This window comes from Kitasatospora sp. NPDC022856, from assembly GCF_055561235.1.
In genome coordinates this window covers 1-48,705 of record NZ_JBVHHE010000041.1, presented here as the reverse complement: position 1 = coordinate 48,705, position 48,705 = coordinate 1, and the positions used below count along the sequence as shown (strand labels likewise).

45 protein-coding genes and 3 pseudogenes are annotated in these 48,705 nt (G+C 72.1%); 27 read left to right on the top strand and 21 right to left on the bottom strand.

Going from position 1 to position 48,705, the window contains the following annotated elements:
• The first annotated feature begins 64 nt into the window (after positions 1–64).
• From ACZ34W_RS32685 to ACZ34W_RS32670, 4 genes and pseudogenes are all read left to right on the top strand, one after another.
• Positions 65–292, top strand: a complete 228-nt coding sequence (locus ACZ34W_RS32685; protein WP_465609289.1) for a hypothetical protein — start codon at positions 65–67, stop codon at positions 290–292.
• Entirely contained in the window at positions 289–630 is a 342-nt protein-coding gene (locus tag ACZ34W_RS32680) for a helix-turn-helix domain-containing protein (RefSeq protein ID WP_465609287.1), read from the top strand. The genes ACZ34W_RS32685 and ACZ34W_RS32680 overlap by 4 nt, the downstream gene beginning before the upstream one ends.
• A complete protein-coding gene (locus ACZ34W_RS32675) occupies positions 612–857 on the top strand; it encodes a hypothetical protein (protein ID WP_465609285.1) in 246 nt (81 codons plus the stop codon). Before ACZ34W_RS32680 ends, ACZ34W_RS32675 begins: the two co-directional genes overlap by 19 nt.
• Positions 857–910, top strand: a pseudogene (locus ACZ34W_RS32670) (hypothetical protein); the annotation flags it as partial. The gene ACZ34W_RS32675 and the pseudogene ACZ34W_RS32670, both read left to right, overlap by 1 nt.
• A gap of 52 nt (positions 911–962) precedes the next feature.
• On the opposite strand, the gene ACZ34W_RS32665 reads toward ACZ34W_RS32670, so the two are convergent.
• From ACZ34W_RS32665 to ACZ34W_RS32650, 4 genes are all read right to left on the bottom strand, one after another.
• Positions 963–1,766: a PIG-L deacetylase family protein gene (locus tag ACZ34W_RS32665; protein ID WP_465609283.1), complete on the bottom strand. Its 804-nt coding sequence runs from the start codon at positions 1,764–1,766 to the stop codon at positions 963–965.
• Positions 1,763–2,362: a hypothetical protein gene (locus ACZ34W_RS32660; RefSeq protein ID WP_465609281.1), complete on the bottom strand. Its 600-nt coding sequence runs from the start codon at positions 2,360–2,362 to the stop codon at positions 1,763–1,765. Before ACZ34W_RS32660 ends, ACZ34W_RS32665 begins: the two co-directional genes overlap by 4 nt.
• Before the next feature lie 150 nt (positions 2,363–2,512).
• Positions 2,513–3,469, bottom strand: coding sequence for a hypothetical protein (locus ACZ34W_RS32655; protein WP_465609279.1), 957 nt, complete (start codon positions 3,467–3,469; stop codon positions 2,513–2,515).
• Between the two features lie 77 nt (positions 3,470–3,546).
• Positions 3,547–5,037 carry an APC family permease gene (locus ACZ34W_RS32650; RefSeq protein WP_465609277.1) on the bottom strand — a complete coding sequence of 497 codons (1,491 nt, stop codon included), beginning with the start codon at positions 5,035–5,037 and terminating at the stop codon, positions 3,547–3,549.
• A gap of 1,709 nt (positions 5,038–6,746) precedes the next feature.
• Here ACZ34W_RS32650 and ACZ34W_RS32645 point away from each other — a divergent pair.
• Positions 6,747–6,905 carry a hypothetical protein gene (locus tag ACZ34W_RS32645; RefSeq protein ID WP_465609275.1) on the top strand — a complete coding sequence of 53 codons (159 nt, stop codon included), beginning with the start codon at positions 6,747–6,749 and terminating at the stop codon, positions 6,903–6,905.
• Positions 6,906–7,443: 538 nt separating this feature from the next.
• Here ACZ34W_RS32645 and ACZ34W_RS32640 read toward each other — a convergent pair.
• From ACZ34W_RS32640 to ACZ34W_RS32630, 3 genes are read right to left on the bottom strand one after another with little or no spacing between them, the layout of a single operon-like run.
• On the bottom strand, positions 7,444–8,328 hold the full coding sequence (locus ACZ34W_RS32640; RefSeq protein WP_465609273.1) for a glycosyltransferase family 2 protein: 885 nt from the start codon (positions 8,326–8,328) through the stop codon (positions 7,444–7,446).
• On the bottom strand, positions 8,325–9,140 hold the full coding sequence (locus tag ACZ34W_RS32635; RefSeq protein WP_465609271.1) for an HAD family hydrolase: 816 nt from the start codon (positions 9,138–9,140) through the stop codon (positions 8,325–8,327). Before ACZ34W_RS32635 ends, ACZ34W_RS32640 begins: the two co-directional genes overlap by 4 nt.
• Positions 9,137–10,027 carry a PfkB family carbohydrate kinase gene (locus tag ACZ34W_RS32630; RefSeq protein WP_465609269.1) on the bottom strand — a complete coding sequence of 297 codons (891 nt, stop codon included), beginning with the start codon at positions 10,025–10,027 and terminating at the stop codon, positions 9,137–9,139. The genes ACZ34W_RS32635 and ACZ34W_RS32630 overlap by 4 nt, the downstream gene beginning before the upstream one ends.
• Positions 10,028–10,246: 219 nt before the next feature.
• Between ACZ34W_RS32630 and ACZ34W_RS32625 the strand changes: the two genes are divergently transcribed.
• From ACZ34W_RS32625 to ACZ34W_RS32615, 3 genes are read left to right on the top strand one after another with little or no spacing between them, the layout of a single operon-like run.
• Positions 10,247–12,223, top strand: coding sequence for an aminotransferase class III-fold pyridoxal phosphate-dependent enzyme (locus tag ACZ34W_RS32625; RefSeq protein WP_465609267.1), 1,977 nt, complete (start codon positions 10,247–10,249; stop codon positions 12,221–12,223).
• Between the two features lie 41 nt (positions 12,224–12,264).
• A complete protein-coding gene (locus tag ACZ34W_RS32620) occupies positions 12,265–13,128 on the top strand; it encodes an inositol monophosphatase family protein (protein WP_465609265.1) in 864 nt (287 codons plus the stop codon).
• Positions 13,129–13,151: 23 nt separating this feature from the next.
• Complete coding sequence (locus ACZ34W_RS32615) at positions 13,152–14,390, top strand: phosphotransferase family protein (RefSeq protein WP_465609263.1); 1,239 nt, start codon at positions 13,152–13,154, stop codon at positions 14,388–14,390.
• Here the strand turns inward: ACZ34W_RS32615 and ACZ34W_RS32610 are convergent.
• Positions 14,387–15,271 carry an SDR family oxidoreductase gene (locus ACZ34W_RS32610; protein WP_465609261.1) on the bottom strand — a complete coding sequence of 295 codons (885 nt, stop codon included), beginning with the start codon at positions 15,269–15,271 and terminating at the stop codon, positions 14,387–14,389. The two genes, ACZ34W_RS32615 and ACZ34W_RS32610, sit on opposite strands and share 4 nt — an antisense overlap.
• Positions 15,272–15,320: 49 nt before the next feature.
• Between ACZ34W_RS32610 and ACZ34W_RS32605 the strand changes: the two genes are divergently transcribed.
• Genes ACZ34W_RS32605 through ACZ34W_RS32595 form a run of 3 tightly spaced genes read left to right on the top strand, consistent with a single transcriptional unit; the run spans position 15,321 to position 19,428 of the window.
• A complete protein-coding gene (locus ACZ34W_RS32605; RefSeq protein ID WP_465609259.1) occupies positions 15,321–16,358 on the top strand; it encodes a zinc-dependent alcohol dehydrogenase in 1,038 nt (345 codons plus the stop codon).
• Positions 16,355–18,481 carry a beta-galactosidase gene (locus tag ACZ34W_RS32600; RefSeq protein ID WP_465609257.1) on the top strand — a complete coding sequence of 709 codons (2,127 nt, stop codon included), beginning with the start codon at positions 16,355–16,357 and terminating at the stop codon, positions 18,479–18,481. The genes ACZ34W_RS32605 and ACZ34W_RS32600 overlap by 4 nt, the downstream gene beginning before the upstream one ends.
• The gene (locus tag ACZ34W_RS32595) at positions 18,478–19,428 is read left to right on the top strand and encodes an ROK family protein (protein WP_465609255.1); all 951 of its coding nucleotides are present in this window, start codon (positions 18,478–18,480) and stop codon (positions 19,426–19,428) included. Before ACZ34W_RS32600 ends, ACZ34W_RS32595 begins: the two co-directional genes overlap by 4 nt.
• 18 nt (positions 19,429–19,446) lie before the next feature.
• On the opposite strand, the gene ACZ34W_RS32590 is transcribed toward ACZ34W_RS32595, so the two are convergent.
• The 10 genes from ACZ34W_RS32590 to sph all read right to left on the bottom strand — a co-directional run bounded on the left by ACZ34W_RS32590 (position 19,447) and on the right by sph (position 26,941).
• Complete coding sequence (locus ACZ34W_RS32590; protein ID WP_465609253.1) at positions 19,447–20,499, bottom strand: polysaccharide pyruvyl transferase family protein; 1,053 nt, start codon at positions 20,497–20,499, stop codon at positions 19,447–19,449.
• Positions 20,496–21,503, bottom strand: coding sequence for a hypothetical protein (locus tag ACZ34W_RS32585; protein ID WP_465609251.1), 1,008 nt, complete (start codon positions 21,501–21,503; stop codon positions 20,496–20,498). Before ACZ34W_RS32585 ends, ACZ34W_RS32590 begins: the two co-directional genes overlap by 4 nt.
• Before the next feature lie 322 nt (positions 21,504–21,825).
• Complete coding sequence (locus tag ACZ34W_RS32580; protein WP_465609293.1) at positions 21,826–22,167, bottom strand: hypothetical protein; 342 nt, start codon at positions 22,165–22,167, stop codon at positions 21,826–21,828.
• Positions 22,079–22,756: a hypothetical protein gene (locus ACZ34W_RS32575; protein ID WP_465609249.1), complete on the bottom strand. Its 678-nt coding sequence runs from the start codon at positions 22,754–22,756 to the stop codon at positions 22,079–22,081. Before ACZ34W_RS32575 ends, ACZ34W_RS32580 begins: the two co-directional genes overlap by 89 nt.
• 182 nt (positions 22,757–22,938) lie before the next feature.
• Positions 22,939–23,322: a hypothetical protein gene (locus tag ACZ34W_RS32570; RefSeq protein ID WP_465609247.1), complete on the bottom strand. Its 384-nt coding sequence runs from the start codon at positions 23,320–23,322 to the stop codon at positions 22,939–22,941.
• A gap of 48 nt (positions 23,323–23,370) precedes the next feature.
• Positions 23,371–23,742: an aegerolysin family protein gene (locus ACZ34W_RS32565; protein WP_465609245.1), complete on the bottom strand. Its 372-nt coding sequence runs from the start codon at positions 23,740–23,742 to the stop codon at positions 23,371–23,373.
• A 140-nt stretch (positions 23,743–23,882) separates the two neighbouring features.
• Complete coding sequence (locus ACZ34W_RS32560) at positions 23,883–24,311, bottom strand: hypothetical protein (RefSeq protein WP_465609243.1); 429 nt, start codon at positions 24,309–24,311, stop codon at positions 23,883–23,885.
• Positions 24,308–25,471, bottom strand: coding sequence for a hypothetical protein (locus tag ACZ34W_RS32555; RefSeq protein WP_465609241.1), 1,164 nt, complete (start codon positions 25,469–25,471; stop codon positions 24,308–24,310). The genes ACZ34W_RS32560 and ACZ34W_RS32555 overlap by 4 nt, the downstream gene beginning before the upstream one ends.
• Positions 25,472–25,577: 106 nt before the next feature.
• The gene (locus tag ACZ34W_RS32550) at positions 25,578–25,964 is read right to left on the bottom strand and encodes an aegerolysin family protein (RefSeq protein ID WP_465609239.1); all 387 of its coding nucleotides are present in this window, start codon (positions 25,962–25,964) and stop codon (positions 25,578–25,580) included.
• Between the two features lie 107 nt (positions 25,965–26,071).
• Complete coding sequence (gene sph, locus ACZ34W_RS32545; protein ID WP_465609237.1) at positions 26,072–26,941, bottom strand: sphingomyelin phosphodiesterase; 870 nt, start codon at positions 26,939–26,941, stop codon at positions 26,072–26,074.
• Positions 26,942–27,773: 832 nt separating this feature from the next.
• Here sph and ACZ34W_RS32540 point away from each other — a divergent pair.
• The 7 genes and pseudogenes from ACZ34W_RS32540 to ACZ34W_RS32510 all read left to right on the top strand — a co-directional run bounded on the left by ACZ34W_RS32540 (position 27,774) and on the right by ACZ34W_RS32510 (position 36,260).
• Positions 27,774–29,180, top strand: a complete 1,407-nt coding sequence (locus ACZ34W_RS32540; protein WP_465609235.1) for an IS1380 family transposase — start codon at positions 27,774–27,776, stop codon at positions 29,178–29,180.
• Positions 29,181–29,964: 784 nt separating this feature from the next.
• Positions 29,965–30,210: an LPXTG cell wall anchor domain-containing protein gene (locus tag ACZ34W_RS32535; protein WP_465609233.1), complete on the top strand. Its 246-nt coding sequence runs from the start codon at positions 29,965–29,967 to the stop codon at positions 30,208–30,210.
• Positions 30,211–30,593: 383 nt separating this feature from the next.
• Positions 30,594–32,942, top strand: coding sequence for an ATP-binding protein (locus ACZ34W_RS32530; RefSeq protein ID WP_465609231.1), 2,349 nt, complete (start codon positions 30,594–30,596; stop codon positions 32,940–32,942).
• Between the two features lie 195 nt (positions 32,943–33,137).
• Positions 33,138–33,497, top strand: a pseudogene (gene lexA, locus ACZ34W_RS32525) (transcriptional repressor LexA); the annotation flags it as partial.
• Between the two features lie 178 nt (positions 33,498–33,675).
• Complete coding sequence (locus ACZ34W_RS32520) at positions 33,676–34,044, top strand: hypothetical protein (protein ID WP_465609229.1); 369 nt, start codon at positions 33,676–33,678, stop codon at positions 34,042–34,044.
• 436 nt (positions 34,045–34,480) lie between these two features.
• Positions 34,481–35,461, top strand: coding sequence for a 3-oxoacyl-ACP synthase III family protein (locus tag ACZ34W_RS32515; protein WP_465609227.1), 981 nt, complete (start codon positions 34,481–34,483; stop codon positions 35,459–35,461).
• A 262-nt stretch (positions 35,462–35,723) separates the two neighbouring features.
• A complete protein-coding gene (locus ACZ34W_RS32510) occupies positions 35,724–36,260 on the top strand; it encodes a hypothetical protein (RefSeq protein ID WP_465609225.1) in 537 nt (178 codons plus the stop codon).
• A gap of 54 nt (positions 36,261–36,314) precedes the next feature.
• On the opposite strand, the gene ACZ34W_RS32505 is transcribed toward ACZ34W_RS32510, so the two are convergent.
• From ACZ34W_RS32505 to ACZ34W_RS32495, 3 genes are all read right to left on the bottom strand, one after another.
• On the bottom strand, positions 36,315–36,911 hold the full coding sequence (locus ACZ34W_RS32505) for a hypothetical protein (protein WP_465609223.1): 597 nt from the start codon (positions 36,909–36,911) through the stop codon (positions 36,315–36,317).
• Positions 36,912–37,266: 355 nt separating this feature from the next.
• Positions 37,267–38,499 carry a cytochrome P450 family protein gene (locus ACZ34W_RS32500; RefSeq protein ID WP_465609221.1) on the bottom strand — a complete coding sequence of 411 codons (1,233 nt, stop codon included), beginning with the start codon at positions 38,497–38,499 and terminating at the stop codon, positions 37,267–37,269.
• 635 nt (positions 38,500–39,134) lie between these two features.
• A complete protein-coding gene (locus ACZ34W_RS32495; RefSeq protein WP_465609219.1) occupies positions 39,135–39,908 on the bottom strand; it encodes a hypothetical protein in 774 nt (257 codons plus the stop codon).
• Positions 39,909–40,162: 254 nt separating this feature from the next.
• Between ACZ34W_RS32495 and ACZ34W_RS32490 the strand changes: the two genes are divergently transcribed.
• From ACZ34W_RS32490 to ACZ34W_RS32450, 9 genes and pseudogenes are all read left to right on the top strand, one after another.
• Positions 40,163–40,672, top strand: coding sequence for a hypothetical protein (locus tag ACZ34W_RS32490; protein WP_465609217.1), 510 nt, complete (start codon positions 40,163–40,165; stop codon positions 40,670–40,672).
• A gap of 148 nt (positions 40,673–40,820) precedes the next feature.
• Positions 40,821–41,060 (top strand): hypothetical protein, encoded by a 240-nt coding sequence (locus ACZ34W_RS32485; RefSeq protein ID WP_465609215.1) that lies wholly within the window; start codon positions 40,821–40,823, stop codon positions 41,058–41,060.
• A 481-nt stretch (positions 41,061–41,541) separates the two neighbouring features.
• Positions 41,542–41,712, top strand: a pseudogene (locus ACZ34W_RS32480) (helix-turn-helix transcriptional regulator); the annotation flags it as partial.
• Positions 41,713–42,529: 817 nt separating this feature from the next.
• Positions 42,530–42,865, top strand: coding sequence for a hypothetical protein (locus tag ACZ34W_RS32475; protein WP_465609291.1), 336 nt, complete (start codon positions 42,530–42,532; stop codon positions 42,863–42,865).
• A 539-nt stretch (positions 42,866–43,404) separates the two neighbouring features.
• Positions 43,405–44,796 carry a sporulation protein gene (locus ACZ34W_RS32470; protein WP_465609213.1) on the top strand — a complete coding sequence of 464 codons (1,392 nt, stop codon included), beginning with the start codon at positions 43,405–43,407 and terminating at the stop codon, positions 44,794–44,796.
• A gap of 36 nt (positions 44,797–44,832) precedes the next feature.
• Positions 44,833–45,360, top strand: coding sequence for an NUDIX hydrolase (locus ACZ34W_RS32465; RefSeq protein WP_465609211.1), 528 nt, complete (start codon positions 44,833–44,835; stop codon positions 45,358–45,360).
• 83 nt (positions 45,361–45,443) lie between these two features.
• On the top strand, positions 45,444–45,857 hold the full coding sequence (locus ACZ34W_RS32460; protein ID WP_465609209.1) for an ASCH domain-containing protein: 414 nt from the start codon (positions 45,444–45,446) through the stop codon (positions 45,855–45,857).
• A 116-nt stretch (positions 45,858–45,973) separates the two neighbouring features.
• Positions 45,974–46,285, top strand: a complete 312-nt coding sequence (locus ACZ34W_RS32455) for a hypothetical protein (protein ID WP_465609207.1) — start codon at positions 45,974–45,976, stop codon at positions 46,283–46,285.
• Positions 46,286–46,545: 260 nt separating this feature from the next.
• A complete protein-coding gene (locus ACZ34W_RS32450) occupies positions 46,546–48,636 on the top strand; it encodes a hypothetical protein (RefSeq protein ID WP_465609205.1) in 2,091 nt (696 codons plus the stop codon).
• The last annotated feature ends 69 nt before the right edge of the window (positions 48,637–48,705 follow it).

Here is a 48,705-nt window from a genome sequence, read left to right as displayed (position 1 = left end):
TCAAAACCCGTACCCACTACAGCGAAGCGACCGCCTGGGCGCACCACGCCCAACTCCATGCCGCTTGACCTCTAACGACATGGGGTGTCTGAACCGCCCCCGTGCGCCCCCGCACCGAACACTGGCCGAGGCGGCGGCCCTGCTCGACCCGGACCTTTCCGACCGGGCCGCCCGGCACCCGGCCGGCTCCCCCTGGGCCTGGCTGGAGACCGGCCCGCACCTGAGCGGCCACGATCACGCCGAGATCTCCGACGCCCAACGCCGGCTCACCGCAGCAGAGGAACAGGCATGACCGACCTGATGGAGGACATCACCACCCAGGCGCCCGGCCGGACCCTACCCGCCGGACACGCCGTCACCCGGCTCCACCTCACCTCCCTGCGCACCACATCGGGCCTTGACCTGAAGGCGCTTGCCGCGACCACCCGCCTGGCCCCGAAGCGGATCGAGGACATCGAGCACGGCCGCACCGCACCCACCCGCTCCCAACTGAAGACGCTCGTCACGGCGCTGGGCGCCCCCGAGGAACTCGACGCCGTCGCCGAACTGTCCGCCACCGCCATGAGAGCGTCACCGGCCGGTCCCACGGCTGGACCACCCGCCTCCAGAACGTGCTCACCGGCGCACTGACCTGGCGCAGCACCTGCGGCGACGTGGCCCCGCTCGGGCTGCGCACCGCCGCCTACCACGCGGCGTGCCCCCAGCCGATGCCGACCGACGGAGCCTTCGCGGCGACGGGGCTCGCGACACTCGCCGTCACCGCGCCGTCCCGCCGCACGTTCCCGCTCGCACTCCTCGACGAGTCGGTCCTGGAACGGCCGATGGGCGGCGCGGCGGCTGCGGCCAGCGGCTGCTGATGTGCCCCGGTGGCGGGTGCGAGCCCGGCGAGGACCCGCTGGCGGCGGCGCGCCGGGAGCTGGCCGAGGAGGTCGGAATCCACGCCGCCGAGAGGGCTGCAACTACTACCCGCCCGCACCTGGGGTCGGCCGCCACCTCGTGCACGACCTCGCCGCCCGGGGCAGCCTGGCGCCGAGAGGCGCAGTATCGTGTCGGCTGCCTACGTGGCCGACACCGACATCGACCGTGGATGTGGACTGGCACCATGTGAGTGCAGCGGTAGACCGGAGTAGAGGGCCTGTTATCCAAGGCTGCCCGATAGCGGCCGGTTGCTCTGCAGGAAGGCATCCGTGCTGCCGGTAGGCGAGGGTGTTCAGGCCGGTGAAGACGGGCATGTCGAGCTGCTGCTGGGAGGCGAAGCACGTCAGAGCCTTCTGCTTGGCGGCCAGGAGCTCGGGAGTGCCGACGAAGAGCAGGTTGGGCTCGAAGTTCCGGCTGTAGGGGGAGCGGAAGTAGGCCAGGTCGGAGGCTTCGCGCATCGCGACGGTGGTGGCCTCCGCGCTGGTGACGGCGTGGTCGAGGTGTTGGTCGTCGGGGAAGTGGGTGTAGACGATGTCGGGCCGCTCCTCGGCGAAGGCGTCGAAGAGGGCGGCGTTGATGGCGCCTCTGTGGTCGGTGAAGCGGGTGTCGGGGATGGCGGAGAACGTGTACCGGTCGATGCGGAGGATCTTCGCTGCGGCCAGGCACTCGGTGCGGCGCGCCTCGCCGTCGTCCTTGCCGGGGCGCCCGGCGCTCAGGCAGTGGACGCGGACGCGGTCGCCGGCCTGGGCGTGGTCGAGCAGTCGCATACCCATGGCGAGTTCGGTGTCGTCGGGGTGGGTGACGACGGCGAGGACGGACCGGCCGGGGCCGGGCTGGGGGGTGTTCACGGGGACTCCGGGAGGGTGGTGATCTGCAGGGCGCTGTGCAAGCGGCGGCCGTCGAGGCCTCGCCAGCGGAAGGGTTCGCGCTCGGCCTGGGGCCAGCGGAGGTAGTGGAGACTGCCGACCGCGTCTACCTGGCCGTTGTGCCGGTAGGCGATCTTGGAGGTCTGGCCGCCGTCGAGGTGGAACACCGCCGCCGGATCGTGGCCGGCCCGCCCGACCAGCTGCGCGGCCTCCTGGACGGTGGCGCCCTGGAAGCCTGGGGCGAGGGGCGCTCCGTCGAGGACGGTGAGGGTCAGGTGCCGGCCGTCGAGGGCGAGCAGGGTGCGGGCGTAGCGGGCTCCGGGCCGGAACGGGCTGGTGCCCAGGCTCTGGTCCCAGGCGGCGGTGTGTCCGGCGGAGGCGTCGGCGGCGGACGGCCCCAGCGACAGGGCGCTGTCGATGTCGGCGGTGGCGAGGTAGTCGAGGGCGGTGACGTGGACGGGCGCGCCGAGTGTGAGGTGGTCGGGCCAGGGCTGGTGGGTGCGCAGGATGTAGGCGCCGGCGAACAGGTCGGCGCCGCCGCCGGGGTGCAGGCAGTCATTGCCACATAGTGATCCCACGGCATTCTGACCGCCTCGGTGCGCGTTCAGGCCGCCGGTCCCCTTCGTAGGCCGGGAGTGCGTAGGCGACCGTGGTGCGGAGGACCTCGCCGCGGCCGCCCCCTCTCCTTGGAAGCAGGCCGGAGTCTCGCCGCCCTGGCGCTTCCGCCGTCAACGCACAAGGCGGTTGTACCAGCGGCGGAAGAGTTCCAGCGGGTCGTCCGAGTACACCCACGGCACCCGCGTCGGACGGTTGCCGAGCAGGGTGAAGACGTACCGGGCCTGGTCGGTCATGCCGGCCATCACCAGGCCGTGCGCGAGGTAGTTGAGGTCCGCGACGTCCTGGGCGAGTTCGAAGGTGCGGTGTCGGAGCCAGTGTTCGCAGCTCTGGTCGAGATCCCGGCGGGCGGCCTCGCTCCTCCAGTGCTGGGACAGCATCAAAGGGGTGAGCGCGCCACCCTCGGCGAGACTTCGGAAGTGTTCGACGCGGGCCACCTGCGTGAGGACGAGGAGGGGGGAACCGTACGGCGCGAATGAGGCCGTGTCCCGGGCGAAGTTGTGCATCCTGCCGTGTGATCCGTGCCAGCGGGCGGAGAGGTGGCGCAGCACCTGGTGGTGGCCCTCCCGGCTGTCGCGGTCCCGGGCCTGCAGTTCGCTCCACCACAGCCCGACCTGCGGGTGGCCGTCCGCGTACAGCCGGGCCACGGTCACCAGCGAGACCCAGGGCACCGGGTCTTCCGGGTTGTCGTCGGCGGCGAGCAGGCAGGCCCGCACGGTGCGGTCGAGCCGCTCGCGGTCGGTCGCGTCCGTCCCGGGCACCGGCGGTGTCCCCGCCGCGACGGAGTTGAACAGGCGCATCACATCGGTCTCGGCTCGCAGCACCATGGCGTCGTGGCTGCCCGGCTCGGCGGCCTGCCAGGTCTCGACGGTCCGGTTGCCCGCGGCCGCGTCGGCCAGCATGCGCATGCGGTGGGTACGGCGGTCCCAGTCCCGTCCGGTGGCGCGCAGCAGGTCGCGCGCGCCCTGCCAGCGCCCCAGGGCCACGTCCTGACGTGCCTCGGCGAGCGGCCGGTCGCCGAGGGTCGGATCGAAGGCGGACGACGGGGGACGGCTGCGCGATCTGGCCATGGGCTCACTCTCCTACCGGTGGACGAGGGGGGAGATGCGGCGATGGGCCGTCTGGCCCGGCGGCCCGCCGCCCGGGGTCACAGATCGGTGGCGAGGCCGTCCTGGCTGTCGGCGGCCATGCTCAACTCGCTCTGACCGTAGAGGGATTCGATGTCGTCGGCATCGGTCGCATCGAGCCGGGCCGGCCGGTAGTAGGAGCTGCCCCGGGCCCAGTACCACCCCATCGGAAGGATGCCGAGGGCCAGGGTTCCGAGTCCCAGTCCGAGTTGGAGGGCGGTGAAGTCGAAGAGGGCCTGGACGAAGACGAAGGCCATGAACAGCGCGCCCACCAGCGGCCAGAGTCCGATGAACACGGTGTTGGAGACCGACTTGAACAGCAGCCTGCGGTACGCGACGACGACCGCGAGGCCCGCCAGCGCGTAGTAGAAGGCGATCTGCAGTCCGATGGCGTTGACCGCGGCGGTCAGGATGGTGTTGACGGAGCCGAGTGCGTTGGAGGCCACCAGGAGCATCAGCGAGACGACCGAGACCGCGGCGAGGGCCACCCACGGGGTCTGCCGGCGTAGGTGGGACCGGCCGAAGGCAGCGGGCACGGTACGGTCGCGGCCCATGGCGAACAGCGAGCGGGAGACCTGGATCAGGGTGGTCTCCAAGGTGGCGACGGTCGACAGCACCACCGCCACGATCAGCACCTTGCCGCCCCAGCCGGGCCAGACGGCCTCACCCAGATCGGCGAGCAGGGTGCTGCTGTTGGCCTGGATGTCCTCCTGGCTGATGATCAGGTTGACCGCGATGGTCACCGTCTCGAAGATCGCGAACGTGGCCGCCACGCCGAGCAGGCCGCCACGCCCGGCGTTGCGCCGGCTGTCGGCCGTCTCCTCGCTCAGGTTGGCGGTGACGTCCCAGCCCCAGAAGTAGAAGGCGGCGATCAGCGCCGCCGCGGCGAATCCGCTCACCCCGCCGAAGTGCCCGAAGCCCCAGATCCAGGACCAGGAGAAGACCGCCGCAGAACCGCCGTGGACGAGCGCGGCCGCGCCGAAGACCACCAGGATCACGACCTCGATGCCCGTCATGATCCATTGGGCGTGAGCGGTGATCCGGGCGCCCATCAGGACCAGCGTGGCCATCACCAGGAACCAGCCGGCCCCGACCGCGGTGGCCAGCGCGGTGTTCTCGGCGAGCTCGGGCGAGAACAGCGAAAGCGTGTACGCCCCGGCGGGCAACGAACCGGCCACCATGAAGAGGGTAGCGGAGACCACCAGGGCCCAACCGCTCATGAAGCCCAGTGCCGGGTGCAGTGCCCGCCCCACCCAGGAGTAACTCGCGCCGGCGTTGACGTCGATCCGGCCCAGATAGTTGAAGGCCCAAGCGATGCCGAGCATGGGTATCGCGCACCAGAGCAGCGCGGCCGGCGAGAACAGCCCCGCAGCCCCGGCGAGCGTGGCGGTGGTGGCGGCGAGCGAGTAGGCCGGGGCACTGCCGGCCACCGCCATCACGATCGTGTCGAAGGTCCCGAGGACGTTCGAGCGCAGGCCCGACCCGCCTCCGGAGGAGCGGAAAGTAGTCATGGGTGGCGCCTTTCCTGGTGACGCGGCGGCGCTGCGGCACCGGCGGGCCCGTGATGAGTCTCGGGCGGCCGAACGGGATCCGGGGCCGTCGCCCTGAGCGGACGGGGCCGTGGGGCGTGCCGCGCGGAGTGGGTCCGTGCGGCTGCCTGGTTGGGGGCCTGGCGCAGGCCTGCCGTCCGCTGCGCACCGGCGACCGGGCCGCCCCGAAGGGCCGGGCACCGCATCGACGCTGCGCGCTGGGACGCGCTTCCATTCGACGGGAACCTGCCGCCGTCGGGTTGGCCGCGAGTATTTCCACTGGCCAGAGCGGCTGTCAAGGCACCTCATCGGTCCGTTTCGGAAACACCGGAATTCCGGCCGGCCGCGTCGCATCCGACACCGGTGGGGCTCCAGGTCGGACGAGACCGGCCCCGTGCACCCAGCCGTCGACCCGTCGGCGCGGCAGCGGACAGGGCGGCCAGGACCGGTCTCATGAAGCGGGGCAGGCCGCCATGGTCTCCCCGCCCCTGCACCCGCCCTCGGTCGCGCCCGCGGAGGTGCGCAGCCCGGAGGGCGAGGAGGTCACCCGGGCGGCAGCGGCAGTCGGACGGTGAACCGCGCGCCGCCGTCCTGCGCGCTTCCGACCGTCACCGTTCCTCCGTTGCGTCGGGTGGTCCTTCGATGGCACCGCGTCCTTCGGCAGGGCACCCTCGTCGACTCGGCTGTCCGGCGCGAGGACGAACTCCACTCCGGCCTCGTCGGCCTGAGCCGCCTTGCCCAGGCCCGCCGTGTTGCCGAATCGTGATGACGGGTGCGAGTTCGGCGGCTGCGCTGTCAGCGTGGCAGCACTGAACGGTGCTGCTACGTCCCTGGGCACGCCCGACTCCAGTACCAGCTACGGCCGCACCACTGCGGAGGTCCGGGGAATAAGGGTCTACGGATCCGACCGTCTGTCAGGGCGTGATCGGCGGTCGGGTCGACGGCGTCATCTTCCACTCGGACAGGGCCCAATACGGCTCGGCCGAGTTCGCCGGACTCTGCCAGCGCCACGTGATCCGGCGGAGCATGGGGCAGGTCGGCTCCAGTTACGACAACGCCGCCGCGGAGAGCTTCTTCGCCCCACTGAAAAGAGAGTTGATGCACGGAGCACGATGGGACCCCAGCAACGGGCGAGGCTGGACGTGTTCCGCTGGATCTCCTTCTACTACCTCCGCCGACGCCACTCCACGCTCGGCTACCTCAGCCCGATCCAGTTCGAACAGCAGACAGCGACGTCCCGTAAGAGGACGTTAAGTCCGTTTCTGGTAGCGGCCGCGTCCGGGTTGCTCGAGGACCTCTAATGCCGCCAGGCGCCCCGCAGCCGGGCATGCGTGGCATGACGGAGGAGGCGCGCTGGCTCTTCGAGGAGGACGGCGAGCCCACCGACCAGGTGCGTTCCGCCGAGCAGATCATCGCCTGGGGAGGCTCCTCCACCGCCGACACTCTGGGCTGGCTGACGGTCGGCGACGACCCCGACACCTGGCCGGTCCTTGTTCTGGACCGCAACGGCGGCGCGCCCCGGGTCTTCGACATGGGCATGACCTGGCGGCCGGAGGGTACGGCCGGGCTGGAGGTAGCCGGACAGGTGCCTCGGCCTGCCCCGCTCCGAGACGGGCTCCACCGTCCGTGGTGCGGACCGTTCTGGCGCGCAGCACGCGATCGCCGTCAACGAGACGATCCTGGCCTTCGCCTTGGGCGGCACCGCCGACGACGCACCCGGCGGGGGCGGCACCATCGCGGACTGGGCGACCGAGGTCGAGTTCACCCTGCCCGGCGGCCGACGCAAGGTCCGCCCCGACGCGGTCTGGCAGGTCCCCGAGATCGGCCTGCCGGTGCTGACAATCGCGTGATCACTCTCCGAAGTGTCCGCCCGGGTCGGGTACCGGCGACGGTTCCCGGAACACCGGACCCGGCCGTTCGAAGCCGGTCCTCCCCGTCGGGCCGAGCTGTCCAAGAACCCGCCACGGCATCAGAGGGGCCCTGACCGGCCTGCCGCGCGTGCCTGCCGCGGTGCGCCGGAACACGCGGTGTGGACCCCCGAGCCCCCACAGAAGGAACCCGTGCCGATCAGACCGATCAGGACCCCCGCCTCGTAGGTACTCGGCGGAGCCGTCGCCCTCTCCCTGGCATTCGCCCCGAGGCCCGTCGCCGCCGACCCTCGAAGAGCAGCTCCGTTCCGCCTCAAGATCGTGAGCACGCGGCCGGCCTGCGACCTGACCCGCACGCCACGCCGGCCGGGCCCTTCGAAGACCCGGGCCATCGGCCTGGGCACCCAGGAGCTCAGCCGACCGGTGCGGGAGCCGGCCACCCGGCTTACCTCGTGGGGCGCACCGGGGGGCGGCGGTGTGGCTGCGCGTGCCCCAGAACGGAGCCGGTGGGTTCGCGGCGTCACAGGTAGCACCGTCGGTGTCGGGCGCTGCCGACGACGCGGCCCGTGCGCAGAGCGAGTTGGGCCAGGAGGGCGGCGCGTCGGTCGGTGGGGCCGAGGAGGTCGGGGGAGTGGAGCAGGAGTGCCCACCAGGCGCGGGCGGCGTCACCCGGCCGTGCGGGCGGCATGCCGTGGGCGGCGAAGTCGCGGTAGAGCCTGGGGTGTGAGCGCCCGTAGCCGTAGGACTGCCGGGCGATGGTCCGCGTGTCGCCGCGGTGCCGGTAGTGTATGACGGCGTGGGGCGCGAAGGCCAGCCGGTAGCCGGCCAGTTGGGCGCGCCAGAAGAACTCGGTGTCGTCGCCGCCGCCCTGGTAACTCTCGTCGAAGCCGCCCAGGTGGTGCCAGAGCTCTTTGTGGAAGCCGCAGTTGGCGCCCGCCGGGTAGGGCAGGAAGCCGAAGGTGTCGAGCAGGGCGGCGGACTTCTTCGGCGGCCGTGCGGCGAGTGCGACCGTTCCGTTGAGCAGGCGGCGCTCCAGGGCGCCGCCCACGGCCGGGTCGGTGCGCAGGGCGTCGACCAGGCCCGTCACCCATCCCGGGGCCGCCACGTCGTCCGCGTCGCAGAGCAGCACGAACTCACCGCCGGCCTGCCGGCAGCCGAGGTTGCGGGCGTGGTTGACGCCGGGCGCGTCGGTGACGGTCACCCGCAGCCGCGGCATCCGCCCTTCCCAGCGCCTCAGCAGCGCGCGGGTGCCGTCGCTGGATCCGTTCTCGACGACGATCACCTCCCACGGGTCCGGATAGGTCTGCGCGCACAGGGCCTCCAACTGCGCGGGCAGCGTCGTCTCGGCGTTGCGTGCGGGTATGACGACGGAGACCAGACCGACGGGGCGGGCGGTCCCGTTCATTCCGGGACCCGAGTGAGCGACCCCGGCGCCCGGACGGCACGGACCACAGCGGCGGTGTCGCGCAGGTCCGCCAGTACCACGTCCGCGCCCGCCTTCCGCAGCACCTCGGCGCTGCTCGCGCCGGTGGCGACGGCGATCACCCGCGCTCCGCCGCTGTGCCCCGTGTGCACGTCGCGAGGGGTGTCGCCGATCAGGACGGTGGCCTCGGCGGCGAAGTCGGAGCCGTGGGCGTCCGCCGCGCGCCGCCGGGCGACCGGGAGGAGGGAGACGCGCTCACGGGCGTCGTCGCCGTACGCGCCGATGGCGGGGTCCAGGAACTCCGCCAGTGCGAACAGCCCCAGTTTGAGCGCGGCGTTGTCCCGCAGGTTCCCGGTCAGCACGGACTGGGCCACGTCGTCCCGGTTTCCCAGCGCTCGTAGGGCCTCGGCGGCGCCGGGCAGCGCCCGGCCGGCGCTCCGCAGGTCGCCGGCCCGCCGGCGCAGCTCGGCGGTGAGCTCGGCGGTGACCCGATCCGGTTCGATCGCTCCGACGTCGTGCCGGGCGAACAGCTCGTCCATGATGTCGAGTTCGGTCCGGCCCGCGATGCTGACGCGGTGGCGGGCGGGCCGGCCGGTGAGCCGTTCGAAGACGAGCGGGTAGATCGACTCGACGACGTGACCGCCGTAGATCAGCGTGCCGTCGATGTCCCATAGCAGGAGCGTCCGCGCCCCGCCCCGCCGTACCGCCGGCTCGCGGCCCCGTCCCGCCACCGCGTTCCGCCGTCCGGCCGCCTTGCCCCGGTCGCCCGTCCTCGCGACCTGATCGCCGGTCATACCCTGACCTCCGTCTGCCGGGCGGTGGGCCGGGCCGTGAACGGGCCCCGTTGCGTGGTGCACGCCGCGCCGTGGCGGGCGGCGAGGTCGAGTGCGTCGGCCGCGGTCGCGCCGGTGGCGAGCGCGTAGGTGAGGACGGCCGCGAAGTTGTCCCCGACTCCGTAGGTGTCGACCACGGGGCCCGGTGCGCGGGCGGGCCGGTAGCGCCGAGGGGGACGGTCGCAGTGGGTGAACACGCCGCCGCGCCGGCCTTCGGTGCTGACCAGCAGGTCCGGCGGCCGGCGCAGCAGCGCCGGGTCGCAGCGCTCGGCCGGGTCGCAGCCGCTGCCGACCAGCGCGTCGACCCTGACGCCGGATTCCCGCACGGTGCCGAACTCCCGCGCGGTCACCACGAGTACTTTGGCCCGGCGCGCCCGGCGCAGCAGGGCGGCGTCCCCGGCAGTGAAGAACACCGCGTCGTAGGAGGCCAGTTGTCCCCAGTCGACGGGATCGGCCGCGGCCGGCTGCAGGCGTTCGCCGAGGGTGACTGTGGTGCGCTCACCGCAGCGGTCGACCATGCTCACCGCCGTGCGGGTGGGGCCGGTCCTGGCCGCGGCCAGGACCCGTACGCCCCGGTGCTCGAGTTCGGCGCGGGAGCGCCGCCCCGCGTGGTCGTCGCCGAGGGCGGTGAAGAAGGTGCAGGTGCCGGCCAGTTCGGCGAGCCGGACGGCCGCGACCGCGCCACCGCCGGCCGGGCCCTGCCAGAGCCGGTCGGCGTGGGTCACCTCGCCGGCGGCGGGGACCTCGTCGAGGCCAGCGATCGTGGTCCATTCGACGTGTCCCACCACGGCGACCTTCGGTCCGCCCGGGGGAGCCGCCGTACCGGCGGGGCGGGTGTTCTCGTCCATCGTCCCTCGACTCTCGCACCGGCCCTTCGCCGGTGCCACTCCAAGGCGATCAGCACCCTCTCGTGTACGCACCGTTCTGTCCGCCGATCGTGGGTGCGTCGACGAACTATGAATGGCGGGACCGGCCGGGCTCGGCGATGATGGACGCTTGGGGCCTTGGCTCCCGGTATCAAACCACTGGCCGCGCGGCCGTCCGCTGCTCGACGGAGGTGTACGCGAATGAAGGATGTGGACGCGTTCTTCTTCGATTTCGACGGGACACTGTGGGACCCGGAGTCCGAGATATTCCGCGCGCACGCGGAGGTCTTTCTGGAATTCGGCCACCGGCTCCCGGTCGAGGTGTGGTCGTCGCTCGTCGGCACCATCGGCTCCGACCTGTGGACGCGGCTCGAACGGGCCACCGGATGCACGGCGGACCGCCGTGAACTGCAGGAACGGGTCCGCTGGCGGCAGCGCGAGCTGCTCGGCACACTGGTCGGCAGGCCCGGCGTGCACCGGGTGCTCGGGGCGGTCGACGCCCTGGGGATCTCCAGGGGGATCGTCAGCAACTCCACCCGGGAATGGGTCACCAGATATGCGCGGCAGTGCGGTCTGGCCGATGGGTGGAGCACCGTACAGTGCGCCGACGGGGACCGGGCGAGCGCGAAACCGGAGCCGGGTCTCTATGTCGCGGCGCTGGCCTCGCTGGGAATTCCCGCCGAGCGGGCGGTAGCGTTCGAGGATTCCCCCAGCGGCGTACGCGCCGCGAAAAGGGCCGGAATCCGATGTGTGGCAATTCCGAACGCGATGACCGCCGCGCTCGATCTCGACGAGGCGGATCTACGGTTCGAATCGTTCGAGCAGATCGATCTGCCAGGAATTATCGGAGGAAAGCCGATGCAACAGGCGAGGACCGCGGCCCGCACCGCCGCACCGAAGGCTCCGTCCGGCGGGGCGGCCGGACCGGCGCTCCAGCACTACTACTGCCGGCCGGACGACCTCCGGGTGGTCGGGGGAGAGGGCGTGTACCTCTACGCCGACGACGGCCGGCGCTATCTCGACTGCTCCTCGGGGACGTTCAACCTGAGCCTGGGCTACGCCCACCCCGAGATCGTGGAGGTGGTCCGCGAACAGGCCGGCCGGCTGATCCACGTCACCTCCAAGTTCCAGACGGAGCCGCTGAACGCCCTGGTGTCGAAGCTGGCCGAGGTCTCGCCGCCGAACCTCACCCGGGTGCACCTGAAGTCGGCGAGCGGGTCCGACGCCAACGAGAGCGCCGTCAAGATCGCCCAGGTGCACACCGGGAAGTCCGACGTGATCACGCTCTTCCGCGGCCACCTCGGCCAGACCCTCGGCATGATCGGTGCCTCCGGAGCCGCCTTTCGGCGCACTCCCTTCCCCTCGCACCTGCCCGGTGTCGTGCACGTCCCCGACCCGCACTGCCTGCGCTGCTTCTACCGTCAGGAGCGGGCCACCTGCGGCCTGCTGTGCGTCGAGCGGATCAACGACTTCATCGACTACGCGAGCACCGGCCGGGTGGCCTGCGTGGTGCTGGAGCCGATCAGCGGCAACGGCGGCAACGTCGTGCCGCCGGACGGTTATCTGCAGGCGCTCAAGGACCTCTGCGAGGAGCGCGGCATCCTGCTGGTCTTCGACGAGATCCAGACCGGATTCGGGCGCACCGGCCGGATGTTCGCCGCCGACCACTTCGGCGTCGCCCCGCACATGATGACCTTCGGCAAGGGCCTCGGCGGCGCGGGGATGCCCATCGCCGGGATCCTGACCGAGGAGCGGCTGACCGGGGTGGAGGGACACCACATCAACTCGACCTTCGGCGGCAACGTGCTGGCCGCCGCGGCCGCCCTGAAGACCGTCGAGGTCATCGGCCGCCCCGGCTTCCTGGAGAACGTGCGCGACGTCGGCGCCCACGTGCTCGACCGGCTGCGCGACCTCGCCACCAAGGTGCCGTTCGTCCAGGAGGTCCGCGGCGTCGGACTGATGATCGGCATCGACATCGTGGACCGCGACGGCCGCCCCGACCCCGCGCTCACCAACCACCTCGCCGAACGCGGCCTGGACTGCGGACTGCTGCTGCGGACCTCGCTGTACGGGCACGGCAACGTGCTGAAGGTCCGTCCGGCACTGGTGATGACCCGTCAGGAGGCTGACGAGATGTGCGATTTGCTGGAACGACTCTTCCTCTCGGCCCTCTCATGAGGGGCCTTGTCCAAGACCTGTCCGATCGGATCCGGACGGCCGTGCGCGAGGGGCTGCACGAGGTCGGCAGCCGCTACGTGGCGGGGACGGCGAAGGGCGGGGACGCCGAGTTCCCGGTCGACGTGCTCGCGGAACGGGCCGCCTGGGACTTCCTGCGGGAGCGCGGCGAGCCCGTGGCCGTCTACACCGAGAGCGAGGGGCTGCGCACGATCGGCCGGGCGCCCGAGCACGTGCTGATCATCGACCCGATCGACGGCACCCGCGGCGCCGCCGCCGACCTGGAGATGGCCTGCGTCTCCATCGCCGCGGCCCCCTTCGGCGAGGAGCCCACCATCGGCGACATCCGGTACGCGATGCTCCAGGAGATCAAGACCGGCCACTGGCTGTACGCCGACGCCCACGGCACCGGGCTCGAGTCCTGCGGCTACCCCGTGCCGGTACCCCACTTGTCCGCCACCACCGAGCCCGAGCGGATGTTCTGGTCGCTGGAGTTCAACGGCCACCCGGCGGAGCTGATGACCGGGGCCTACGGCCACCTGATCGACGCCTCGGCCAACACCGGCGGCGTGTACGTGTTCAACAGCGCCTCCTTCTCCATCTCCCGCGTCATCACCGGCCAGATGGACGCCTACGTCGATATCGGCAACCGGCTGCTGCGCGACCGACCCGCCACCGAGGCGGACTTCCGACGGGTCGGCCACGGGAGCATCCTGCACCTGTTCCCGTACGACATCGCGGCCTCGGTGTACCTCGCGGAACGCGCCGGGGTCACCATCACCGACGCCTACGGCAAGTCGTTGCACGACACCCTGCTGCTGGACATCGACCCGCTGAACCAGCGCTCGTGCATCGCCGCCTGCACCCCCCGGCTGCACGCGGCCCTGATCGACTCGATCCGCTGGTAGGAGACACCGAGGAGGCCGCTGCGGTGACCGAACACCGGCACGTGACCCGCGCCCGCCCGCCCGGCGGGTGGACCGACGAGGCGGCCCTGGCGGCCGTCGCCGACACCCTCGGCCTCACGGTCGGGGCCGAGATCCTGGACGGCGGCTCACCTGCCCGGGTCCACCGGGCCACCGGCCGGGCCGGGGAGGAGCTGGTGGTGAAGGTCCTGGTGCCCGCACCGGGCGCCGTCGACGGGCACGACCTGGTGTCCTTCCGTCACAAGCTGCGCCAGATCGAGCTGCTGCGCACCGTGGCTCCGCGGTTGGCGGCGCACTACCTGCCGGTCGCGCACGTCCTCGACGGCGACGGCTGGGCGGCCTGTACGACGCCGTTCTACGCCTCGGCGGACCTGGCGGCGCCCCTGCGGGAGTCACCGCGGGGCGCCCGGGAGTTCTTCCGCTGCTACCCGGCCCTCCTCCAGGCCCTGGTGCTGGACGGCTACGCCGCGCGTTCCCACCCCGCCCCGGCCGCCCATCTGGCGGACGTCGTGGTGGGCCGCTTCCTGCGGCGGCTGCCGGTGCTGCGCCGGGCCCTGCCGGAAGACCTGATGGGCGCCGAACGCCTGACCGTCAACGGCGTGCCGTGCGAGGCCCCGCAGTTGGTCCTGGAACGGCTGGCAGGCCGGCTGGCCCGACTGGCTCCCGCCCGCCTGATGGCCCCCGCCCACGGCGACGCGAACACCCGCAACGTCCTGGTGTCCACCCGCCCCGGCGCGGCCGCCGCGGACTTCCGCCTCATCGACCCGCGCGGCTGCGTCGAGCCCTGGGACCCGGTCTACGACCTGGCCAAAACCCTGTTCAGCCTCAGCGTGTGGGATCCCGCGCTGCGCACGGGCTTCGCGGTGCACCGCGGGCCGGGGCACGGCTACCAGGTGGGCTTCCGGCAGCCGGTGTTCCCGGGCTACCGCGCGGCGATCCACGCCTTCCTGCCCCGGCTGGCCGCCCACGAGGGCCTGTCGGGCCTGTTCCACGACGATCCCCTCTGGTGGGAGCGGCTGCTGCTGACCCACGACCTGCACGTCCTGGCGGAGGCACCCTGCCGCCTCTCCGACCGCAAGCCCAAGCCCGACCTGCGGGGCCGCAACTCCACCCCCGTCGAACTCGCACTCGGCCACTACCTCCTCGGCACCCTGCTGATCAACGACCTCGCCGCCCAACTCGCCCGCCCCGGCGGCGTGGACCCCACGAGCCACCTTGCCCTGGTGGCCGACCACCTGCCCTAGATCGGAGCGGCCAGATGCGCGAGCGCGGAGTCCAGGGTGGGGCCCAGCAGGCGGTGCCGGGTGCTGCGCAGCACCAGCCGCGGCGGGCGGCGGCAACCGGAACCGGCCGCCGTCACCCGGGTGGGCACCACCCGGGTGGGCAGGTCCAGGGCCTGCTGGACCCGGGACATCAGCTCGAAGCGGGTCACCACGTCGGCGCCGCCGTAGTGCACGACACCCGTGTGGTGCCAGAGCCGGGCCAGGGCCGGGGCGAGGCTGGGCAGGTAGACGGGGGCGCAGACCAGGTCCGTGCGGGCGACGGTGGTCGGCGCGGCGAGACGGGACAGGAAGGTGTTCGCCCAGGGGCCGCGCCCGTAGACGAGGGGGATCCGGACGATCAGGTGCCCGCCTTCGGCGAGCAGCAGGTCCTCGGCGGCCACCTTGGTCCGCCCGTAGACGTTGACCGGGGAGCGCGGGTCGGCCTCGGTGTACTGGGGGCGGGTGCCGTCGAAGACGTTGTCGCTGGAGAGCAGGACCAGCTTCGCCGCGGAGCCGCGCAGGGCGTTCAGCAGCACCTCGACCGGGCGGACGTTGAGGCGGTGGGCCAGGGCGGGGTCGGCCTCGGCCGCCTCCAGGGGAACCAGGCCGGCCGCGTGGACGACGAGGTCGAAGCCGTCGGCCGCGAGCGCCGCGAGCCGGGTCTCGTCGCGCAGGTCCAGCCGGACCAGGCCCGGGGCCGGCCGGGTGGCGTACGTGCCGACCACCGCGTGACGGGGGGCCCACCGGTTCCAGAGGCCGCCGCCCACGAACCCCGACGCACCGAGCAGCAGGATCCTCGGGCGGGAGTCGGCAGGTGGTTCCCGAGGCGCTTCCCACCGATCCGCACGCCCATAGCGTTTCATACCGGACACCCTATGACACTGTTGAGACACGAACCGCTGGGAGGCTGCGATGAAGGCCGTCGTGTTCGAGGGCGTGGGCCTGCCCGGCATCCACGATCGTGCGGTTCCCTCCTTCGAGGCGGACGAGGTCCTGGTCAAGGTAGCGGTCACCGGGATCTGCGGAACGGACCGGGCGATCCTGCTGGGCGAGTTCCCCGCACGCCGGGGCGTGGTGCTGGGGCACGAGGCGGTCGGTGCGGTGGCCGCAGTCGGAGCCGGCGTCGCCGCCGTGGCGCCGGGCGACCGGGTGGTGATCAACCCGACCTACCACTGCGACCGGTGTCGACCCTGCCGGCGCGGGATACCGGCCCACTGCGGGGCCAAGGCGGGCCGGGAGGTCGGCGTCGACCGGGACGGCACGATGGCGGGCTTCGCCGTCGTACCCGGGCGTTTCGTCCATCGGCTGCCCGACTCGGTGCCCTACCGGCGCGGGGCGCTGGTGGAACCGCTCGCCTGCGTGCTCAACAACCTGGCGGCGGCTCGGCCGCGTTGGGACGACCGGGTGCTCGTGGTCGGCGCCGGCCCCATCGGCGCGCTGTGCGCGCTGGTCCTGGCCGGCCGCGGCACCAGGGTCACGCTGGCCGAGCGCGATCCGGCCCGGGTGGAGCTCGCCCGCCTCCTGCTGCCGCGCACGGTCCGGGTCCTGGCCGCACAGGAGGCGGCCGGAGCCGGCGCGCCCGACATCGCCATCGACACCACCGGGTCGCTGCCCGGGGACATACTCGGCACGGTTGCGGCCGGAGGCATCGTCGTGGTGATGGGCGAGAAGGAGACCGGCGTCGCCACCGTCCCGCTGAGGGCCCTGGTGACCAGGGGAATCCGCCTGGTGGGAGCGGGACCCTACCGGCCCGCGGACTTCGCCCGGGCGGTGGCCCTCGCCCGGGAACTGCCACTCGAAGCCCTGGTGACCCATGTCCTGCCACTCGAACGGTACGCCGAGGCCCTCGCCCTGCTGGCCGTCGCACCGGCCGGGCCGGGCCGACCGGACACCGACGGGTACCGCGCCATGAAGGTCCTGCTCGCCACGGACGAGAGCCCCGCCCCATGAGCCCCCGCTTCCTGGACGGAACGCTCTGGCTGGACGGCCGGCCCCGGTTCCTGATCACCGGCGAGTACCCCTACTACCGGGACCACCCCGGACGTTGGGCGGCCAAACTGAGGGCCATGCGCGAGGCCGGCATCGAGGTGGTGACCAGCTACGTCCCCTGGCGCCACCACGAGATCACCCGGGACGACGGCCGGCAATGGTGCTTCGACGGCGACGGCAACCGCGATCTGGCCGGCTTCCTGGACCTCGTCGCGGCGACCGGCCTGCTCGCGGTGCTCAAGCCCGGCCCCTACGTGCACGCCGAACTGCCCTTCGGCGGGCTGCCCGACCGACTCAGCCCGACGCTCGACCCCGGGCGGACCGCCGCCCGGTCCGCCGACGGCCGACCGCTGCCCTGCCACCGGTTCATGCTGCCCTCGGCCCTGGACCCGCGGTTCCTCACCGACGCGACGGACTGGCTGCGCGCCGTCGGCCTCTTCCTGCGGCCGTTCGCGCACCCGCACGGGCCCCTCGTCGCCGCCCAGATCGGCAACGAAGGGCACTACGGAGAGAGCGCGCTGCCGATCGACGCGCTCGACTACTCGCAGCCGGCGGCCGACGGCTTCGCCGCCTTCGTCCCCGGCGTGGCCGCACCCACCCGCGCGCAGGAACGGCCGTCCGCCGAAGGACTGCGCTCCCTGGTGGCTTGGGGCCGATGGTCGGCCCAGTCACTCACCACGGGGATGACGCGACTGGCCGAGGCGTTCGGCGCGGACCTCCCCGTCTTCACCACCTACGCGCCACCGGCCAGGGCGGATCGCGTCCCCGCCCGTGCCGCCGGACGCCACGACGCCTGGCTGGCCAGGAACCGGATCGGCGCACCCCCCGCGCTGCCCCGCGCCTACACCAGCTGGACCGGCCCGGTGCTCTCCGACGAAGAGGCCCTGGTCAACTACGTCCTGGCGGCCAAAGGCGGGCCCGGCCCCAACATCGAGGAGAACTGGGGGCTCCGCTGGGCGGAGCCCGGCTGCGCGTTCCCGGTGGTGCCGATCCACCACACCCTGCTGGGCGTCGCCTGCGGGGCGACCGGCATCAGCGTCTACCCGGCCTGCGCCACCGACGGCTGGGGCCCGCACCTCGCGGTGGACCGCGCCCGGCTCCCCGAACCGGCAGGCGACCCCGCGCAGTTCGACCCGCCGTACGGGGACGCCGCCCCGATCCGGCTCGACGCCGGCCCCGGCCGCGCCTTCGCCGCGCTGCGGGTGCTGACCCACTTCCTGGCCGGGCGGCAGGAGCCGCTGGCCCTCTCCCGCCCGGAGCCCGGCGTGTGCTGGGGCGTCCATCCCCCGTACGCGGCGATCGGCGCGTGGGCGGGGACGGCCGACGGCGAGTGGCCCGTGCCGTCGGCCGCCCGCACCCTGGTGCCCTTCGTCGCCCACTGCCTGCGGCAGAACCTGCCCTTCCGGCTGGCGGAACTCACCGGTCGGGCGGAACTCGATCCCGCGTCAGGGCCGATGGCCACCGTGTCGGGCCGGTTCCTGGAACGGGACGTGCAACGACGGCTCGCACGGTTCGCCGAGCAGGGCGGCTCGCTCCTCCTGATAGGTGAACTTCCCGCGCTGGACGAGGACTTGCGGCCCTGCACCGAACTGGCCGACGCGGTTCGCCGGCACGGCGGGGGCCGGGTGCGCACGGTGGCCCTCGGCGAGCGGCTACTCGCGACGGCCGTCGAGGACTGGCTCGGTGGGAGCCACGACGTCCCCGTGCGGGCCAGACCGGGGCCGTGGCTCGAACTGCGCACGAGCGCCGCCGACCCCGAGGAGGTGTTCGTCTTCCTCTTCAACCGCACCGGCTACCCCCTGCGGGCCCGCACCGCGTGCGGCGTGCACCGCGTCACCGCCGACCTGGTCGGCGGCGGCTGCGCCGTCGTCCAGGTGTCGCACGGACGGCTCGGGGCGTGCTACGTGAAGGGACTGAACGAGAAGTCCGGTGCCCGGCTGCCGGTCCGGGTCCGGGTGGGCGGCGATCTGCTCACCTCCGACCGGCCGTGCGACCTGTCCGCCCTGTGCGGAGCCGGCGGCTTCGAGGTGCGAACCGCCGCGGGGCCCGGCGAGGCCCGTGTGACCCTGCAGGAGGCGGCATGAACGGCTCCCAGGCCGAGGCGGTCGGCGTCGACGTCGGCGCCACCAAGATCGCGGCGGTGCGCGTGGCGGCCGACGGCACGGTGTCGGCGCGGGCCCGCTGCGCCACGCCGCGCCGGACGGCGGCGGAGCTGGTCGCCGCCGCCGCCGGCCTGGTGGCGCGGGTGCGCGGCGAGCGGGTCGCCGCCGTCGGCGTCGGGCTGCCGGGGATGGTCGACGCCCGGACCGGGGCGCTGGCCTTCGCACCGGGCCTGGATTTCGCGCGGGCGCCGCTGCGGGAGCTGATCGCGGACGCGGTGGGACTGCCGGTGGTGACGGACAACGACGCCAACGTCGCCGCGTGGGCCGAGTACCGGCTCGGTGCCGGGCGCGGGCACGAGCACCTGGTGCTGGTGACGCTGGGCACGGGGCTGGGGTGCGGGGTGGTCGTCGGCGGGCGACTGCTGCACGGCGCGCACGGCTTCGCCACCGAGGCGAGCCACCTGGCCGTCGATCCCGGGGGACCGTGGTGCGAGTGCGGACAGCGCGGGTGCTGGGGTGTGGCGGCGTCCGGAGCCGCCATCGAGAAACTCGGACGGCAGGCCGCGACGGACCTCCCGGCCTCGCCGCTCGGCCGCCTGATCGGCGCGGGCCGGCCAGATGCCGGAACGGCCGTCACCGAGGCCGCGCGTGGCGGCGACAGCCGGGCACTGGAGATCCTGGACCGGATCGGTACGCTCACCGGCGTCGGCCTGGCCGCCCTCGCCAACCTGTTCGACCCCGCCGTGGTGATCGTCGGAGGCGGTCCGGTCTCCGCCGGTGACCTGCTGCTCGCACCGGCGCGCGCCGAGTTCGCCCGCCGGCTCTACGCGCCCGGCGACCGCCCGCCGGTCCCCGTGCTGGCGGCCGGTTTCGCCGACCTCGCCGGTGCGATCGGCGCGGCCCTGCTGGCGCTCGACCACGCGGGCTGACACCGTCGCCGCAGGCGCTCAGTCGCCCCGGTCCGGCCGCGGCGTGGCAGGGTCGGCGAGCAGGGCGGCGGCCGCCCGTAGCGCCCGGTCGACGTCCGGCGCCCGCCGGGTCACGGACCGGTGCTGGTCGTGCCCCCAGGTCTGCCAGTAGCCGCCGACCTTGCCGTGCCGGTCGTCGATGACGACGTGCGGCAGGCCGAGCAGCAGGCTCAGCAGGTGGCCGTGCAGCCGGTCGGTGACCACCGCCTCGGCGCTGCCGAGCAGCCGGCAGCCGCGCCGGAGCTGGAGCTCGGCATGGCGGTCCTGGGCCTCGGCGAGTTCGGCGACCGCCCCGCCGCCCGCCGTGCGGCGGACTTCGGACGAGGCCGCCGCGATCCGCTGCCGGACGGCCAGGGCCGCCGCGGCCCAGGCCGCGTCGGCGCCCTCCTGGCCGACCCAGTCGGTCCGGTACACCCCGCCGCCCGGGTCCGGCTCCGCCTGGGCGGCCGACTCGTGGTCGGCACGCCGCAGCCACAGGATCCCCCGTTCGGGCCGGCCGAGACGGGGCATCCCGTTCATCGCGAAGGCGCAGTCCGGGGCGAGCAGGGAGGGCGCGCGGAAGGCCCGTCGGGCCGCGCGCAGGCTCGGCGCGTCGCGCAGCAGCAGGACGAGGTCGGGGTGCGCGTCGAAGACCGCCCGGGCCCGGGCGAGGGCGGCCCGGTCGCCGAAGTGGACGGACTGCGGCAGCTGGATGATCCGGTGCCCGGGGAAGGCGCTGACCACGTCCTCGCGCATGCGCTGGTGGCTCGGCCAGAGGTCACCCAGATTGCCGCCGCCGGTGATCAGGATGGTGCCGCTCGGAAGCCGCTCCGCCAGGGCCGCGGGGTGGAAGTCGTGGTGACCGGCGGTGTAGACGACCTCGGCGCCCAACTCGGTCAGCAGCGTGCGTGCCCCCAGCCAGATGGCGCTGTCGCCGACGTTGCCGTAGTCGGGGAAGCCCAGCAGCGCGCAGCGGCTCGACGGCGCGAGCAGGGCACCGAGCACGTCGCCGAGCCGGCGTCCGAGGCAGGCCCACCGCCCGAACCCGGTCACCGCGTCACCGTCGGCGGGGGGACGGGCCCGTAGCGGTCCGCCGCCAGCTCGGCCGCGTCCGCGAGGTCGGGGCGGCCGCCGGCCCGGGCGTCGAACCCGACCTCGCGCATGGCCTCGCGGGCGTCCGCCGAGCTCATCGGGACGGTGCGCAGCCGGTCGAGGTCGAGCACGCCGGGCAGCGTCGAGCAGCGCCGGAGCACCCCGGCCAGCTCAAGGGTCACCATGGTGCGCAGGCACTTCTCACACGCCCCGCAGTTCTGCCCGGGGCGGCCGCGCCAGCACACCGCCAGGTGCTGCAGGGCGAGGTCGGAGCGGGCGATCCAGCGTGCCACCTTCTGCGCCCTGGTGGCATCGGCGCCGTCGTGCACGACGTCCAGCGCCTCGGTGGACCACAGGTGGTCCAGCGCCGGATGCGAACCGTACGGGGGCAGGTGGCGGTACTCGAAGCTGGCCGCGATCAGGCAGCGGCCGAGCAAGCCCTGCAGCGCCAGCGCGGAACCGGCGAGCGCCGCTCCGTGGAAGTCCTCCCAGCGGACCAGCGGGGCCGTGAAGGCGCGCACGTTGGTCTCCACCGCGACGGCCCGGCAGCCGCTGCGTTCGGCCACCAGCCGGACCCGGTCGAGCAGCCGGTCGTACTCCGGCCCGGCGTGCTGCTCGAAGTTCACGAACAGCAGTTCGGAGACCGGCCGGTGGGCGGGGTCCGAACGGTGCTCGCGGTCCCTGAGGAGGCTGTAGAAGGAGTCCACGCCCAGGGTGAAGAACAACCCCGCGCCGTCCTGTCCGCGCTTCGCTCCGACGAGCTCGCCCGCCGTCACCCGGACCTCGCGCAGCCCGGCCCACCAGGCCGCGTAGATCTCCATCACGGTCCGCGCCGAGCGCAGCAGCCGGCCGGAGACGGGGGCGTCGACCACCAGCTCCTCGCCGAGGCTCATCGCCGGCATCAGCAGCGCGGCGAGGAAGGCGTCGCCGCGCTCGGGCAGCCAGTCGCCCTCGCCGCCGGGCACGGTGAAGTGGAGGCGAGCCGAAGGGAGTTCCGCCCCGGCCCGAACCGCTGCCGACAACCGCCGGCCGGCGGCGACCGGTTCACACCGGACGTCGTCGACGATCATTCCCGCCGCCCTTCCGGGCCCGGTGCGCATCGCTGTCGGCAGCTCATGATCGGCTTTTATCAGGCTGGCACCGGCCTGCTCGGTTACCGGTGCGCCACGGGCCGGGTGTTCACCCAAGCGGGCGGGGTCGACCCGGGCCCGGTACGGTCTCGGTCGAGGGCGCGGCGGTCGCCTACGCGGCACGACCCCGGCGGCCCAGCGCCACGACGCCCGCGAGCTACGGGCCCAGGCCGAACGCGCCAAGAGCACCGCCGACGAAGCGATCGCCGCCGCCACGACCGCGCTGACCCGCGCCCGCACGCTCCGCCCCACATCCCCCCGCCGACTCCGGAACCCCACGGCCGCCGGCCAGCTCCGGGGCGCCGTCGAACGCGACCTCCAGGACGCCGAGGTCCCGGCAGCTGACCTCCGATCGGCGGCAGCCCGGCTGCGGACGAATGCCGCCAAGTACCAGGACCTTCTGGAACAGCTCACGGCCGAGGCGAACACTCGCGAACTCGACCCGCGCCAGCGGATCGCCGAAGACCTGGAACGCGAGACACAGCACCGGCAGCGCCACGAGGGCGGCGCACCTGCTCGAACCAGGCGTCCGGCCGAACGTCATCCGCGTGCCGGCCGATAGCCCAATCCACCCACCACCGGACCTTCGCCCACCTGACACCGGGGCACCAACACCACGCCGACCCGGCGGCCGGTGCGCGGAGCACGACACCGCTACAGCATCCGACCAGAGGCCGGCCACACCGGGTGCGATCCGGCCATCGAGCGTGTCTGAAAGCTGGCTCTGTCCCGTAATCGGTGGTAGCGCTCTGTCGTGGCCCCGGCCATCCGACGCAATCCGCTGACCTGTGGTTGTGGTTAGGTGCGTGGAACGCGGTTCCCGTCAGGTTGAAGATCACTTCCCCTTGGGCGGACAGTACGACTGCCGACGGGGCAGGTGGCGGCCGGGTCTCACTCCGGGAGGTTGGCGCGGTGGGTGCCACAGTGGAGTTGGCCGGGATAGGCCGGTCGATGTCGTTGACCGTGGCGGCCTTGGTCTGCGCGGGCCCGCGGCATCCGCTCAAGGACCCGGGCCCGGCCCAGCGCCGGAAACGGGTGTGCAGAGTGGCCCAGGAGCCGTACCGCTGAGGTACGTCCCGCCAGGCCACTCCGGTCCGGACCTCCTACGCGATCCTGTTCAGCACCGTTCGGTCGTCCAGGCGCGGACGCCCTGTCGTGACCTTGGGCTGTACTGCTCCACCAGCACCCATTCGGCATCGGAGAGCCCATGTCGGCGTATCACCCGCCATGATCCACTGTCCAAGACCACTTCGACGGGTACGACTCCTAGCTAGTTGCGGCCGTCGTGAATCGTCACGACGGGACTCTCGCCGTCCACGTCGCCGATCCAGTTCGAGATCTGGACGAGGATGGCCTCGTCGGAGGCCTCGACTTTGAGGGTGTGCTCCGAGGAACCCCACGCAATGTCCCAGTAGACCTTGACCGTGATGCCGGACCCGTCGCCGAGGCGGTAGATGACCGAACCCTCGGTGGCCGACCCGGCCAACCCGGTGCTCGAACGAAACGCCGACTTCCTCGTCTCCGCCGGAACATCGACCGGCGGGAAGTCGCTCTTGCCCTCCCACGTCCCCCAGACCAGCTGGTACTTCTCCACCTCAAGGGCGACCTTGGTGCGGTTGTCGATCGTGGCTTCGATGAAGATCTGCTCGGACATCTTCCTCTTCCTCTCTTGGTGTTCTGTCTCTGAATCTCGCCCGGTCGATCAGCGACCGTCGTGAACGGTGAGGGTCACCGGTCCCCTCCCTACCCAACCCTTCACGTTGACCGCGATGTCGGGGTCGGAGACCTCCACGTGAAGGTTGCCGGAGCCGCCCCACGGGACATCCCAGAAGATCTTGATGGTGGCGCCGGAGCCGTCTCCCAACTGGTAGATGACGTAACCCTCGGCCTCGCTCGCGGAACCCTCCTTGCCGCTGGCCCGGAATGCGGCCAGTTCCTTACCGGCCGGAACGTCCACCGGCGGGAAGTCGCCCTTGCCCTCCCACGTCCATTCGGACAGCTCGTACTTCTGTACCTCCAGGGCAGTCTTGGTGCGGTTGTCGATCGTCACGGCGATGAAGTTCTGCTCGGACATCGCGTGCATCCTCTCTCCTCGGTTCCACTCCAGTGGTTTCCGCGCCTTCTCCCGCCACCCGCTCCAGGAGGGCGGTGGCGGACCGGGGGCTGCGGTCCCGGGTCACTCCGCCGCGCCCGACCGTGGCGGGCGCGGCCGCATCAGCGGTCGTCGTGGACCGTCAGCACCACCGACTCCTCGGCCGCACTCCCCGTCCAGCCCGCGATGTCCACGCGGATACCGGCTTCGGCGGACTCCACCATCAAGCGGTTGGCGCCGCTCCAAGTGACGTCCCAGCCGATCCGGATCCGGGCCTGGAGGTCGTCGTCGATCCGGTAGACCACGTACCCGGACGTGCTGCCGGTCGTCGGGTTGCGTGCGATGCCGGCCAGCGCGACGGTCTCCGCCCCGGCCGGCAGGGCCAGCAGCGGGTAGCGATCGTGTTCCCATCGCCCCCACAGCAGTTCGTCCTCCTGGAGCTTCAGCAGCTTCCCGGTCCGGTTGTCGACGGCGCACCGGAACGACAGCCTGGCGACGTCCGGCCCTCGCGGACCGTTGGCGCGGGGCCCCGCGGGCTCCCCGGCGCTCACCGGTCCGTGGGCGCCGGGTAGGTGGGCGCCGTGTAGTACGCGTTGGCCTGGAAGGTCAGGCCCTCCTGCCCGGAGGCGAGCGTGTGGTTCGGGTCGTTGCGGACGACCTCGATGCAGTGGCTCTCCGAGTAGAGCGCCGTGAGGTGGAGGCCGGGAGCGGGAGCGCTCACCGCCTTCACCTCCGAGGACATCGTCGAGACGGAGTGCGTGCTCTCGTAGCCGAGTTCACGGCTCAGCGAGGCCGTCACCTTGGCGCTGAATCCCTCGACCTCAACGCCCACCTCGAAGCCGACGGACATGCCGACGCTCTCCCGGTACGTCTCCGAGGTGGTCTTGCTCACCCCCCACGAGACGCTGTGGCCGATGGTTCCGGACTCCGGGTTGTGCCGGAGGTTGAGCGCCTCCTGCCGGGTGTAGAAGCGCTTGCGCCGCACCGTGTACGTCGGCGAGTTCTTCACGATCCAGTCGATCGTCTTACCCGTGTCGACGACGGCGGTGCACGGGACGACGACCTCCCAGTCGATGACCGGGGCGGTCCGCTCGGGCACGTCGTCCCAGTCCGAGATGACCGGGTCCACCAGCTTGCCGTGCTCGGTGTGCTTCATCGGCACGTCGAGCACGTAGACGTCCCCCGGGTCCTCGCCCTCGTAGTCACCGTCGAAGTAGTAGATCCAGGTGGCGATGCCGGGCGACAGCAAGCAGCCCGTGCCCTCGGGGACGGCCTTGGGACGGATGGTCTCGGGGATCTCCAGGCCGCCGTGGCCCCGCCACGCCGCCACGGCCACGTAGGGGCGGCCACCGATCTCCTCCTTCACGCAGCGCAGTTCGCCCTGCGCGACGAAGGCCAGGCCGCGCAGGTCGGTCATGACGTCGTGGGCTTTGAGGATCCGGTCCGACGTCCACAACGCGCTCAGCGCGCGGTACCCGTCCGGGGCGACCGGCACCAGGCCGCGCAGCACGTTCTCGGAGTCGGTGACCTTGCGCCAGTCCTTCGGCTCCGCGAGCGCGCCGGAGCCCGCAGTGGTCTCCTTCACCCAGGTCATCGGCCCTTCCTTGGGGATGACGCTGCACAGCGCGTGGTAGCCGGCGGGTGGCTTCGTCTCCCCGGCGCTGAAGACGAAGGTGAGCTCGCCGAACTCCTGGGGCGCTGAGTAACTCATGTCCACTCCTGCGTATTCTCGGCCGGGTCGGACGGTCCCGCCCCGGCCAGGGCGGGGGCGGTCCGCCGTGCGACCGGTCGCACGGCGGACCGCCGGGGCGCGTCGGCTAGCCGCGGTCGTCGTGAATGGTGAAGACGGGGGCCTCACCGGCTCCCTTGCCGACCCAGTTCTTGACGTTGACGGTGATGTCCTGGTCGGAGGTCTCGACCTTCAGGGTGTTGTCCGAGCTGCCCCACGGGATGTCCCAGTAGACCTTGAAGGTGGCGCCGGACTCGTCCCCGAGCTGGTAGACGACGTAGCCCTCGGTGCCGGAGGCCGAGCCCTTCTTGCCGCTGCTGTGCCAGGCGGGGATCTCCTTGCCCGCGGGCACGTCGACCGGCGGGAAGTTGCCGACGTCCTCCCACTTTCCCCAGGTCAGATCGTACTTCTGCACCTTCAGCGTGACCTTGGTGCGGTTGTTGATGGTGGCAGCGATGAACATCTGCTCGGACATCGTTCCGGTCCCTTCTTCGTCATCTGGTCCGGCGCACTTTGCGCCGTCGTCAACCGCCGCGCGCCGGGGGCGTGCGGACATCTGTGGGGCCTTCGGTCCCGTAGGGCTCAGCAGCCCGCGGTCACCGGGTAGTGGTCGCTGAAGTCGGTGTACGTGCGGCCGCCGGCCGTCCACTGCGGGGAAGTGACCTTGAGGACCTCGCTCGCCCAGCCCGCGCACGGGAGCGCGTGGCCGTTGCGGAGCAGGACGAAGTCCATGTCCTCCGGGGGATCCGCCGGGTAGCGGTGCACGGCGACGCTGTTGCCGATGGTGTCGAAGGAGTTCTTCCAGCCGGTGCGCGGCCCGGGGTCGTAGACGTTCCCGAAGCTCAGGACGTCCGCGAAGTCCGGAGAGCTGCGATCCGTGTTGAGGTCGCCGGCGACGATCACCGTCTCGTCCGCCGGGACCTGCCGGTCCGTCAGGAACTGGTTGATCTCGTGCATCTGCGAGCGGCGTGAGACCTTCGCCTGGCCGGCGCCGCACCCGCTGTCGTCGGACTGGAGGTGGGTGCCCACCACGTGCACCCGCCGGCCGCCGACGTCCAGGAGAGCGTAGGCGAAGCCCTTGTCGGCCTCGGCGTCCCAGCCGCACGCCATGTCGTAGATGTACTGCTCGCACCGCAGGATCGGCCACTTGCTGACGATCGCGACCCCGCCGCGCACGTGCAACTGGGAGATCGTCTTGCCGTGCGTGGCGTCCCACCCCTGCTCGCTCACCCCGACGACCGGCGTGCGGTGGGGGTACCCCCGGCCCTCCAGCCCCTTGAGCAGCACCTCCGACGGGTCGGGGTCGAAGAGCTCCTGGAACACCAGCACGTCGTGGTCGGCGACGTACGCAGACTCGGCGATGAGCCGCGCGCGCTCCGCGTTGTCGAAGCTGCCCTCGCTCTGCTGCATGAGCCAGGACAGGAACATCACGTTGTGGGTCAGAACCTTCAAGGTCTTGTTTCTCCCGGGAAAGCGACGCGTACGGGGGTGGGCCACGCGCCGGCGCCGGGCCGGACCGCCCAACGTCGCGCCGCAAGTCAATCGATCGTACGCGCACCGCTCCACCCAGGCGCGCCGCTCGACCGGCACTTCCGGAGGGCGCGCAGGAGCACGGCGGGCTCACACTGGACCAAGAAGGGGCGTACACGGAGCATGTGCGCCGGGCGGAGCGCCCCTCATCAATTCCGGCACCGCGACAACCGTTCGACCGCAGGAGCGGAATGTCGGATCCGCATGCTTCCCGTGCCGGTCCCTTCACCCCGCCCCAGGTGAGAGGCGGCGCGCCGCACGCTCGCGCACCCCATGTGGTCGGTGCGCTCACCCCCACCCGATCAACTTCCTCACACTCCTGTGCCCGGCGGCCGACGCGTGGTCCCGGAGGCGCCGACGCCACCACCACGCCGACGGGAAGGCCTTCGCGGACATCATGCGCGGGGAGCGCGATCTGAGGCTCTTCGGCTACGACGTCTTCCGCTTCGGCTCCACCGAAGTGAGCTGCCCCGACCGGGCGCGCCCCCTCCTGCGGCAGTTCTTCATCGATTCACTCTCGCCCCGGACCGGAGGGAACGCCAGCTCCTGCAGCCACCGCACCGCGTCGAACCACCCCACTCCACAACTCCCACCTGACCAGCTAAAACGTCTCTGTCCTCACAAAGATGTTAGCCTGCGCGTTTCATCTGGGGGCGCGTCCGGATCATGATCGGAAAAGCGAAAGTGCCTTCTGAGCTGCAACGATGAGGCTTGTCTAAGGTCCCAGTCGTACCAGCAGGAAGGCACGTTCTGCGTGCACCCTACCCGGTCCCGACCCAAGCTCGTCGTCAGCGCCGACGGGCACGGGGTGGTCAACCACGCCGGCTCGCGTCTGCTGGCGGATCTGGCCGACGCCACCTCGCTGACCAGCGCCTTCAGCGACGCCCTGCGCCGACTGCGGCCGCGCGGGACCGGGCACGATCCCGGCCGTGTCGCGGTGGACCTGGCGGTGATGCTCGCCGACGGAGGCGAAGCGATCCGAGACCTGGCCGTGCTGCGCGACCAGCGCGACGTGTTCGGCCCGGTCGCCTCCACCCCGACCGCCTGGCGCCTGCTCGCGGGCATCGACACCAACAACCTGAACGCGCTGCGGGCAGCCCGGGCCGCTGCCCGCGAGGTCGCCTGGCTGCAGACCGCCGAGACCACGGACGGGATACCGCCAGCCCGCGCCGGAGGACGTCAACTGCCCGACCTGGTCCTGGACATCGACGCCACCCTGGTCACCTGCCACTCCGAGAAGGAAGAAGCGGCCGCCACCTACAAACGCGGCTTCGGCTACCACCCGATGCTCTGCTTCCTGGACAACACCGGCGAGGCCCTGGCCGGCATCCTGCGACCCGGCAACGCCGGAGCGAACACTGCGGCCGACCACATCACGGTCGTCGACGCGGCCCTCGCGCAGATCCCCGACGCCCACCGCCACGGCACCCCGGTCCTCATCCGCGCCGACAGCGCGGGCAGCGCCAAAGCCTTCCTCGCCCACCTACGCGCCCTCCGGCAGCGAGGCATCCAGACCACCTCCTCCGTCGGACACGCCGTCACCGAACAGGTCCGCAAGGCCATCCGGGTCCTACCCGACCAGGTCTGGCACCCGGCTCTGGAACAGGACGGCACCCTTCGTGCCGGTGCCGAAGTCGCCGAGCTGACCGGCCTGGTCGACCTCACCGGATACCCGGACGGCACCCGCATCATCGTCCGCCGCGAGCATCCCCACCCAGGCGCCCAGCTGTCCCTCTTCGACCAGGACGAAGGCATGCGCCACCAGGTCTTCCTCACCGACACGCCCGTCGCCGGCGGCGGCTCGATCCAGTACCTGGAGGTCCGCCACCGCGCTCACGCCCGAGTCGAGGACCACATCCGCTGCGGCAAGACCACCGGCTTCGGGCGCTTCCCCTCCCGCCACTTCGCCATCAATGCGGCCTGGCTGGAGCTGTCCCTGACCGCCGTCGACCTGCTCGCCTGGGCGCGGACCCTGCTGCTGGACGGCGAGTTGGCCACCGCCGAGCCCAAACAGCTCCGCTACCGCCTCCTGCACGCTGCCGCCCGGATCACGCGCGGAGCGCGCCGCCTACACCTGCGGATCGCCGCCACCTGGCCCTGGCGCCACGAACTGACCGCGGCGTTCAACCGCCTGGTGGCACTACCCCGACCGGCCACCTGACAGACCAAGCCGCCCCTGACCACCACGACACGAGGAACAGGAGCACCCGGCCATCGCGCCGGGCCCTCGGCATGCCCACCGTCCGACGGCAACCCCACGACCTTCAACCTGGAGATCACCCCAGATCAGCCGACGCGAAGCGAAACACGGAGGTTAGGACAGAGACGTACCCGGACAGCAAAACGGCTGGTCAACCCGCTATAGCGTCGGGTTGACCAGCCGCATTCGGTCGGTTGACCAAGTGTATCCGCCGCCGTGTCCTCGCACTGCCGTGCCGCCCGCGTCGAACACCTGGTGCGCTGGCACACCCCGATTCGTAGTGCGTGATCTCTCGCTGGCGGAAGCCGGGGTGGTGCCATGCCCCCATTCGCCTCGACTCGCCAGCCTCTGTGCACAGCCACAGCTCGGACTACGGCCGGAGTAACAGCCCCGCTGTTCCTGCGCGAAATCTCATCGGAACGGCCAGAGGAAATGGCCGTGAAAGACGAGGCAGAAATCATGAGCGAAGCTCAGAAGTCCGCTCCGCGTGGTGCAGGTATTTCGGAGTCCGACGCACACCCCGGCACAAGTGCCCCCCACCCACCACCGTCACCCCCTCCAGCGCCCCGCCGTCCTCGGCGAAGCCCGTCACCCCCTCCAGCAGCCACTTCACGGCCTCACCGGGAGTACCTCGGTCCCGTCCGTGCCGGCGGCCTCTCCCTCGCCGAGCGCGATCCGGCCGGGCCCGTCGTCGGCGTCCCTTTCCGGGACGGGTCCGGCCTCCCCCGCCGCTCCGGTGCCGAGCATGAGCGAGGGCGAGCCGGAGCAGGTGTCGTTCCCGATCGCCACGCCGACCATCGCACCGTTGGTGATCCCGCCTGCGGCGGTCGCCAAGGCCAAGACCACGGCCGACACCGTCGAGCGGAGTCTGGCCCAGACCGGCGGGGGCGGTGACAGCACCGCGATCGCCGTCGCCGGCGCGGTCCTGCTCGGCACGGGTGCCGGCGCGCTCGTGGTGGTCCGGCACCGCCGGTCGGCCCGGCACGCGTAACCTCGGCGAAGTGACCGACCGCCGCGGCCTCAGGGCCGGGGCGGTCCCGTCCGCGCAGATTTCCGCCGCCGTCCGCCTCGTCGCCGTTCATCTCTCAGCCCCTGGGTATCAGCTGGTGGCGGCCTGCCCTCCTCCTTCCGGGCCACCCTCAAGCGCTGGAGCCGACACCGACCTGGGCTGCGCACGCGGACGGTCACATCGGGAGATCCAGGGATGTGACTGGGGGCCTTGCGTGGTTTACGTCGGCGGCTTGCCGAGGGCGCCGGGGTGGTCGCCGACCGCTACGGTTCCGTTCGGCGGCGGTGCGCATCGCAAGACCAGATCGCGGCGGGTAGCGATGCTCGGCGTTTGACCCTCTGGTGGAGTCGATCTAGCCTCCGAGTATGGGCGGTACCGGGCAGAATGCCCACGAGGCGGTCGATCTTCCCGATCAACTGACCAGCTTCGTAGGTCGTGAACGGGAGATCTTGAAGGTCAGGGATCTGCTCTCGACCACGCGCGCGGTGACCCTGGTGGGCCCCGGAGGTGTCGGAAAGACACGGCTCGCGCTGCGCGTGGCGGGGCGGGTGCGCAGGGCGTTCGCGGGCGGGGTGGCGTTCGTCGATCTCGGCTCCTTGCGGGACGGTGACCTGCTCACCTACACGGTGGCCGGGGCGCTCGGCATCGAGAGCCGCAGCCCGAGTGGCGGGGTAGGGGTCCTCACTGACTTCCTGCGCGACCGGCGGATGCTGCTGGTGTTCGACAACTGCGAGCAGCTCGCGGATACGTGCGCCGAGCTCATCAACACACTTCTCAGGACCGCGAGCTGGGTGCGGGTTCTTGCGACGAGCCGTCAGCTTCTCGGCGTGACGGGTGAGCACCGGTGGCAGGTCCCCCCGCTGCCGGTGCCGGCCCCGGACCGGCCGGGACGTCTGGCCGGTGTACCGAAGTCCGCGGCACTCGCCCTGTTCGCCGAACGCGCCGCGTCCGTCACAGACTTCACCCTGACCGACGAGAACTGGCGCGACGTGGCGCGCCTGTGCCGCAGGCTGGACGGCCTGCCGCTCGCGATCGAGCTGGCCGCGGCCGGCACCCGGGTGCTGTCCGTGCGAGACATCCTCCGGCGGCTCGACGGAAGGCTCGGTATCCCGTCCGCCACCGACCGTGCGGCACCTGCCCGGCACCGCTCACTGGCAGCGGTGGTGGACTGGAGCTATGACCTCTGCTCGCCGCAGGAGCGCCTCCTGTGGGCTCGGGCCTCCGTCTTCGCGGGCCATTTCACCCTGTACGCCGCCGAACAGGTCTGCAGCGACGAGACCCTTCCCACCGACACCGTCCTGGAGCTGGTCACCGGCCTGGTCGACAAATCCGTCCTGATTGCCGAACGGCGCTCCGGTGAGGTGCGCTACCGCCTCCTCGACACCCTGGCCCACTACGGCCGCGAACTACTGCGCGAAGCAGGTGAGGAGGACACACAGCGTCGGCGCCACCGCGACCTCTACCTGAGTCTTTCGGCGCGCCTTGCGGAGGACTGGTTCGGGCCCGGTCAGGTCGAGAGGTGCTCGCAGATGCAGGCGGAGCACGCCAACCTCCGAGCAGCCCTGGACTACTGCTTCACCACGCCCGGCGAGAGTGCGACCGGCATGGCCATGCTCACGGCACTCGCCCACCACTGGATCGCAGGAGGCCACTCGACGGAGGGGCGCCACTGGTTCGGCCGGGCCCTCGCACTGGACCCCGATGCCACCCTCCAGCGGAGCGCGGCACTGCTCTACAGCAGTGCCCTCGCCGCGCAACAGGGGGACACCACCGCGGTGCTACGCGCGCTCGAAGAGTGCCGGGCCATCGCGCAGGACCTCGACATCGCGATCATGGAAGCGCACGCAACCGGCATCGCCGGCTATGCGGCCCTCACCGAGAACAACCCCGAATCGGCGCTCGCCAGCCTGCGGGACGCCGTGCGGCAGATGCACCGGATGGAAGTCCCCCCCGAGCGGTACCTGTACATACCGATCCTTTCCTCGATGGCGATGCTGCAGATGGGCGACCTCGACCAGGCGGCCGAAGCTGCCGAGGAGGTACGACGGATCAGCACCGGGGTCGGTGAGCGCTGGCACTTGGCGTCGGCCCTGATTATTCTCGGATGCGTCGAGTTCGCCCGTGGAAATCCGACGGCCGCCTCCGAGCACGCCCTGGCCGCCGCGAAGATCGGATCGGCCTTCGGGGACGCGACCACCGTCGGCAGGTCCGCCCGGATCATGGGGTGGGTGGCCATGGCCGAAGGCGACCACCGGCGGGGAGCCGTCCTCACCGGCGTGTGGCAGGAATCCCGGCGCAGGACCGGTGTGGCCGAACACCTGCCGGCCGTCTTCAACAAGGTCATCGAGCCGCTCGACGCCGCTGCCAGAGCGGCGCTCGGCGAGTCGCGCTACCAGGCAGCGATCGCCGAGGGAGCCGACCTCGACCTGGACCAGGCCGTCGCCTTCGCCCTGGGCACCAACAGTACCGAAGCGCAAGGCGAGCCGGCGACGAGGGACGACACGCATTCGCTGACGAAACGGGAACAGCAGGTCGCAGAACTGGTGGCTGACGGGATGTCTAACAAGGAGATCGCGCAGAGCCTGGTGATCGCCCAGCGAACCGCCGAGAGCCACGTCGACCACATCCTCACGAAACTCGGCTACTCGACCCGGGCCCAGATCGCCGCCTGGGTCACCCGGCGTTCGGGGGACGCGGCGAACGGACCGCAGTAACGCCCCACCGGAGGATGCGGTGCCTGACGGAGTGAAATTCGTGCGAGCTGTCGGTGTCCTCGCCCACGCCCATCATTCGGGTGTGCCCGACCATCCGGCCGAACGGCCGCAGGCTGGCCGGGCGGTCGCCGGGCTGGGTGGTGCCCGCGGAGGGGGTCGGCCTGGTGATGAGCGGCAGTCCTCTCCTGCCGCAATGTCCGACGGATCGCCGCCGGCGGGCCGATCCTGGCCGAACAGACCGTCGAGGACGTCTTCCCGCTGCCGCGCCAGCTGGTCGGTGAGGGCGAGCTGTTCGCGCTCACCGTGTCCGGCGACTCCATGAACGGCCCCGGCGCCGCCATCTGCGACGGCGACTGGGTCACCGTCCGCCGCCAGCCGGTCGCCGAGAACGGCGACATCGTGGCCGCGATGATCGACGGCGACGCCACCGTCAAGCGCCTCAAGCGCGAGGACGGCCGGATCTGGCTGATGCCGCACAATCCCGCATACGAGCCGATCAACGGCGACAACGCCACCATCCTCGGCAAGGTCGTGGCGGTCCTGCGCCGCCTGTGACCAAGCCGCGCGGCCTCCACCCGGCAGTCCATCGCGATCAGCGGGATCGTCGCACCACCTGGAAGACGGACCACCAACACCTCTGTCCCACAGCGTACTTGGCACCGCCCCGGCAGGAGAACATGGGACGCCTGGACCACCTCGGCCCGGCGGCCGCCACCAAGACTTCGTCGGCCTCGTGCGCTCTCGCCAGCACGAGGAACTCGCCAAGGACGGCCTGCACCAATCCACCCGGCGCGCCCTGCAGCGCAGGCTGGCCCGGGTCGCCGAGATTGCCGACCAGGCCGACGGTACGGCCCCGGCCTCCCTGCTGGGCCGCGCCGAGCGCGGCGCCGAGCTGGTCACCCTCGCGCAGCGCTGGCGCGACCACCCGGCCTACCACGGGGTCGGAGTCCGCCGGTCCACGGAGCCGGCAGCCGTGAGCAGCGCGCCCGCCCCGCAGCTCCCAGCCTCGGTCATGCGGATCACAGCCGTCGCGATCTGGGCGGCGCGGGTGTACAGGCCGCCTACCTGGGCCGGAGTCAGAGCGAGCACGTGCCGGAGGTGATCTTCTGAGGTAGGGCGTGGGCTACCTTGGGATCGCCCTCGCGCCGGCGCAGCATCACCGTACCCGCGACGCAGAGGCGTGTCATCGCCGGAACAGCGGTGAGCGCCTGGGCTCGCTGGGAGGCGGGGTCCTCTACGAACTGCGCCTGGTCGGCGACGACGGTGGCCCGTCGAGTATCACTCTCCTCGACCGCGGTCGGGGAAGTTCCCGCTCGGTGGGATCCTGCGGCGGGCTGTCCCGAGCGACGGCATCTCGGGGTGCCGACGGCTCCGGCGCTCCCCGGCGGAGGACCACCGCTGGCTACTGTCGGGAGGCGGCCCGCTCCCGGCCGGCGCGGTTCGACCAGTGACGCTCAAGCACACGGGCCCGAAGCTGCCCGGACTCCGACGAACGGTCCCGCATGACCCGGACCGCCAACCAAGGGAGTGCCAGGACAATGAGTGTCGGGATCCTCGGCATCGGCGCCTACGTGCCCGAGAACATCGTGGCGAACAGTGATCTGGAGAAGCTGACCGGCCTGACCGATACCTGGGTCAGAGAGAAGACGGGAATCGAGCAGCGCCGCCACTGCACAGACGCCGAACCCGTCACCAACATGGCGCTGCGCGCCCTCCTGGACGCCTGTGAGCGAACGGGCATCAACCCCGGCGAGATCGACGCCCTCGTCACCTCCACCAGCACCCCGGCCGGCGTCATGCCCGGCCTCGGCGTGCGCTTGATCGCGCACGCCGGCCTGAACCTGGCCACCACTCCCGTCGACGTGGTCGGTGCCGGATGCGCCGGCGCGGTGGGGCTCCTGCACCTCGGGGCGCAACTCGTCGAATCCGGGGTGGGTACCGTCGCGGTCGTGCAGTCGGAGGCGAGCAGCAGCCTCATGCGGCTGACCGATGTCCGTAGGGGCGAGGCCCTGCCGATCTCCATCTTCGGAGACGGCGCGTGCTGCTGGTTGCTGCGTCCGTGCAGGGAAGGGACGGGCATCCTGTTCAGTGCGGCCCGCACCGATCCCGTCGGCAACGAGGGCCTGGCTCTTCACGGGGTCGACATTCACAGCTTCGCCATGGATCCGCGCGCGGTGAAGCGCTTCGCGCTTCGCGAGGTACCCGCCCTGGTTCGGCGCTTGGAAGAGGGCAGCGGGGCACAGGTCACAGCCGCCGACCTGGTCCTGCTGCACCAGGCGAATCTCAGGCTGATCGAGAGTGTCCTCGACACCCTGAGCGTGTCGAGGACACGGACCTGCACCACCGTCCAGGACTACGGCAACACCATCTCGGCGTCCGTGGGGATCACCGCGGTCCGGGCGATCGATGCCGGTCTCCTCGCGCCGGGAGCACTCGTGTTCCTGGCCGCGTTCGGTGCCGGATGGACCACCACCGGGGCGGTGGTCAGATGGTGCGGCCCGGACGACTTCCTTCCCTGACGACACAACAAGCCGGGACCCGACCCCTGGTGCTGCAGTCTCAAACCGTGCCCGCTCATTCGAGGGTGAAGCCGGAGACGTTGACGACGTCCAGGTCTTGGCTGAGGAAGCCGGCGAACTTTCGCAAGGGGGCCGGGGGCGCCAGTTCGGCGTCGCGGCATCATCCGCAGCTGCTCATGGGCACCGATCCGGCGTCCCCGAGCAGCTGCGGATGATGCCACTCAGGACGGGGGCTGTTGGGGCGCTGGAGGCGGGGCAGGGGTTGAGATCGCCGACCACGCTGACGGTACGGGCCCCGGCCTCCCTGATGGGCGCCAAGGGCGCCGCCGAGCTGGTCACCCCCGCGCAGCGCTGGCGCGACAACCCGGCCTACCCCGGGGTCGGGATCCGCCGGTCCACGGAGCAGGCCGCCGTGAGCAGCGCGTCCGCCTTGCAGCTCCCGGCCTCGGTGGTGCACGCCTACGAGCGAGGCATCCTCGCGGACCTGCTCGCCGAGGTCGGCGGCTACCCCGGCCTGCACAAGGAGGCCCGCGAGGAGCTGGCCGAGCTGCGTCCGTGCCGCCGGGAGCTCCCGGGCGCCGGCCTGCCGCTCACCTTCACCGCCGACGACACCGGCTTCCTCACCGTCCACGCCGAGACGACCTGCACCGACCAGCGTTGCCGGACCGAGGCCGCCGCCGTGGCCGGCTACGAGGAGCTGCTCGCGGTGTTCGGGTGGCCACCCCGGACCGGGAGAAGCTCCGTAAGCAGCGCGCAGACGCTGGAGGTCGACGCGCTGCCGCAGATCCGTCGGCAGTAGATTCTGGCTCGCCCCGTAGTAGCGAGCACGGAGGCCTTGCAGACCGCCTTGCCGTCACCTCGTAGTGGGCTGGACGGAGTCGGGGGTGTACTCGACACCGTCGCCGCGGATGGTCATGGTGAGAGTGAGCGTTTGGTCAGGTCCTGGTGCGAGGGTGACGTAGACCCTGATTCCCTCGGGGGATTCCGCGCTGAACTTGTAGTCCGGGCCCTTCTCCCGTTCGGTGGGAGTCGAGATCCAGCTGTCCTTCTTGTAGCTGTGCGCCTGCCAGTTGGCGGCAATGCCGTCCGCCAGTTCCCGGCGCCGGGAGGCGGCTATCGTGGCGCGGGCGGTGAGCTGCCTGTCGACGAGGGACAGCCTGCTCAGCTCGTCACTGGGACGTGGCGGATTCCGTTGCACGGTGTAGCCGGTATCGCTCAGCGCAAGATCCGTGCCGAACTCACCGACCGTGTCCTGAAGGGCCTGTTCGCTGCGTTGCCGGAACTCCGCCGCGGTGAAACGGACGTGCTCGGGGCCGATCTTGGGTGTGTACGGGTCGTCGAGCCCGATGTACCACCACACGCCCATGTTGAGGAGGAGCAGGACAGCGACCGTGGCGGCGAGGCCCACCACCGCCCCCAGACAGCCCTTCGCCAACCCCTTGTCGAACACTCCAGGCCCTCCCCGGTCCCGCTTCGTACCGCCACCATAGGTGGGCCGCCCGCCCGGCGCCTGAGTACCCGTACTCAGGCGGGTGGCTGTCGGTGGTCTTCCGTGGTGCCACTGGACGGGACCGGCAGTCGCCTGGCGCCTTCATCGGCCCAGGCGCTTGCGGCTGTCCGTCCACCTCAACCTCGCCTGCAGGGCAGGTCCAGGGCCTCGGCGGTGACCGGCTCCCAGGCGTGCGTGTCGAGGTTGTGAGGGCGGGGCAGCGGTTTCGGCCCTTTCCGGGTGAGTCTGGCGGCTCGGGCCGGGTGGGCGCTGCCCCCGGGTTTTGGCGGGTCGGCGGTTCGCGGTACCACCGCCGCTATGCGGGGGCCGATGCCGCGGAGGGAGTCCCGAGGTTGGTCGGAAGCTCCCGGTGGCCGTTGGAGATCAGGGACTGCAGGGGGCGGAACGGTGGTTCGGGGGCGAGGGTGGCCGAGGGGAATCGGTCGAAGAAGAGGCGGAGGGCTGTCTCGGCCTCCATGCGGGCGAGCGGCGCTCCGAGGCAGTGGTGGACGCCGTATCCGAAGGCGAGGTGATCCTTGACGGCGCGCAGGGTGTCGAAGGTGTGGGCGCTCTCTGCGTGAACGCTGGGGTGGCGGCCGACGGCGGCAAGGGAGGCGAGGATTGCCTCGCCCCGCGGGATCGTGGTGCCGCCGGGCAGTGCGATGTCGTCGATGGCGTAGCGCAGGGGGACGTGGGCGACGGGGGCGTTGTGGCGCAGGCTCTCTTCGACGATGTCATTCCAGGTGGCGCGGCCGGAGTGGACGTGGTCGAGCTGGACGGGGTCGGTGAGGAGGGTGGTGAGGGTGTTGTCGATGAGGTTGACGGTGGTTTCGTAGCCGGCGGATATGACGAGGAGGAGGGTGTCGCGCAGTTCCTGCTCGGTCAGGGCGTCACCGTCGCCGTCGGTGTCGCGGGCGTCGATGAGCTGCGAGGTCATGTCGTCACCGGGTGCGGTGCGCTTGGTGGCTATGAGCTCGTCGAGCATGGCGTAGAGGACGTCGGCGTTGGCGCGGGCCTGTTCGGGGGAGCGGGTGGTGTCGAAGAGGCCGTCGACGGTGGTGCGGAACTGGTGTCGCAGGCCGGGGGGCAATCCCATGAGGTGGCCGATCACGCGCAGGGGCAGTGGGGAGGCGAGGTGTTCGCGCAGGTCGGCCGGTTCACCTTCGGGGATGGTGGTGAGGTCGTCGAGAAGGTCCTGGACGGTCTCCTCGATCCGGGGCTTCAGGGCCTGGACACGGCGGGTGGTGAAGGCACCGCCGATCAGGCGGCGCAGGCGCCGGTGGTCGGCGCCGTAGGCGGTGAACATGTTCTCGACCGCCACCCACAGTGCCAGCGGCCACGTCGCGGCCACCGCGGGGAACCCGGGCCAGTGCCGGCGGGCGTCCTTGGAGACGCGGGAATCCATGAGCAGCGTCCTGAGGACCTCGGGGTCGGCGACGGCCCAGGCCTGGACACCGAGGATGTCGACGCGGGTCGCCGCCGCGCTGTGGAGGACGGCACTCTCGGCGTCGCGGCTGGAACCCGTGGGGTCAAGGACGAGGCGGGACATCACATGCACTCCTTCGAAGGCGGCGGGTGGGGGGGAACCGCCCGGGGGACCGCACGGGCCCGGATGGAGCGGTCGACCTCCCGATGAGCTCCGGCAAACATCGCGAGTGGCGTGTCGTACCCGCACGCTAGGCAAAGAGCACCCCGGTCCTCCACGCTGCGGCCGCTCGGCTGGGCGACGAGCCCGCCAGGCGGGAAGCCGGCGCACCACATCCCGGATGGCGGGAGACCGAGGCCCTCAAGGGGCAGTCCTGGTCCGACGACGAGTAACGTCCCTGGCCAATCCGAAACGAGGTGCTCAGCCGCGGGGGAGGGGGATGATGCTCCTGGCGCCGACCCCCTCCCGTGCCCGGGGACCAGCGCGGGTGTGGGAAGGGGATTCCTTCGTCGCCTTGGTGAGCGCGGTGAGCACGCTCGGCTCGATCTGGAGCACGGGGGCCTCGCTTTCGTCACCAGCAGTATCGGGGCAGCTGGAGCCTGTTCCCACCCGTTTTCGTGCGCCGCCGGGCGACTACGGGAAGCAGGCCGGCCGTGGGCCGGGACGGGGCAGCTGAGCGGGGCACCGGCAACATCGGTGAGAAATGGCGAAGGCCCCGCCCGGGTGGGCAGGGCCTTGGCGGCGCGGGATTGCGGGGGTCAGACGGCTGACGCCATCGCGATGGCGTGGCGGCCGGAGGCGTTGGCCCGCTCGATCGCTTGCTCGTGCCGCTCCCTGTCCGGGCCGGAGCGGGTGGGCGTCAAGCTGATCGCGTCGGCCGCCTCGATGTCCGCGCGGTAGACCGCGACGGCCGCCGCGAACGAGTCCATGGCCGCGCTGCTGCGGGTCGCGGCCATGTCCTGCGCCAGCGTCCAGAAGGTCTTCGCCAGCGCCTGGTGGTCAGGTCCGTCGACGGAGGTCAGGAAGTACGTGCTGGCCGCCACCATGGCCAGGGCCTCCTGCGCCCGCGCCGCCGACGCCCAGGCGGCGCGGTCGAGATCCGGGCCGGGCAGCAGGTAGTGGCCCCGCGCCGTGGCCAGGTGGCGGGCGACTGCGGCTCGTCCCCCGTTGACCCGGGCGCGCAGCAGTTCCAGCGCGGTGTTGACGACCACCGCCAGGACGACGAGCTGCACGGTCATGGGCTGGATGTAGGAGGGGATCGGCTCGTCCGGCTGCACGGCCGACAGCATCCGGGGCATCCCCCAGGTCAGCCCGGCAGCCATGGCGGCGGCCAGGACCAAGGTGATGAGAACTCCGCGGGCTCCCAACAGCAGCTTCTCGTAGTCGAACCCAGCGGTCCGGGGAAGGGGAGTGGACGGGCCGCGGAGTACCTGGGGATGCTGCCGTGCGAGCACGCGCACGCTCCGGCTCACCTGCTTCGGCAGCTCGGGGTCCACGATGACAGCTGCACCCTGGTCGGACCGGAACCTCATCCACAATCTCCGTCGCTCGTCGCCTGCTCGGCGTCCCGCTCATTATGAGGCAGCCCGCTGATGCCTCCTGCGGACGGTCAGGACACCGGCGTTCACGGCAACCCGCCTTCGCGAGCCGCCGTCCAACCGGGGCGGCGTCCTCCGCTCTGTCTCCGGCCGAGCGGTGTCCGGCTTCCGATCGGCTCGTTGGACGGGGTGTGCGCAGCCGAACTCCGGTCCGTGCCAGGGGCCTTGGTCCCCTGGCAGCAGCCACCGTGACAGAGGTCTCCGATCCGGGCGGGCGGCTCCCGCCCGCGGTCTCGGGCACGCTCTCCGAGCAGCGTGCCGCCGTCATCTCCCACCAGGCCGCGGTGGCCGACCTCCGGGAGGAGCTGGAGGGCGTCGACGAGGAGGTGCTCCGGGGCGAAGCGGCGGAAGGCCGGCACTGCGGTGGCGAGGGCTTCGCGCAGTCGGCGGACCGGGTGGTGAAGACGTACCTGCAGTTGGCGACGGACTGGGACACCCGGCTCCGGGAGCTCGGCGAGCACCTGGCCTGGCTGTGTCCGGGCGGACTGCCTGAGCGGCTCGCCGAGTTCGGGCAGGTCGAGGCCCGCGCGCTCCAGAGGGCGGTCACCGGTGTGCTGCGGGCCGTCGCGGTGCTCCACCACGGTGAGAGCGGACCCGATGTCGACGGGCCGGGCTGGTGGACCCCCGGCGGGGGCGCGCCGCAGCCGGCGCCTGGCGGGCACGTCCTCGACCTGGCGGACCGGGAACGGGTCGGCTGACCCGAGCACCGCACAGCGCCTGGGCCGGGCGGGGTCAGCTGTGCGGCCGTCCGCCGGCGGAGTCGGATGTGCCCGCTGCCCACGGGGGACGGTGGGCGTGCCCGGCGTGTCGCCCGCCGACGTCGGCGCCAGCAGGCAGGGTGTCGCCATGGCCCGACCACGAACAGTCCTCCACCGGCGGCGGCAGGGCCGCACCCGCCCCGCCCCCGCCCTGGCGCCGCCGCTGTCACCGAACGGCACCGTCGGCGGGAGCGCCCCGGACGCGGTGTCGGCCGAGGGGCGGCCCGCCTGCTGCACGGTGACGCTGACTACGAACGTGCTGGACGGCGGCACGGTCCTGGTGCTCACGCGGCACACTGCCGACTGCCCGGTGTGGACCGCGCGCTGAGCGACGTCCTCTAGCCATCTCCCTACCGGCCGGGCGGCAGCGCGGCGGTCGCGGAAGCCCTCGCTCCAGCGGTTCTCCTCCCGGGGGCCTGTCGATGCCGGTGTCAGGCGACGGCGCACTTCACCCCCTCGCGCACGGCGCGCTGCGCGCCCGCGCCGCCCGGAAGAACTGACTACCGGGCGCAGCGTCCGGCCGCGTCCACGGTCCAGCAACGGAGCGCCACCGGCCATGTAGGGACTCGCCAAGGTGACGCGGGGATGCGCCGAGGAGGAAGACGGCGGCGGCCAGGCCGGGGACGGCGAGCGGGCCGTGCACGACCGGAGTGTTGCCGGTTTCTTCCGGCTTGGTGCGCCATTCGACCGAGGGAGGACGATTCCAGTCCAACTCGGCTACATGGGCCAGGGGTTGTCGGTTGTCCCGGTGTTGTCCCGCCCGGCTCGGGGATAGGCTTCTGGGCACCAGCGGTGATGGAGTTGGTTCCATGGCACAGCAGATCGCGCATCCCCTCGCCTACGCGAGGACGCAACGCGGCTGGTCCCAGCGCGACCTGGTGGCTCGGTTGCGTCTGGCGGCGGCCGGGCACCCGCACGGCCTGCGCACCGGTGTCGACAAGAGCGCGGTCAGTCGCTGGGAGAACGGCCACAAAGTCCCGCTCGCCGACACGCAACTGTTGATCGCCGACGCCTTCGGCGTCCCCCACGGCGACGTCGAGCTGTTCGGCTGGCCCCACTGGCTGCCCGGCCGCGAGGAACCGGTCCCCGTCGGGACGGGCCGCACCGTCACCGCACTTCGAGACGCCCAGAAAGTCGCCATGGATCCCCACCGCCGTACCTTCGTCGCCTTCGGCGCATTCGCTCTCGCCGGGCTCGCCACCCAGTGGGCGACCCTGGAGCCCGAACGCCTCGACACGGCCCTCGACGGCAAGCGGGTGGACGCGCAGCTCCTGGACTGGCTCGAGGACACCAGCCGCACGCTCAACGCGCTGCCGACCGAACAGCGCCAGCACACAGCCCGCCTGATGGACGCCCAGCTGGCCACCATCACCGACCTGATCGACGGCGGGAACTACAGTGCCGCCACCGGCCGCCGCCTGTACCGCCTCGCCGCGACCCTGGCCGTCACGTGCGGGTGGTACCGCTTCGACCAGGGCGAGCACCACCTGGCCGGACGCCTGTGGAACGCGGCCCTGGTCGGCGCGCACGCCGGCAACGACCGCGATCTGGGCGCCGGAGTGCTCTCGGACTTCGCGTACCAGGCCATCTGGCTGAAGAGCCCGGACAACGCCGTTGCCCCGCTCACCCAGGCGCTCTCGCGGGCCGCCCACCCGATGGCACGCTCGCTGCTGCACCTCCGGCGCGCCCGCGCCCACGCCGCCCTCGGCGACCGCAACGCCTGCCACCGCCCTGTCGGCCGCCGAAGCGGCCCTGCTCACGGACACACCCGACCCCGCCCCCGCGTGGTGCGCGTGGATGGGGCCCGCCGACCTCGCTGTCGACTCCGGGCAGTGCCTTCTCGGCCTCGGCCGCGCCACCGAGGCCCTGGGACGCATCGACGAAGGCATCGGTCTTCTCCCCGAGGCCCGGGCCAAGACGAAAGCCGTGTTCCAGCTCTCCCAGGCCCGCGGACTGCTGGGCACCCGCGACATCGAGCAAGCGCTGCACATCACGACCGCCGCGGTGGAGACGGCGACCCGGATCGGTGCGCAGCGATGCGTCGCACAGGCCAAGGAACTCGCGCCGGCCTTCAAGCCCTACGCGCGGGTCCACGGTGTCCCCGCGCTGCTGTCGCGGCTGGCAGCCGCGTGAGCTCCAGTGGAGCACGAACGCACCGCCGACCTCCGTACGGAGCCCGGCCGGGCCGATGCGCCTGTGCCCGAGGAACGGAGCGCTTCCCCACATGCGTACCGCCTATGGCCGGGGTTCAACCACGGACCCCGGGCGGAGCCGCCGCCACGCATTCGCCGAGAGGCGATCTCGTCCGCATCGGGCGCGCCGTCTCTGTGCCTTTCACTGCCCAGGCCCAGGGCATCAGCCGGCACGTGGCGTGCCCGCGGGCCCGGGCATCGGGTCGACCCCGGCATGCCCATCCCTCCCAATCCGCAGTGCGCAAGACGTCAACGGGCGTGCGACGTCGGTCTGGAGCGACGGCTGGTCCGTGGTCCTGCCGGTCGGCAGGGCTGGCTTGCGCTACGAGTAGGGAACCGGTTCCCGGCGGGGGGCGGGATGCTCACAAGGGGGGCTCACACATCACGCATCGGCGTTCCGGGAGACAGGCCGGTGCCCTAGGATCGAACACCGCGTCAACGTTTCATCACTGAAGGTGATCACTCGAAGGGGGTGTGCGGGTGACGCGGGTCGGCTGGCGGCGCAGGCCGCCCAACGATGCCCTGGCCCGGGTCTTCGAGGAGTCCGGGGCGTCCAAGAACTCGCTGGCGCACAGCCTCAATCGGCTCTGTGAGCAGGCCGGACACCCCCGCAGGTATACGAACACCAGTCTTTCCAACTGGATCGAACGCGGGATGGTCCCCGAGGCCCCCTCTCCCGCGCTGCTCGCCCGGCTGTTCACCGAGCGGCTCGGGCGCCGCGTGAGTCTCGCCGACATCGGAATGACAGCCCCCGGAGCGGCGCATGCTGATACCGGGCTCACCTTCCCCCGGGACACCGGCGACGCGGTTCGCGCCGCCGCCGAGTACTGGAGCACCTTGAACCGCCGCACCCTGGTGACCGGATCCGCTGGCTTCGCCGTCTCCGCGTTCACCACCCCCACCATCCGATGGCTCAGTGAGCCGGCCGACCGGCACCGGTCCGAGCACGGCGGCCGCAGGGTCGGCCAGGGCGACATCGACGAGCTCCGCGAGACGGCCGAGGACGCGCGCCGCTGGGACGCCAAGTACGGCGGCGGGAACTGGAAGCTGTCCTCCATCAACGACTGCCTCGACCGGCGCGCATCCCCGCTGCTGCACGGCTCCTACACCGAGGACGTCGGCCGCCAGCTGTTCGCCGTGACCGCCGAACTCGCCCGCCTCGTCGGCTGGTCCGCCTTCGACATGGGCCGCCACGACGTGGCGCAGCGCCAGTTCGTCCAGGCCCTACGGATGGCGAAGGCCGGCGGGGACGTGGAGATCGGCTGCTACGTGCTCACCACGATGGCACTGGCCGCCCTGATCAAGGGCGCCGCCACCGAGGCGGTGGACATGGCCGAGGGGGCCCACAACCGGGCCAAGGGCATCGCGTCGCCGCGCGTGCTGTCGTTCGCCAAGCTGGCCGAGGCCAGGGCCCATGCGAAGGCCGGCAACGGCCCGGCCGCGGCCCGTGCCCTGAGCAGGGCCGAGGACCTGCTGGCAGCCGTACGCGACGACGGCCGCGATCCGCAGTGGTTGGACTACTACACCCGGGCCAGGCTCGCTTCGGACGCGACCGAGATCCATCTGGACCTGGTGAACCCGCGCTCCGCGCTCGCCTGGAGCGCGGAGGCGGACGCGATGCCCTCCGGCCGGTACACGCGGGCCACCGGGATCCGGCTCGCGGTCACCGCGAGCGCGCACCTCCAAGGCCGGGACCTCGACCAGGGGCTGGCGGTCGGCCGGCGGGCACTGGGGATCCTCGGAGGCGTCGAGTCGTCCCGCGCCCGGGACTACCTGCGCCAGTTCGTCCGGGGCCTCGGCCCGTGGGAGAAGGACCCCCGCGTACGCGCCTTCCTGAAGGAGAGCTGGCCGGCCCTCCACCGCGCCGCATAGCCCCCGCCCCCGCCCCCGCCCCCGAAGGACGACGCCATGACTGACCGCTGGACCGAGACCGGCCGCACGACCGTGTTCCAGGTGATGGGCAGGACCCTCGACAAGGTCACCTACCGGCTGCCGGACGGCACCCGCAGGGACAAGCTCCTGCGCAACGAACCGTCGGCCGCCGCGGTGCTCGCCCTGACACCCGACAACAAGGTGATCATCGCCCGGCAGTACCGGCCCGGCCCGGACGCGGTCCTCCTCGAACTGCCCGGCGGTTTCATCGAGCCGGGCGAGGACCCCGCCACCGCCGCCGGGCGTGAGCTCCTGGAGGAGACCGGCTACAAGGGCGACCTCGAGCTCGCGGGATCCTGCTGGGACGACGCTGGCTCCACGGCCCGGGGCTGGGCGTTCGTCGCCCGCAACTGCGTGCGCGTCGCCGAGCAGGACCTCGACGAGATGGAGTTCGTCGACGTCGACCTGCTCACGCTCGAGGAGTTCCGGCAGGTCGTCCGTGACGGGTTGATGACCGACGTCGAGCTGGCCTACCGCGGGCTGGACCACCTCGGCCTACTCTGAACCGACCACCGCGAATGCGCGCACCGCGCCGACCTCGGCACAACCGGCCCACAGCGCACCGACACAGGACCAAGGGAAGGCCCGTGCCCACCACACACCGGATGTCGCTGCTCCCCCACCTGATCCCGCTGATGGTCTCCGGGGCCAAGACGCTCGAGATCCGGGTCGCCGACGCCAAACGCCGGGCCGTACAGGCCGGCGACCTGATCGAGTTCACTCCCGCCGACGGGACGGCCGGCAGAGCGCTCGTGCAGGTCGTCCGGGCCAGCGTCTACACCGACTTCCCTGCCCTGCTCGCTGCCGAGAACCAAGATCGCATCCATCCCGAACTCGACGCGACTCGGCAACTGGCATTGCTCAGGGAGATCTACCCGCCGGAACGGGAAGCCCTGGGCGCGATCGCCATCGAGGTCACAATCGTGCAGCCGGCTCGCCCGCCCGCCGGCAGTCGGCGCGCCGGCAGACCGGAGGGTAGCCGGCGCGAGGGCGCGGGGTGACTCGGAAGGGACGGATGCACCTGCGCGGCTGGGGACGACACAGTCGTGCGGATCATGTCCGGGACGGACCCGACGATGCGGCCGGCACCGCCCGGCCACACCGATACGCTCCACCCATGAGTGAACGTCAGTCCGGTAGCGCTGGGAACAGCTTTGTCCTGCCTGCCGACCCGAACGACACCACTGACCTCGACGCCTGGCTCCGGCCGCTCGGAGGGTGCGTCGAACCCGACCCTGCCCAGGCCCGGCCCGGCTACCTGCGACTGCGCCCGCTCGTCACCACCGACCCCGACGATCACGACGGCGGCTGCACCTTCGCGCCCGGCACCACTGTCCGATGGACGGGCCACGACATTGTCCGGGTCGCCCCGGCCGTACCCGACCCACTCCGCCCCCTCCTCGACCTGATCGGCCATCCGGCGACGTAACCACGGAGGACACCGCTCGACTCGGGTGCCGCACAGCACGGTGCGAGACGAGGTCGACGGCGTAGCGGTGGACCGACTCGCGTACGGCGAAGGATGGCGACGCCCGAGGTTCACCGCCGAATGCTGACTCGGGTCGAGAACTTCGGTCCTGTCCAACCGCCTGCCGTCGGCTGCTCGCCCAGGTCGGGCCGTTCGCCGGCCGTCACCTCCCGGTGAGGGCCCCCGAGGTCGTGTCAGAGAGCCCTCTCACGATGTCCCGCATGGAACTCGCACATCCGCTCGACGGCCTGGATACCCTCTCCTGGTCCTCCCACTCGCATGCGTACGGGAGCGCGGAGGATCTGCCCGATCTGCTGCGCACCCTTGCAGGTGAGGACGCGGACGGGGCGCGGGAGGCGCTGTCGGAGTTGTACGGGAGCGTGCTGCACCAGGGGACGGTCTACGGTGCCAGCGTGGTGGCTGTCCCGTTCCTGGCGGGGCTCGCGGCCGTCGGCCACCGTGCGGCGGACGTGCTGCCACTGCTCGGCGGCATGGCCGCGAGCGAGGACGAGCACGGGGTGGAGCCCGGCGAGGTCCGGGCGGCCGTGGCCGGCCAGCTCCCGCTGCTCCTGCCACTGCTGGAGGCAACGGAGACGGGCGTGCGGCGAGCCGCTGCCTGGACAGTGTCGTGCACCCGGGCGCGCGACGCGTTGTCCGCTCTCCGCGCGCGCTGGGAGGAGGAGCCCGAGGCCGCGGTCCGGGCGAAGATCCTCTCCGGGATCGCCCGGATCGACCCCGCGGCCGGCGCCGCTCTCGCGGCCACCGCCCTGGACCGCTCGCGGCCCGCCGAGGTTCGCCTGGCCGCCGTCTTCGCCCACTTGGACGCGGGCGCACCATGGAGCGGAGCCCTGCACACCGCGGCGTTGTCGCTGCTGCCCGCCGATCCGCTGCGATCCACCTTCGACCTCGACCGCATGGAACCGCTGGCCGCCATCGTCGAGGGCCTGCTGGAGCGGAACCACCCGGTGGAACGTGAGGCGGCGTTCGCGCTCGTGGATTCGGCGCTGCGCGACGGCCGTGCCGAGGTCCGGGCGGAGGGTGTCTGGGCGGCCGACCGCGCGTGCATGCTCTCCCGCAGTGCCCCGCGCCGCCTGGTGCCGGCCCTGCGCGCGGCCGGCGTCGACGAGGCGTCGGTGCTCGCCATGTCGTCGCTGCTCGGCCGCCTGGGCCCGGCCGCCGCACCGGCGGCGGACATCCTGCTCCCGCTGGCCGGACGGGCCCCGGACCAGGACGACGCCCCCGCGGACCACGCCCTGGCCGCCCTGGTACTCGTCGCACCAGCCCTGGCGACGCCCCTCCTGACCGCCGGCCTCGGACGGCGCCCCCGGGCCCTCGACGCGGCCACCGGACTTCGCAGCCCGCACGAGACCTTCCCCTACGACCTCCATCTGCTCGCCGCGGTCCGAACCCGGCTCTCCCGGCCCCAAGAGCTCAGCGGCAACGAACCCTGGCAGCTCACGAACCTCGTCACCGGCTGGGGCAGCGCGGCGGCCCCGGCCCTGCCCGAGCTGTGCGCACTGCTCCCGCACAATCCCGACCTGGCGGCCCCGGCCCTCGCCGCCGTCGCCCGCGACTGCGCACCGGCCGACCGGGCCCGCGCCGTCGCAGCGCTGCGAGCGGCAGCCGACACCGGCGCCCTCCCCGCCGCGAAAGCACTGAACGACCTCACCGGCGACGCCTCGGCCCTGCTGCGCCTCCTCGGACCCGAGCTCGGAGAGGGCGGCTTCCGTCAGAGGCAGGCCGCCGCCGCGGCGGGAGAACTCGGCCCGCAGGCGGTGGCGCTGGTACCCGCGCTGCGCGCGGCACTCGGCGGCCCGGATGCCGACACCACGCCCACGCTGGACACGGACACCGCCCTCGCCGAGGCCCTGTGGCGCATCACCGGCGACGCGCACGTGGCGGTCACGGTCCTGGACTCCGTGCTCCGCCGCGCCGCACGAAACCGCTGGTCGCAGTGGTCCGTCGCACGGGCCGCCCGTGTCGCCCTCCTCCTCGGCCCGGCGGGACGGCTGCTTGAGCCTCATCTGGAAGCAGCCCTTGCCGATCCGAGGTCGGCGCCGGCTGCCGTACTGGCCCTGCTGACCGTCGCGGAACCCAGTTCCCTCGACCGGCCCGCGCTCGCTGAAGCCGCACTGCGGGCCGCAGAGACGGACGCCGAGTCCCGGGGCGCCTGTGACGCTCTGGACGCGCTCGGCATCGCAGTCCTGACCGACGACCAGCTCGCCCGCGTCGCCGTCCTGGCGCACGGCGACGCCCGCACTGTGCGCTCCGGCGTCGAAAACAGCATTACTGACTTCGGCGCTTCAGGGTGATGGCGGTGGGAGGTCGAGGGAGAGGCCGGCCCCGGTGAGGAAGCCGTCGAGGATATCGGGGCGGTACTG

Coding starts and splice junctions, on each gene's coding strand:
- ACZ34W_RS32680 (WP_465609287.1), top strand. CDS start 289: ATGACCGACCTGATGGAGGACATCACCACCCAGGCGCCCGGCCGGACC.
- ACZ34W_RS32655 (WP_465609279.1), bottom strand. CDS start 3,469: ATGGCCAGATCGCGCAGCCGTCCCCCGTCGTCCGCCTTCGATCCGACC.
- ACZ34W_RS32650 (WP_465609277.1), bottom strand. CDS start 5,037: ATGACTACTTTCCGCTCCTCCGGAGGCGGGTCGGGCCTGCGCTCGAAC.
- ACZ34W_RS32640 (WP_465609273.1), bottom strand. CDS start 8,328: ATGAACGGGACCGCCCGCCCCGTCGGTCTGGTCTCCGTCGTCATACCC.
- ACZ34W_RS32635 (WP_465609271.1), bottom strand. CDS start 9,140: ATGACCGGCGATCAGGTCGCGAGGACGGGCGACCGGGGCAAGGCGGCC.
- ACZ34W_RS32630 (WP_465609269.1), bottom strand. CDS start 10,027: ATGGACGAGAACACCCGCCCCGCCGGTACGGCGGCTCCCCCGGGCGGA.
- ACZ34W_RS32625 (WP_465609267.1), top strand. CDS start 10,247: ATGAAGGATGTGGACGCGTTCTTCTTCGATTTCGACGGGACACTGTGG.
- ACZ34W_RS32610 (WP_465609261.1), bottom strand. CDS start 15,271: ATGAAACGCTATGGGCGTGCGGATCGGTGGGAAGCGCCTCGGGAACCA.
- ACZ34W_RS32605 (WP_465609259.1), top strand. CDS start 15,321: ATGAAGGCCGTCGTGTTCGAGGGCGTGGGCCTGCCCGGCATCCACGAT.
- ACZ34W_RS32600 (WP_465609257.1), top strand. CDS start 16,355: ATGAGCCCCCGCTTCCTGGACGGAACGCTCTGGCTGGACGGCCGGCCC.
- ACZ34W_RS32595 (WP_465609255.1), top strand. CDS start 18,478: ATGAACGGCTCCCAGGCCGAGGCGGTCGGCGTCGACGTCGGCGCCACC.
- ACZ34W_RS32570 (WP_465609247.1), bottom strand. CDS start 23,322: ATGTCCGAGCAGATCTTCATCGAAGCCACGATCGACAACCGCACCAAG.
- ACZ34W_RS32565 (WP_465609245.1), bottom strand. CDS start 23,742: ATGTCCGAGCAGAACTTCATCGCCGTGACGATCGACAACCGCACCAAG.
- ACZ34W_RS32555 (WP_465609241.1), bottom strand. CDS start 25,471: ATGAGTTACTCAGCGCCCCAGGAGTTCGGCGAGCTCACCTTCGTCTTC.
- ACZ34W_RS32550 (WP_465609239.1), bottom strand. CDS start 25,964: ATGTCCGAGCAGATGTTCATCGCTGCCACCATCAACAACCGCACCAAG.
- ACZ34W_RS32535 (WP_465609233.1), top strand. CDS start 29,965: ATGAGCGAGGGCGAGCCGGAGCAGGTGTCGTTCCCGATCGCCACGCCG.
- ACZ34W_RS32530 (WP_465609231.1), top strand. CDS start 30,594: ATGGGCGGTACCGGGCAGAATGCCCACGAGGCGGTCGATCTTCCCGAT.
- ACZ34W_RS32515 (WP_465609227.1), top strand. CDS start 34,481: ATGAGTGTCGGGATCCTCGGCATCGGCGCCTACGTGCCCGAGAACATC.
- ACZ34W_RS32500 (WP_465609221.1), bottom strand. CDS start 38,499: ATGTCCCGCCTCGTCCTTGACCCCACGGGTTCCAGCCGCGACGCCGAG.
- ACZ34W_RS32495 (WP_465609219.1), bottom strand. CDS start 39,908: ATGAGGTTCCGGTCCGACCAGGGTGCAGCTGTCATCGTGGACCCCGAG.
- ACZ34W_RS32485 (WP_465609215.1), top strand. CDS start 40,821: ATGGCCCGACCACGAACAGTCCTCCACCGGCGGCGGCAGGGCCGCACC.
- ACZ34W_RS32475 (WP_465609291.1), top strand. CDS start 42,530: ATGGGGCCCGCCGACCTCGCTGTCGACTCCGGGCAGTGCCTTCTCGGC.
- ACZ34W_RS32465 (WP_465609211.1), top strand. CDS start 44,833: ATGACTGACCGCTGGACCGAGACCGGCCGCACGACCGTGTTCCAGGTG.
- ACZ34W_RS32455 (WP_465609207.1), top strand. CDS start 45,974: ATGAGTGAACGTCAGTCCGGTAGCGCTGGGAACAGCTTTGTCCTGCCT.
- ACZ34W_RS32450 (WP_465609205.1), top strand. CDS start 46,546: ATGGAACTCGCACATCCGCTCGACGGCCTGGATACCCTCTCCTGGTCC.